31 protein-coding genes (1 of these 31 running past the window's edge) are annotated in these 57,671 nt (G+C 73.5%); 12 read left to right on the top strand and 19 right to left on the bottom strand.

The annotated features are described in order from the left end of the window. Positions 1–1,110 (top strand): ISAs1 family transposase (locus tag ABTY56_RS06040; RefSeq protein ID WP_350626991.1); only part of this gene is annotated, 1,110 nt, incomplete at its 5' end. Between the two features lie 122 nt (positions 1,111–1,232). Here ABTY56_RS06040 and ABTY56_RS06045 read toward each other — a convergent pair. Then, complete coding sequence (locus tag ABTY56_RS06045) at positions 1,233–1,382, bottom strand: hypothetical protein (protein WP_350626993.1); 150 nt, start codon at positions 1,380–1,382, stop codon at positions 1,233–1,235. A 219-nt stretch (positions 1,383–1,601) separates the two neighbouring features. Here ABTY56_RS06045 and ABTY56_RS06050 point away from each other — a divergent pair, with 219 nt between their 5' ends. Then, entirely contained in the window at positions 1,602–2,174 is a 573-nt protein-coding gene (locus tag ABTY56_RS06050; RefSeq protein WP_350626995.1) for a kinase, read from the top strand. Between the two features lie 90 nt (positions 2,175–2,264). Here ABTY56_RS06050 and ABTY56_RS06055 read toward each other — a convergent pair whose 3' ends face one another. After that, positions 2,265–3,542, bottom strand: coding sequence for a hypothetical protein (locus tag ABTY56_RS06055; protein WP_350626997.1), 1,278 nt, complete (start codon positions 3,540–3,542; stop codon positions 2,265–2,267). Positions 3,543–3,713: 171 nt separating this feature from the next. On the opposite strand from ABTY56_RS06055, the gene ABTY56_RS06060 reads away from it, so the two are divergent. Beyond that, entirely contained in the window at positions 3,714–4,904 is a 1,191-nt protein-coding gene (locus ABTY56_RS06060; protein ID WP_502893038.1) for a CapA family protein, read from the top strand. Between the two features lie 106 nt (positions 4,905–5,010). On the opposite strand, the gene ABTY56_RS06065 is transcribed toward ABTY56_RS06060, so the two are convergent. The 8 genes from ABTY56_RS06065 to ABTY56_RS06100 all read right to left on the bottom strand — a co-directional run bounded on the left by ABTY56_RS06065 (position 5,011) and on the right by ABTY56_RS06100 (position 39,455). Further along, positions 5,011–5,211: a hypothetical protein gene (locus ABTY56_RS06065; protein WP_350627001.1), complete on the bottom strand. Its 201-nt coding sequence runs from the start codon at positions 5,209–5,211 to the stop codon at positions 5,011–5,013. 7 nt (positions 5,212–5,218) lie between these two features. Then, complete coding sequence (locus ABTY56_RS06070; RefSeq protein WP_350627003.1) at positions 5,219–5,968, bottom strand: SRPBCC family protein; 750 nt, start codon at positions 5,966–5,968, stop codon at positions 5,219–5,221. 39 nt (positions 5,969–6,007) lie between these two features. Next, positions 6,008–7,291, bottom strand: a complete 1,284-nt coding sequence (locus tag ABTY56_RS06075) for a cytochrome P450 (protein WP_350627005.1) — start codon at positions 7,289–7,291, stop codon at positions 6,008–6,010. A gap of 10 nt (positions 7,292–7,301) precedes the next feature. Next, positions 7,302–7,517 carry an MbtH family protein gene (locus ABTY56_RS06080; RefSeq protein ID WP_350627007.1) on the bottom strand — a complete coding sequence of 72 codons (216 nt, stop codon included), beginning with the start codon at positions 7,515–7,517 and terminating at the stop codon, positions 7,302–7,304. A gap of 5 nt (positions 7,518–7,522) precedes the next feature. Then, entirely contained in the window at positions 7,523–34,486 is a 26,964-nt protein-coding gene (locus ABTY56_RS06085) for a non-ribosomal peptide synthase/polyketide synthase (protein WP_350627009.1), read from the bottom strand. A 91-nt stretch (positions 34,487–34,577) separates the two neighbouring features. Then, complete coding sequence (locus tag ABTY56_RS06090; protein WP_350627011.1) at positions 34,578–36,875, bottom strand: ATP-binding cassette domain-containing protein; 2,298 nt, start codon at positions 36,873–36,875, stop codon at positions 34,578–34,580. 210 nt (positions 36,876–37,085) lie between these two features. After that, on the bottom strand, positions 37,086–37,463 hold the full coding sequence (locus tag ABTY56_RS06095) for a DUF5132 domain-containing protein (protein WP_350627013.1): 378 nt from the start codon (positions 37,461–37,463) through the stop codon (positions 37,086–37,088). A 300-nt stretch (positions 37,464–37,763) separates the two neighbouring features. Then, a complete protein-coding gene (locus tag ABTY56_RS06100; RefSeq protein WP_350627015.1) occupies positions 37,764–39,455 on the bottom strand; it encodes a DUF885 domain-containing protein in 1,692 nt (563 codons plus the stop codon). A 159-nt stretch (positions 39,456–39,614) separates the two neighbouring features. Between ABTY56_RS06100 and ABTY56_RS06105 the strand changes: the two genes are divergently transcribed. Together ABTY56_RS06105 and ABTY56_RS06110 are read left to right on the top strand one after the other, a co-directional pair. Beyond that, positions 39,615–40,040 carry a hypothetical protein gene (locus tag ABTY56_RS06105; RefSeq protein ID WP_350627017.1) on the top strand — a complete coding sequence of 142 codons (426 nt, stop codon included), beginning with the start codon at positions 39,615–39,617 and terminating at the stop codon, positions 40,038–40,040. A 218-nt stretch (positions 40,041–40,258) separates the two neighbouring features. Then, entirely contained in the window at positions 40,259–41,560 is a 1,302-nt protein-coding gene (locus ABTY56_RS06110; protein WP_350627019.1) for an NAD(P)/FAD-dependent oxidoreductase, read from the top strand. Between the two features lie 11 nt (positions 41,561–41,571). Here ABTY56_RS06110 and ABTY56_RS06115 read toward each other — a convergent pair whose 3' ends face one another. Next, positions 41,572–42,654, bottom strand: a complete 1,083-nt coding sequence (locus ABTY56_RS06115) for an alpha/beta fold hydrolase (protein ID WP_350627021.1) — start codon at positions 42,652–42,654, stop codon at positions 41,572–41,574. A 227-nt stretch (positions 42,655–42,881) separates the two neighbouring features. Between ABTY56_RS06115 and ABTY56_RS06120 the strand changes: the two genes are divergently transcribed. Further along, complete coding sequence (locus ABTY56_RS06120; RefSeq protein ID WP_350627023.1) at positions 42,882–43,322, top strand: hypothetical protein; 441 nt, start codon at positions 42,882–42,884, stop codon at positions 43,320–43,322. A 292-nt stretch (positions 43,323–43,614) separates the two neighbouring features. After that, positions 43,615–44,028: a hypothetical protein gene (locus ABTY56_RS06125; RefSeq protein WP_350627025.1), complete on the top strand. Its 414-nt coding sequence runs from the start codon at positions 43,615–43,617 to the stop codon at positions 44,026–44,028. An 86-nt stretch (positions 44,029–44,114) separates the two neighbouring features. On the opposite strand, the gene ABTY56_RS06130 is transcribed toward ABTY56_RS06125, so the two are convergent. Next, a complete protein-coding gene (locus ABTY56_RS06130) occupies positions 44,115–45,254 on the bottom strand; it encodes an ABC transporter substrate-binding protein (RefSeq protein ID WP_350627027.1) in 1,140 nt (379 codons plus the stop codon). A gap of 274 nt (positions 45,255–45,528) precedes the next feature. Further along, a complete protein-coding gene (locus ABTY56_RS06135) occupies positions 45,529–46,158 on the bottom strand; it encodes a MarR family winged helix-turn-helix transcriptional regulator (RefSeq protein WP_350627029.1) in 630 nt (209 codons plus the stop codon). Between the two features lie 73 nt (positions 46,159–46,231). On the opposite strand from ABTY56_RS06135, the gene ABTY56_RS06140 reads away from it, so the two are divergent. Both ABTY56_RS06140 and ABTY56_RS06145 read left to right on the top strand, forming a co-directional pair. Further along, positions 46,232–47,497 (top strand): MFS transporter, encoded by a 1,266-nt coding sequence (locus ABTY56_RS06140; RefSeq protein ID WP_350627031.1) that lies wholly within the window; start codon positions 46,232–46,234, stop codon positions 47,495–47,497. 130 nt (positions 47,498–47,627) lie between these two features. Next, positions 47,628–48,347, top strand: a complete 720-nt coding sequence (locus ABTY56_RS06145; protein ID WP_350627033.1) for a DUF2278 family protein — start codon at positions 47,628–47,630, stop codon at positions 48,345–48,347. A 142-nt stretch (positions 48,348–48,489) separates the two neighbouring features. Here ABTY56_RS06145 and ABTY56_RS06150 read toward each other — a convergent pair whose 3' ends face one another. Continuing rightward, on the bottom strand, positions 48,490–49,173 hold the full coding sequence (locus tag ABTY56_RS06150) for a lysophospholipid acyltransferase family protein (protein WP_350627035.1): 684 nt from the start codon (positions 49,171–49,173) through the stop codon (positions 48,490–48,492). Between the two features lie 335 nt (positions 49,174–49,508). Between ABTY56_RS06150 and ABTY56_RS06155 the strand changes: the two genes are divergently transcribed. Further along, positions 49,509–49,964, top strand: a complete 456-nt coding sequence (locus ABTY56_RS06155; protein WP_350627037.1) for a helix-turn-helix domain-containing protein — start codon at positions 49,509–49,511, stop codon at positions 49,962–49,964. 65 nt (positions 49,965–50,029) lie between these two features. On the opposite strand, the gene ABTY56_RS06160 is transcribed toward ABTY56_RS06155, so the two are convergent. Beyond that, entirely contained in the window at positions 50,030–50,632 is a 603-nt protein-coding gene (locus ABTY56_RS06160; protein ID WP_350627039.1) for a ClpP family protease, read from the bottom strand. A gap of 1 nt (position 50,633) precedes the next feature. Then, positions 50,634–51,272 carry an ATP-dependent Clp protease proteolytic subunit gene (locus ABTY56_RS06165; protein WP_350627041.1) on the bottom strand — a complete coding sequence of 213 codons (639 nt, stop codon included), beginning with the start codon at positions 51,270–51,272 and terminating at the stop codon, positions 50,634–50,636. A 461-nt stretch (positions 51,273–51,733) separates the two neighbouring features. Between ABTY56_RS06165 and ABTY56_RS06170 the strand changes: the two genes are divergently transcribed. Next, positions 51,734–52,906 carry a glycosyltransferase gene (locus ABTY56_RS06170; RefSeq protein WP_350627043.1) on the top strand — a complete coding sequence of 391 codons (1,173 nt, stop codon included), beginning with the start codon at positions 51,734–51,736 and terminating at the stop codon, positions 52,904–52,906. Positions 52,907–52,932: 26 nt separating this feature from the next. On the opposite strand, the gene ABTY56_RS06175 is transcribed toward ABTY56_RS06170, so the two are convergent. After that, a complete protein-coding gene (locus ABTY56_RS06175) occupies positions 52,933–53,496 on the bottom strand; it encodes a hypothetical protein (RefSeq protein WP_350627045.1) in 564 nt (187 codons plus the stop codon). 84 nt (positions 53,497–53,580) lie between these two features. Between ABTY56_RS06175 and ABTY56_RS06180 the strand changes: the two genes are divergently transcribed. Beyond that, complete coding sequence (locus ABTY56_RS06180) at positions 53,581–54,627, top strand: HD domain-containing protein (protein WP_350627047.1); 1,047 nt, start codon at positions 53,581–53,583, stop codon at positions 54,625–54,627. 162 nt (positions 54,628–54,789) lie between these two features. Here the strand turns inward: ABTY56_RS06180 and ABTY56_RS06185 are convergent, their stop codons facing one another. Then, positions 54,790–55,830 (bottom strand): hypothetical protein, encoded by a 1,041-nt coding sequence (locus tag ABTY56_RS06185; protein WP_350627049.1) that lies wholly within the window; start codon positions 55,828–55,830, stop codon positions 54,790–54,792. Between the two features lie 73 nt (positions 55,831–55,903). Continuing rightward, positions 55,904–57,671 carry the 3' portion of a methyltransferase, FxLD system gene (gene fxlM, locus ABTY56_RS06190; protein WP_350627051.1) on the bottom strand. Its footprint extends 308 nt past the window's final position, so 1,768 of the gene's 2,076 nt are visible here — the last part of the coding sequence; the start codon falls outside the window, past its right edge; it ends in the stop codon at positions 55,904–55,906.

Below are 57,671 nucleotides of genomic sequence, written 5' to 3' on the forward strand. Positions count from 1 at the left end.
GCTCTGGACAGCGTGGCGGGATCGTCGCTGGTGGAGCGGCTGCGGTTGCTGCCCGATCCGCGCCGACGTCGAGGGGTGCGTCACCCGTTCGTGGCGGTGCTCCTGGTGGCCGCCTCGGTGGTGGCCGCCGGTGCGCGCTCGTACGCCGCCGTCGGCCAGTGGTCCGCAAACGCTCCGCAGCACGCGCTCGCTCGCCTGGGCGCCAGGGGCGCGGGAGCGCTGGGCGTGCGCGTCGCACCGAGCGCTGCCACGATCCGGCGGGTCATCGGTCTGGTCTGCCCCGGTGGCCTGGCCGACCTGACCGGCGCCGATCCAGCGGGATCGGACTCGATCGCCGTGGACGGCAAAGCCGCCCGCGGCTCCCGGCACGGCACCTCGCCCGCCGCCCACCTGCTGGCCGCGATGACCGGCGACGGGCGGACCGTCACCCAGCTGCGGGTGCCCGACAAGACCAACGAGATCACCTGCTTCACCGCGTTGCTGGCGCCCTACGACCTGACCGGAGTCACGATCACGGCTGATGCCCTGCATACCCAGCGCGGCCACGTGCGCTTCCTGGTCGAGGAGAAGAAGGCCCACTACCTGCTGGTGGTCAAGGCCAACCAGCCCGAACTGCACCGCCGACTGCGGTCGTTGCCCTGGAAAGAGGTCACCGCGCGCCGCTACGACCGCGAGGCCGGCCACGGCCGCCGCGAGACCCGCGTGACCAGAGCCCTCACCGTCACCGACCTCGAACTCGACTTCCCCCACGCCGCCCAGGCCGCACGCATCCTGCGCTACCGCACCGACCTCAAGACCGGCACCGTCAGCCGTCAGACCATCTACGCGATCACAGACCTGACCTCGCAACAAGCCTCGCCCCAAAAGCTCGGCCAACTCGCCAGATCGAAGTGGACCATCGAGAACCGGCTGCACTTCGTCCGCGACACCACCTTCGCCGAAGACGCCTCGAAGATCCGCACCGGCCACGGCCCCGAGAACATGGCAACCCTGCGCAACCTGGCCATCAACACCCTCCGCGCCGCCGGGCACCGCAACATCGCCGCCGGCCTCCGGCACATCTCCTACGAGCCCTTCACCCGCCCGCTCGACCTCCTCGGCATCGCCTGACCAGCACACTCACAAGATCACTGGACTTTGCAATGGCCCTGCCAAGCCGCCCCAGGCCTTCACCGGCGTGGGGCGCGACGGAGACCGGGGCGCGCCCCACGCCGGTGAAGCACAGCTGTTCACTATCGTTCGCGGCGCTCTGCAGCCATCTCGTCGCCGAGGACAGCGAGCTCCCATGCCTGTTCCTGGAGCGCTTCCACGATCTTCGCAAGCTTCTTGTCCCGCTTTGCCCCGGCAGCGGTCTCGAACTCGTCCACGTCGGTCTCACCCAAGAACTGCGTCCCTTGAAGCGCCGCGATGCCGAGCTTGACGTGGCTGACCGCGCGGGGCGGGCAGAACGGTCCCCAGCAAAGCAGGAAGTCCTCTCAACGCGGGCAGGCACCCCTTCACGTCAGTCACCAGCGCTGACACCCACGGCTGGAATCGCGAGGTCGGAGCTCGGATGGAGACGTCTCCAGTCCATCAATGCATCGACTCATAGATTGCGCGCGATGGGACCTGCGATGACGGCCACGCCCGGTGCACAGAAGGCCGTCAGGCCGGAAACCGTGTTGGTGGTGGTGCGTGGGCCCAGCGGCGCCGGGAAGTCGAGCGTCGCCGCCCGGCTGCGCGCAGCGTACGGGCGGGGCGTTGCGGTCGTGGCCCAGGACGTGCTGCGCCGCACCGTCCTGCGTGAGCGGGACGTCGCCGGCGGGGCGAACATCGGCCTGATCGACCTGGTGGCACGGCACGCCCTGGACCACGGCTTCCACGTCGTGGTCGAGGGCATCCTCGCCGCCGAGCGCTACGGTCCGATGCTGACCCGGCTCGCCGCCGACCACGAAGGGCGCAGCCACCTGTACTACCTGGACATCGACTTCGCCGAGACCGTACGGCGGCACGCCACTCGCCCGCAGGCCGCCGACTTCTCCCCCGAGGACATGGCCGGCTGGTACCAGCCCCGCGACCTCCTGCCCGACGGTCTCGAACACGTCATCGTCCAGAGCAGCACCCTGGACGCCACTGTCGAGCGGATCCTCGCCGACACCGCCCTCGCCCCACCCGGCTGGACCCCGCGGCCCTGACCGGGCGTCACGCCTTCGAGAGCGCAAGCGATCCGACGGTGAACCCACGCTCGGTGGAGTGCGGCAGATTCCTGGCCCAGGGCCGGGAGGTCACCCGGCCCGGCCCGGGTCGGTGAGTTGCGCGAGGCGGCGGCGTGCGGCGGCGTGGAATTCCGCAGCGAGCGGGTCGTCGGACAGCTCCCGCAGGCGGGCCACGGCGTCGGCCGTGTCCGGCGCGACGGCGGCCGCGGCTTGCCGGACGAGCGGCTCGCAGTCGTCGAGGCCTTCGACGGTGAAGCCGCCGGCCGTGTCGGGCGCACAACCGCGCAGGCCTTCGTGGACCGCCTCCCGGGCGTAGGAGTGGACGGTCGTCTCCCAGACGTGTACCAGCGCGTCGGTGGCCTCGGCCAGGCGGAGCCGTCCGACGCCCCTGGCCGGCTCCTCGGTCATGCACCACTCGCCCGCGGCGGCGGCCGTGGTGAGTGCATGCAGCAGGTACGGGCCGTCGTCGTGGTCGCCGAAGGCGGACAGGACTCCGAGGGCCAGGTGTTCGAGGGTCCGGTCACCACTGTCGGCCCAGGTGCGGGCCCGCGCGACGGCGGCGGTCCCGAGGTGGTGGAGCGCCTGGGGGATGCCCGGCGTCCATCCGGCCGCGTTGCGAAGACCTGTGTCCTCGGCGAGGTCGAGGACGGTCGCGTCTCCTCGTCGGCCCAACTCCTGCAGGGCCAGGCGCCTGTCCCGCCCGGGGGCTCGGGTGATGCGTGCGGCCAGATCCGAGGAGCTGAGCCCGCCGTGGTCCGGCGCGGGAGGCCGGGCAGGTGGCTCGGCGCGGAGCGCGGGGCGTCCGTCGAGGATGCGGCGGAGTCGTGGCTGGGTCAGCGCCCAGGAAGTCCACGGCACCCAGCCCCCGTCGTCCGCGTGGGCTTCGAGTTCGGCGTCGTCATGGCGGGCGACGACCTCTGCGTCGAGCCCTGCCCAGAGTTCCGGGGTCTGCCGTGGGCCGGTCCACTCGATCGCGTCGAGTGCCACGGCCCAGTGGCGTCCCTCGATCGCGTACCGCCGCAGGATCGGCGCCGCGTCGATGCGGCCGAGGACCGGGAGCAGGGCGAGCACCTGCAAGGCCAGCGCGACCTCGTCCGAGTCATCGCCGTCGTACCCGAACAGGTGGGCCTCCACCCGCGCCAGGGGCAGGTCCAGCCGGTGGATCAACCGGGCCAGATAGGAGTCGCGGCTCTCGGTCTGCCGGTCCCACCGGCTGTCGGAGATGACGCACTCGTAGACGAGGTCGGCGTCCTCCGGGGTGCTGCGCAGGCGGCGGGCGGCAAGGCCCCGCCCGCGCTGGAGTCGGCCGCTCAGCGTGGCCGGATCGGCGTACGTGAAGTCGTCCATCACGGGCAGCATCCCGCTGCCGGCGCGAGGCCGGCAACCGCTTTCCTGCGGGCGTCGGCGCCGGCGGCGCTGGCCCCGTCGGGTGATGTCAGGGCGCGGGGTCCGCGCCGGTCGGCCGGCGGCTCGCATAGTCGGGCACGTCATACCAGCCGATCGTAGGACGAGCCGATGATGCGCCTGCAGCGCCGAGAGATTCTCACAGCCGCCACTGCCCTGCTGCTCGCCCTCACGGGGTGCGGGGCACCGCAGGCGCGGCAGGCCGTACCGTCGCCGCCGCGGGATCCGAGCACCGCGGGCACGCCGACCCCGGCGGGGCCTCGGGCGTTCACCCTGGTCGCGACGGGGGACGTCCTGCCGCACACCGAGATCATCCAGCAGGCCAAGGAGGACGCCGGCGGCGACGGGTACGACTTCAGCCGCATGCTCGCCGGCGTCAAGCCGGTCATCGGTGCCGCCGATCTGGCCATCTGCCACATGGAGACGGTGTACGGCGCAGACGGCGGGCCCTTCACCGGGTACCCGTCGTTCAAGTCGCCCCCGCAGGTCGCCCGGGCACTCAAGGACGCCGGGTACAGCTCGTGCGACACCGCTTCCAACCACACGCTCGACGACGGGCCGGCCGGCATCCGGCGCACGCTCGACGCCATGGACGCCGTCGGCCTGAAGCACACCGGCTCCGCGCGCAGCGCCGACGAGGCGGGCAGCCCCGCGCTGCTCACGGCGGGTGGCGCCAGGGTGGCCCAACTCGCGTACACCTACGGCACCAACGGAATCCCCCTGCCGAAGGGGCAGCCCTGGGCGGTCAATCTCATCGATCGGGAGCGGATCCTCGCCGACGCGCGGGCCGCCCGGGCAGAGGGGGCGGACATCGTGGTGGTCAGCCTCCACTGGGGTACCGAGTGGCAGGACGCCCCGAACGAGCAGCAGCTGACGCTCGCCCGCGACCTGGCCGCCGAGCAGGGTCCCGGCCGGCCCGACATCGATCTGGTCCTCGGCACCCACGCCCACATCCCGCAGGCGTACGAGAAGATCAACGACACCTGGACGGTCTACGGCATGGGCGACCAGCTCGCCGGACACATGTTCAACTACACCGGCGCCGAGGACCCGCGTGGCAACTGGAGCTCGATCGCCCGCTTCACCTTCTCCCCGCCGACGGGGCCGGGGCAGCGCTGGGCCGTCACCAAGGCCGAGTTCATCCCGCAGCTGACGGACCTCGGCCCGCCCTACCGCGTCCTCGACCTGGCCGAGGCCGTCCACCACGACCCCGGGCGCGGCGACTACGCCCGGGCGCTGGACCACATCCGGTCGGTCGTGCTGAGCCGCGGCGCCGCCTCGGCAGGGCTGACCATGGCGTCCTGAGCGGACGCCACCGACCCCGCGGCGTCCTGGCGGGGCCGGTGGACGCCGCGGTCCGGTGGGCCGGCTTCCCCACGCTCAGGCGGCCACCGGACGGGTGCGCAGCGGTCTACCAGCGGCGGCGCGACTGCGGCGGGTCGAGCTTGGCGGCGAGCGCCGACAGGAAGGTCGGGAGCTTGTCGACCATGTTCTTGGGGACCGGGGCGGTCTGGACGCCGCCCCGCTGGACGTCCTCGACGAGGAGCGTGTAGGTGCCGTTCTCCTCGACGAGTTCGGCGGCGAAGAGCAGTGTTCTGGTGGAGGTTTCCATCGGGGTCCTAGGCGTGGGTGTCGTTGAGCCAGTCGGTCCACGCCTTGGTGGCCTGCTGCTCGTCGGCGTCCTCGGCGAACAGGTGGTGGCCGAGCCAGATGGGCCAGTTCCAGGTGCTGCCGTTGAAGAACCGGTACAGCGCGTCGGGGCCGCGCAGGCCGACGAAGTCGGGGCTGAGCCAGTCCACGACCACCTCCTCCGAGCCGCCGTCCGTCCCCGGGAGGCGGAGTGACACCCGGTCTCCGACGGCCGCGTCGTCGGCGAGGCCGAGGCGTCGGCGCAGCGCGGCGAAGTCGGCGGGGTCGTCGGTGGGTTCGGGGCGAGGGGCCCTGACGTAGACGGCGGGGCGGGCGGCGAAGTGCCGGAGGTACTCGGCGAGGCCGTGCTGGTAGAAGTCGACGTGCTTCTCGGCCGCGTCCGACTTCGTGTCCCACCTCCAGGTGTCGTCGATGACGCCCGTGTGCACCCAGTGGATCCCCATCCGCAGGTGGCTCGTGCCGCCGTCGACCGGCTCGATGTGGTAGCTGAGCGTGTTGGAGAACCCGCCGTCCTGGGTCGCCCGGACGGCGAAGTGGCTCGGCGGCTCCCACGCCACGACGGTGGAGTCGCCCCGGGTGGCCTTTCCGCCGACGCGCGGCTCGACCTCCATCGGGTACAGCCAGCCGAGGTTCCCGGCGCCGGTGGCGACCGCGTCCCAGACCTGCTCGGGCGTGGCGGGCAGGTCCTGCTCCCGGCGGACCTCGAACTCTCGGGCCATGGTCGGTTTCTCCTTCGTCGTCGTTCGGTCGTTCACGGGTCAGTAGGTGAGCGGGAGGGCGCAGAGCCGCCGTTGCAGCGGGTTGGGCCGCCAGTCGAGCGCCGCCCCGTCGGCCAGCCGCAGGTTCGGGAGGCGGCGGACCAGCGTGCCGATGGCCACCTCCGCCTGGAGCTTGGCCAGCGGGCCGCCGAGGCAGAAGTGCGGGCCGTGGCCGAAGCTCAGGTGCCGGTTGCCGGGGCGGGACAGGTCGAGCCGGTCCGGATCCTCGAAGCGCTCGGGGTCTCGGCCGGCGGCGGCGAGGAACAGGAAGACCAGCTCGCCCTCGCGCAGTGTCCGACCGCCGAGCTCGACGTCCTCGGCGACGACCCGGACGATCGCCTGGGTCGGCGTGTCGTAGCGGGCCAGTTCCTCGACGGCGGTGCGGATCAGCCCCGGGTCCGCGCGCAGCCGGGCCAGTTGGTCCGGGTGGCGCAGCAGGGCGAGCAGGCCGTTGCCGACCAGGTGGGTGGTGGTCTCGTCGCCTGCGGTGATCAGGACGAAGCAGGTGGACAGCAGCTCCGCCTCGGTGAGCCGGTCGTCCTGTGCCTGCGTCGCGACCAGGGCGCTGATCAGGTCGTCGCCCGGGTCGGCCCGGCGCCGGCGGACGAGCCGGGCCAGGTACTCCTCGTACTCGCCGATCGCCGCCTCGGACTTGTCGATGTCCTCGGCCATCCGGCCGAAGCGGCGGAACCAGGTCTTGACCTGCGGGCGGTCCTCGGGCGGGATGCCGAACAGCTCGCAGACGACGGACAGCGGCAGCGGGGAGGCGACCGCCTCGATCAGGTCCATGGTCGGCCCGGCCGCGACCGCGTCGTCGATGAGCCGGTCGACGATCCGCTGGACGCCGTCGCGCAGGGCTTCGACGCGCCGGGCGGTGAAGGCGCGGTTGGCCAGCTTGCGCAGCCGGGCGTGGTCCGGCGGGTCGGTGTTGGTCATCACCCGGCCGAGCCGCATGGTGAGCCGGCTGAAGGCCTTCAGGTCGCCGCCGAGCGCGACGTAGGCGCGGGTCATCCGGTCCCGGTCGTTGGACAGCCGCAGGTCGCCCAGGGCTGCCTCCACGTCGGTGTGGCGGGTGAGGTGCCAGATGCCCTGGGCGCTGCGGTGGACGGGGCTCTCGCGCCGCATCCGGGCGTAGAACGGGTACGGGTCCCGGCGGGCCTCGGGTGTGTGCAGCGCCGCGGCCAGGTCTTCGGACCCGGCGGAGTCGTCGGGCCGGGCGGGGTCGTCGGACCGGGCGGGGTCCGCGGTGCCGCGGGCCCCGCCCAGGGTGTCGGTGGAGGTCATGTCGGCCGTGCTACCGCTGGGTGTCCATGGCGTCGGCGAGGCTCTTGGGCCGCATGTCGGTCCAGGCCCCCTCGACGTGTTCCAGGCAGGCGGCGTGGGTGTCGGGGCCGTGGGCGACGGTCCAGCCCGCGGGGACGTCCGCGAACTGCGGCCAGAGCGAGTGCTGGTTCTCGTGGTTGATGAGCACGAGGAAGGTGCCGTCCTGGTCGTCGAAGGGGTTGGTCATGGGAATCAGTTCTCCTGGTGGGAATGGGTGGTGTCGCCGGTGGCCTCGGCGAGCTTGCCGGCCAGGATCGGTCCGATCTGGGCCAGCGAGCCGGCTTGGGTCATCCGGTCGTGCCGGGTGGTGATCTGGTGCGATTCGATCCGGCCGGCGATGTAGGGCTGCCAGATCCCGGGCCCGGCGTTGTCCTCGGTCCGGTCGATCGTGGAGTTGAACAGCAGCAGGTCTCCCTCGTACCTGGCGGGGACGAAGTCGACGGCCAGCCTGGCGTTGTTGATCATGATCTGGATGATGACCTCGACCTGCCGCTCCGTCAGGCCGGCCAGCGCGCTGCCCCGCATGCGCAGGACCTCGGCGACCTCGGCGTAGGTCAGCGTGCGGTCGCCGAAGTCGTCCGGGTCGACGTCGAGCACACCGACGAGCACGTCCCGCTCGGTCGGCACGGGCACCTCGTCGAACTGCACGTCCTTCACCGGGTAGGCGTCGAGGATCGCCAGCAGCCCGGTCCGCTCGCCGCGGTCCTGGAGCACGCAGGCGATCGCGTGGGCGATCAGCCCGCCGGCGGACCAGCCGAGCAGCAGGTACGGGCCCTCCGGCTGGATCTTCTGGATCTGGTCGGCGTAGTCGGCCGCCATCTCCTCGTAGGACGTCGGCAACGGTTCGGGCCGGCCGAGGCCCCGTGCCTGGATCGCGTAGACCGGGTGCTCGGGACTGACGTGGTTGAGCAGCCCGCTGTACGACCAGCTGATGCCGCCGCCGGGGTGGATGCAGAACAGCGGTGTACTGGTCCCTGTCGAACGCAGCGGCAGCACCACGTCCAGGGCGTCGTCGGGGTCGTTCATGACCAGGCGTTCGGTGAGACCGGCGACGGTCGGTGCCTCGAACAGCATGCGCAGGCCCAGCTCCACGCCCAGGGTCTCGCGGACGCGGGAGGCCAGGCGGGCGGCCAGCAGCGAGTGCCCGCCGAGGTCGAAGAAGTTGTCGTCGATGCTCACCTGCTCCCGGCCGAGGACCTCGGCGACCAGGTCGCACAGCAGCTGCTCCTGCGGCGTCCGGGGGCCGCGCCCGGAGCCCGGTGCCCCGTACTCGGGGGCCGGCAGGGCGGCCCGGTCGAGCTTGCCGTTGGCGGTCAATGGCAGCGCGTCCACGGTGACGAAGGCCGCCGGCACCATGTAGTCGGGCAGTTCGCGGCGCAGCCGGCCGGACAGCTCGCCCGCGTCGGGCGCCCCCTCGGGGGTGGGCACCAGGTAGGCGACGAGCCGCTTGTCGCCCGGCTGGTCCTCGCGGGCGACCACGGCCGCCTGGGCGACGCCGGGGCAGCCCGCCAGGACCGCCTCGATCTCGCCGGGCTCGATCCGCAGGCCACGCAGCTTGACCTGGTGGTCGGCGCGGCCGGCGAAGTCCAGCGTGCCCTCGGTCCGCCACGACGCGAGGTCGCCGGTGCGGTACATCCGGCTCCCGGGCGGCCCGTACGGGTCGGCGGTGAAGCGCTCCGCCGTCAGGCCGGGCCGGCCGAGGTAGCCGCGGGCCACGCCGACCCCGGCGAGGTACAGCTCGCCGACCATGCCCGTCGGCACCGGCCGCAGCCGGGCGTCGAGCACGTAGGTGCGCATGTTCGCCATCGGCCCGCCGATCGGCACGGTCGCGGCGTGTTCGGGGACGGTGCGCACCGTGTGGCAGGTGGCCAGGGTGGTGGCCTCGGTGGGCCCGTAGCCGTTGACCACCTCGATGCCGGGGCAGGCCGCCAGCACCCGGGCGGCGGCGGCCGGGGAGACGACGTCACCGCCGGTCCACACCTCGCGCACCCCGGCGAGCATGCCCGGCCGCTCCTCGGCGACCAGCCGGAACAGTCCGGCGGTGAGCCACAGTCCGGTCACCCCGTGCGCGGCGATCGTGTGCTGGAGCAGGTCGAGGTCGAGCTGCTCCGGCGGTGCGACCACGATCCGGCCGCCGTTGAGCAGCGGCACCCACAGCTCGTAGGTGGAGAGGTCGAAGGCGGTCGGGGAGTGCATCAGCACCCGCTCGTGTCCGCCGCCCCGCCATTCGGGGGTGAGCGCGAGGCCCACCACGTCACGGTGGGTGACGGCCACGCCCTTCGGCCGGCCGGTCGACCCGGAGGTGTACATGATGTACGCCAACTGCCCGGGATCGCACGGCACTTCGACGTCGGACGGATCGGCGGCCACGGACTGCAGCAGCGCGGTGAGCACCTCCTGGGTGAGCACCACGGCGGCCCCGCTCTCCCGCAGGATCAGGTCGATCCGGGAGGAGGGAAAGCGCGGGTCCAGCGGGACGTAGGCGCCGCCCGCCTTGAGGATCGCCAGGATCGCCACGACCAGCTCCGCCGAGCGGTCGAGCATGACCGCGACGGGCGTCTCCGGCCGTACGCCCTGGCGGACCAGCGCCCGGGCAAGCCGGTTGGCCCGCCGGTCGAGCTCCCGGTAGGTCAGCTCGGTGCCGCCCGCCACGACCGCGACCGCCTCCGGGGTGGCCCGCACCTGGCGGGCGAACAGCTCCGGCACCGCGGCCCCGGGCAGCTCGGCCGCCGCACCGGTGGACCCGGCGAGCAGTCGGCGGCGTTCCTCGGCGGGCATGATGTCGATCCGGCTGATCGGCCGGTCGGGATCGGCGACCGCCGCGCGCAGCAGGAGGGCCCAGCGCTCGAACAGCAGCTCCACGGTCGGCGCGTCGAACAGGTCGGTGGCGTACTCCACCGCGCCCACCAGGCCGTCCGGGCCGCCGCCGTCCGGGCGGAACTGCTCGGCCAGGCTGAAGGTCAGGTCGACCCGGGAGGTCCCGGTCGGCGCCTCCAGGTGGCCGGTCTCCAGGCCCGGCAGCCCGAACTCGCCGATCGGCGCGTTCTGCAGGGCCAGCATGATCTGGAACAGCGGGTGGTGGGCCAGCGACCGGGTGGGGTTGACCACCTCGACCAGGTACTCGAAGGGCACGTCCTGGTGGTCGTACGCGGTGAGGGCCTTCTGCCGGACCCGGCCGAGCAGGTCGGCGAAGCCGGGGTCGTCGCTGGTGTCGGTGCGCAGCACCAGGGTGTTGACGAAGAAGCCGACGAGCTCGTCCAGTGCCTGGTCGGTACGGCCGGCGATCGGGCTGCCGATCGGGATGTCGGTGCCGGCGCCGAGCCGGGTGAGCAGGGCGGCGAGGCCGGCCTGGAGCACCATGAACATGCTGGCGCCGCGTGCGGCGGCCAGGTCCCGCAGGGCCCGGTGCAGGTCGGCGTCCAGCCGGACCGCGACCCGGCCGCCCTGCTGGGAGGCCACCGGCGGCCGGGGCCGGTCGGCGGGCAGCTGCAGCTGCTGCGGCACGCCCGTCAACTCGTCTTTCCAGTACGCCAGTTGCCGGGCGAACAGGCTGTCCGGGTCGGCCGCGTCGCCGAGCAGGTCGCGTTGCCAGAGGGTGTAGTCGGCGTACTGGACCGGCAGCGGGGACCAGTGCGGCTCCTCGCCCCGGCAGCGGGCCGCGTAGGCCGCGGCCAGGTCGCCGGCGAGCGGGCCCATCGACCAGCCGTCGGCGGCGATGTGGTGCACCACGACCAGCAGCGCGTGCCGGTCCGGGGCGATCGCGTAGAGCTCCGCCCGGACCGGCGGCTCCGCGGCCAGGTCGAAGCCGCGTTGGGCGGTGTCCGCCAGCCGCTCGGCCAGCCGGCCCTCGTCGAGCTCGACCACCGGCAGGGCCGGGTGCGCCTCCGTGGCGCTCAGCACGACCTGGTACGGCACGCCGTCCTCCTCGCGGAAAACGGTCCGCAGGCTCTCGTGCCGGGCGATCACGTCCGCGAGCGCGGCGTGCAGGGCCGGGCGGTCGAGTCCGCCGGTCAGGCTGAGCGCGAGCGGCATGTTGTAGGTGGCGCTCGGCCCGTCCATCCGGTGCAGGAACCACAGGCGGCGCTGGGCGAAGGACAGCGGCACCCGGTCGGGCCGCGGCCGGGTGGTCAGCGCGGGCCGTGCCGTGCCGGAGCCGTCGAGGCGGGCCGCCAGTGCGGCCACGGTCGGCGTCTCGAACAGCGTCCGGACCTCCAGCTCCGCGCCGAGGGTCGCCCGGACCCGGGAGGCCAGGCGGGTCGCCAGCAGGGAGTGTCCGCCCAGGTCGAAGAAGCTGTCCTCCACACCGACCTGGGCCAGCCCGAGCACCTCGGCGAACAGTTCGGCGAGGAGCTGTTCCTGCGGGGTGCGCGGGGCCCGCCCGGCCGCGACCGGGCCGAGGTCGGGGGCGGGCAGCGCGCGGCGGTCGAGCTTGCCGCTGGCCGTCAGCGGCAGCGCCTCCAGTGCCACGAACGCCGACGGGACCAGGTAGTCGGGCAGCCGGCCCCGCAGCCAGTCGCGGAGTTCGCCGAGGAGGGCGCCGGTGCCCCGGCTGTCGGTCGGGCGGTTGGTCAGCGAGGACAGCTCCCGGCCCGTGGCCCGGACCGGCCGGTACGGCTCGACGGGGGCGCCGCGGAGCGTCCGCGGGTCGACGAGGACGACGTCCACGGCGTCCGCCGCGGTCGCCGACCAGGTGACGGCCACGGAGCGGCCGAACTCCGACCCGAGGGCGTGGAAGTCGTCCGGGTCGGGGAGGTCGCCGTCCTCCGGGGCGTGCAGCCGTTCCAACAGCTCGGCAAGCGGGCCGTCACCGTTCTGCACCGCCCGGGCCAGGGCGGCCTCCCGCGCCACGCGGCGGTTCGGCACCCCGGTGATCCGCAGCACGTCGGCGCTCGACTGCGCAAGCAGCTCGCGCAGTTCGGCCGGTCCGGCGACCTGCCGTCCCCAGGCCAGCTCGACGGAGCGGTCCGGGGCGGCCGGGGTGACCGGCGGCTTGTGCAGCGTCACGTCGTAGCGGTAGCGGGTCAGCTCGTTGTGGTGGCGGCCGCGCTTGACCTCCACGGCCACCGCGCCGATCTCCGCGCCGGTCTCCGCGCCGTGCTCCCGCAGGGCGGTGAAGAAGTCCGGGTCGACCAGGAGCTCCTTCTCCACCCGGAGGGCCTGCTCCACCGCGCGGCGCACCGCGACGAGGTCGGCGCCCTCGCCGACCCGGTGGAGTCGGACGGCGGTGGCCAGCGGGCGCAGCAGCCGCAGGTTGCGGACGTCGCCGACGAACAGCGCGCCGCCGGGGGCGAGCAGCCCCATCAGCTTCCCGATCACGTCGGCGAGGTACTCGGAGGACGGGAAGTACTGCACCACCGAGTTGATCACGATGGTGTCGAACTCCCCGGCGGGCAGCCCGTCGATGTCGTGTGCAGGACGGGTCTGCAGCGTCACGCGCCCGGCCAGGTCCTCCCGCCGGTCCACCTGCGCGGCCAACGCGTCGATCGCGGTGGCGGAGAAGTCGGTCGCCCAGTACGTCTCGCAGTGCGGTGCGATCTGCGAGAGCAGCAGGCCGGTGCCGACGCCGACCTCCAGCACCCGGCGGGGGCGCAGGGCCAGGATGCGGTCCACGGTGGCGTCCCGCCACTCCCGCATCTGCTCGACGGGGATCGGGCTGGCGTCGTAACTGCTGTTCCAGCCGACGAAGTTCTGACCGAAGGCGGCTTCCTCGGGAGCGATGGGCAGGGCGTCGTAGATGTCCTGCCACTCGCCCACGTGGTCCGCTTCCAGACCGCTGTCCCGGGCCGTGTCCTGATGCGGGACGACGTACCCGACGAGCCGGTCCTCCTGGGCGAGGACGGCCGCCCGGGCGACGGCGGGGTGCTCGGCCAGCGCCGACTCGACCTCACCGAGCTCGACCCGGAAGCCGCGGACCTTCACCTGGTCGTCGGCGCGGCCGAGGTACTCCAGCTCACCGTCGGCCAGCCAGCGCACCAGGTCACCGGTGCGGTACATCCGAGCGCCCTCCGGGCCGAACGGGCAGGCCACGAAACGGCCTGCGGTCAGCCCCGGCCGGTTCAGATACCCGCGCGCCAGGCCCGCCCCCGCGACGTACAGCTCGCCCGGCACCCCCGGCGGCACCGGCCGCAGTCGCCCGTCCAGGACGTACACCTGTGCGTTGGCGATCGGACGGCCGATCGGCGGCACCCCCGACCCGGGCGTGAGCGGGTCGCTCATCGTCGCGCACACCGTCGTCTCGGTCGGGCCGTACGCGTTGATCATCCGCCGGCCCGGTGCCCAGCGGTCCACCAGCTCCGGCGGGCACGCCTCACCCGCCACCACCAGCGTCGACACGGTCACCGAGCCTTCCGGCACTGCGGCAAGGACGGACGGGGGCACGGTCACGTGGGTGATGCCGAGGCCCGGGTCGGTCAGCGCGGCAACCGGGTCCGCCGCCGGCGGCAGCACCAGGGCCGCGCCGCGCAGCAGCGCGGTGTAGATCTCCGACACCGAGGCGTCGAAGCTGGGCGAGGCGAACTGGAGCACCCGACTGTCAGGTTCGATCGCGAACCGCTCGATCTGCGCGGCCACCAGACTCGCCACACCGCCGTGACCGACCACGACGCCCTTGGGACGGCCGGTCGAACCCGACGTGTAGATCACGTACGCCGGATGCCGGACATCGAGCGCCACCGCCGGATCGGTCTCCGGCCAGTCGCCCTCGACCACCATCGCGGGGTCGTCGACCATCACCGCCGGACGGGCGTCCGCCAGCATGAAGTCGATCCGCGCCTGCGGATACGACGGATCCACCGGCAGGTACGCCGCCCCGGCCTTCAGCACACCCAGGACCGCCACCACCGACTCCACCGACCGCGGCAACGCCACCGCCACCAGCTGCTCCGGCCCCACCCCACGCGCGATCAACGCATGCGCGAACCGGTTCGCCCGAGCGTTCAACTGCCGGTACGTCAGCTCGACATCGCCGCAGACCAGCGCCACCGCGTCCGGCGTCGCCGCCACCTGCGCCGCGAAGGCCTGCGGCACAGGGACCGCCGCCACCTCGCGGGCGGTCTCGTTGCCCCGCTCCAGCAGCCGCTGCCGCTCCTCGCCGTCCAGGAGGTCGATCCCTCCGATCGGCTGCTCCGGGTCGGCGGTGACCGCCTCCAGCAGGAGCGTCCAGCGCCGGACGAGGGCCTCGACCGTCGAACGGTCGAACAGGTCGGTGGCGTACTCGACCGCGCCGACGATCCCGGCCGGGCTGCCGTCCGCGGCGAACTGCTCGACCAGGCTCGCACCGAGGTCGAACTTGGCGGTTCCGGTGGCCACCGCGCGGGTGACGACGTCCAGACCGGGCAGCGAGAACCGGCCCATCGGAGCGTTCTGCACGGCCAGGACGGTCTGGAACAGCGGGTGGTGCGACAGCGACCGAGCCGGGTTCAGCACCTCCACCAGGTGCTCGAACGGCACGTCCTGGTGCGCGTACGCCGACAGCGCCGTCTCCCGCACCCGCCCCAGCAGCTCCGCGAAACTCGGATCACCGCTCGTGTCGGTGCGCAGCACCAGCGTGTTGACGAAGAACCCGACCAGTTCGTCCAGCGCCTCGTCCGTCCGGCCCGCGATCGGGCTCCCGATCGGGATGTCCGTGCCCGCACCCAGCCGCGTGTACAGCGCCGCCAGCGCCGCCTGCAGCACCATGAACAGGCTGGTGCCGGTGCTCCGCGCCAACTCCGTCAGAGCGGCGTGCAGTTCGGGGCTCAACTCCAGGCCGACGTGGTCCCCGTGCCAGCCGGCGACGGCCGGCCTCGGCCGGTCGGCGGGCAGCTGGAGCAGCTCCGGGAGGTCGGACAGCTGCCGCTTCCAGTAGTCGAGCTGCTCGGCGAACCGGCTCTGCGGGTCGGCGGCGTCGCCGAGCAGTTCGCGCTGCCACAGGGTGTAGTCGGCGTACTGCACCGGCAGGTTCGACCAGCTCGGCGCGCGGCCCTCGCTCCGGGCGGCGTACGCCGCGGCGAGGTCCCGGGCCAGCGGGCCGGTGGACCAGCCGTCACCGGCGATGTGGTGCATCACCAGCAGCAGCACGTGCTCGTCGGTCTTCTCCGCGAGCTCGAACAGCTCCGCCCGCAGCGGCGGCTCCGTCGCCAGGGCGAAGGGCCGCCGGGCGAACTCGGCGAGCCGCTCGGGCAGTTCGGCCGCGGAGATCTGGGTCCGCAGCGCCCGGGGGCGGGCCGCGACCGGGTCCAGGACGCGCTGGCAGGGGACGCCGTCCACCTCCGGGAACACCGTCCGCAGGCTCTCGTGCCGGGCCACCACGTCGGCCAGCGCCCGGTCCAGCGCTGGCCGGTCGAGCGTCCCGGTCAGCTGCAGCGCCAGCGGGATGTGGTAGGTGGCGGCGCTGCCGTCCATGCGGTGCAGGAACCAGAGCCGGCGCTGGGCGAAGGACAGCGGCACCGCCTCCGGCCGCTCCCGTACGGTCAGCGCCGGGCGGGCGTGGCCGGCCCCGGCCAGCGCCCCGGCCAGGCCGGCCACGGTGGGCGCCTGGAAGAGCGCACGCAGCCCCAGCTCCACGCCGAGCACCGAGCGCACCCGCGCGGCCAGCCGGGTGGCGAGCAGGGAGTGCCCGCCCAGGTCGAAGAAGTCGTCGTCGACTCCGACCGCCGGAACGCCCAGCACCTCGGCGAACAGCCCGCACAGGATCTGCTCCTGCGGCGTGCGCGGCGCCCGGCCGCCCTCCGCCGAGCCGAGGTCGGGAGCGGGCAGTGCCGCCCGGTCCAGCTTCCCGTTCGGCGTCAACGGCAGCGCGTCGAGCACCACGAAGACGGCCGGCACCAGGTAGTCGGGCAACCGGTCACGCAGGTGCGCCGCCAGCTCCGCCTGCCGCAAGGCCGCCGCGGAACGGGCCGCCACGTACCCGACGAGCCGGTCCTCCCGGGCCACCACGGCGGCCTGGGCGACGTCGGGATGGGCGGCCAGCGCGGCCTCGACCTCGCCCGGTTCGACGCGGAAGCCGCGCACCTTCACCTGGTCGTCGGCCCGGCCGACGTACTCCAGCTCACCGTCGGCACGACGTCGCACGAGGTCACCGGTGCGGTACATGCGGCTCCCGGCCGGGCCGAACGGGCAGGCCACGAAACGGCCTACGGTCAGCCCCGGCCGGTTCAGGTAGCCGCGCGCCAGACCCGGGCCGGCGACGTACAACTCCCCCGCCACGCCCGGAGGTACGATGCGCAGCCGCTCGTCCAGGACGTACGCCCGGAAGCCCGCGACCGGTCGGCCGATCGGCGGTACGCCCGAGCCGGGCGACAGGGGGACGCTCATCGTCGCGCACACCGTCGTCTCGGTCGGACCGTAGGCGTTGATCATCCGGCGTCCGGGCGCCCAGCGCGCCACCACCTCGGGCGCACAAGCCTCCCCCGCCACCACCACCGTGGTGGCCGTGACGTCGGCGCTTTCCACTGCCGCGAGGGCCGAGGGCGGCAGGGTCACATGGGTGACGTCGAGCCTGTGGTCCGTCAGGGCCTCCAGTGGGGCCTCGGCGGGGGCCAGGACGAGGGCGGCGCCGGTGAGCAGCGCACTGCACAGGTCCCAGAACGACGCGTCGAAGCTGGGCGAGGCGAACTGGAGCACCCGGCTGCCCGGCGCCACGCCGAGCCGCTCGACCTGCGCCGTCACCAGGCCCGCCACCCCGCTGTGGCTCACCACGACGCCCTTGGGGCGGCCGGTCGAGCCCGAGGTGTAGATCACGTACGCCGGGTGCCGGACGTCGGGCGCGATCACGGGATCCGTGTCCGGCCATTCGCCGTCGCCCACCACTGCCGGGTCGTCGACCACCATCGAGGGCCGGGCGTCGTCCAGCATGAACGCGATCCGTGCCGCCGGGTACGCCCGGTCCACCGGCAGGTACGCGGCCCCGGCCTTCAGCACGCCCAGGACAGCCACCACCGACTCCACCGAGCGCGGCAGGGCCACCGCCACCAGCTGTTCCGGCCCCACCCCGCGCGCGATCAACGAGTGCGCGAACCGGTTCGCCCGGGCGTTCACCTGCCGGTAGGTCAGCTCGACACCACCGCAGACGAGCGCGACCGCGTCCGGCGTCGCCGCCGCCTGCGCCGCGAACAGCTCCGGCAGGCTCACCGGAGCCGACCCGCCCTCGACGCCCTCGACGCCCTCGACCGCGGGCAGCAGCTCGCGGCGCTCCTCGGCGGACAGCAGGTCGATCCCGCCGATCGGCCGGTCGGGCGCGGCGACGACCGCGGCCAGCAGCCTGGTCCACCGGGCGGCCAGGGCCTCGACCGTCGAACGGTCGAACAGGTCGGTGCTGTACTCGACCGCACCGCTGAGCCCGGCCGGCGCACCGTCGGGCCCGTGCTCCTCCGCGAACCCGAAGGTCAGGTCGAGCCGCGCGGTCCCGGTGAGCACGCTCACCCCGGAGACCCGGAGACCCGGCAGCCCGAAGTCGCCGCCCGGCGCGTTCTGCACGACCAGCCCGGTCTGGTACAGCGGGTGGTGGGACAGCGAGCGGGACGGGTTCAGCGCTTCCACCAGGTGCTCGAACGGGACGTCCTGGTGCGCGTACGCCGACAGCGCCGTCTCCCGCACCCGCCCCAGCAGCTCCGCGAAGCTCGGATCACCGCTGGTGTCCGTCCGCAGCACCAGCGTGTTGACGAAGAGCCCGACGAGCTCGTCCAGCGCCTCGTCGGTGCGGCCCGCGATCGGGCTGCCGATCGGGATGTCCGTGCCCGCACCCAGCCGGGTGTACAGCGCGGCGAGCGCGGCCTGCAGCACCATGAACAGGGTCGCACCCGAGCGTCGCGCCAACTCCACCAGCGCCGCGTGCAGTTCGGCGTCGATCCGGAGCTCCAGCAGGTCGCCGCCGTACGACATGGTGGCCGGCCGCGACCGGTCGGCGGGCAGCTGCAGCTGCTCGGGCAGCCCGGCCAGTGCCTGCGTCCAGTGGGCGACCTGCTGGGCGATCACGCTGTCGGCGTCGTGTTCGTCGCCGAGGATCTCGTGCTGCCACAGGGTGTAGTCGCCGTACGTCACCGGCAGCGGCGGCCAGGCCGGCGTTCCGCCGCCCCGCCGGGCGGTGTAGGCGGTGGCCAGGTCACGGGCCAGCGGGCCCATGGACCAGCCGTCACCGGCGATGTGGTGCACCACCAGCAGCAGCACGTGCTCGTCGGTCTTCTCCGCGACCGCGAACAGCTCCGCCCGCAGCGGTACTTCCGCGGTCAGGTCGAAGCCGCGCACCGCCGCCCCGCGCAGCAGGGCGGGCAGTTCGGCCTCGCCCGCCGCGCGGACGGTCAACGGGACGGCGGCCTCGGTGCTGTCCAGCACCTGCTGGTACGGCACTCCGGCGCTGTGCGGGAAGACCGTGCGCAGGGTCTCGTGCCGGGCCACCACGTCCGCGAGCGCGGCGCTCAGGGCGGCCCGGTCGAGGTCGCCGCTCAGCCGCAGGGCCAGCGGCAGGTGGTAGGTGGCGCTGGGTGCCCCGAACTGCTGGAGGAACCAGAGCCGGCGCTGGGCGAACGACAGCGGCATCGGTTCGCGGCGGGGCCTGGGCGCCAGGGCCTGCCGCGCGGTGCCGGCGTCGTGCAGCCCGGCTGCCAGTCCGGCGGGTGTCGGGGTCCGGAACAGGGCGCGCAGCTCCAGTTCGACCCCGAGGGTCGCGCGGACCCGCGAGACCAGCCGGGTGGCGAGCAGGGAGTGCCCGCCCAAGGCGAAGAAATCCTCGTCGACCCCGACCCGGGCGAGGCCCAGCACCTCGGCGAACAGCTCGCACAGGATCTGCTCCTGCGGCGTGCGCGGCGCCCGGCCCGTCTCCCCGGTCGTGGTCTCCGGCGCGGGCAGCGCCGCCCGGTCCAGCTTCCCGTTCGGCGTCAACGGCAGCGCGTCGAGCAGCACGAACGCGGACGGCACCAGGTAGTCCGGCACCCGGTCGCGCAGGTGCGCCGTCAGTGCCGCCGCGGTCGCCCCGCGCCCGGCCAGGGGGACGACGTACGCGACGATCCGGTCCTCCCGGGCGAGCACCGCGACCTGGGCGACGTCCGGGTGCGCGGTCAGCTCGGCCTCGATCTCGCCCGGCTCGACCCGGAATCCGCGCACCTTCACCTGGTGGTCCACCCGGCCGGCGAACTCCAGCTCGCCGTCGGCCCGCCAGCGGACCAGGTCGCCGGTGCGGTACATGCGGCTCCCGGCCGGGCCGAACGGGCAGGCCACGAAACGGCCTACGGTCAGCCCTGGCCGGTTCAGGTAGCCGCGGGCCAGGCCCTCCCCGGCCAGGTACAGCTCACCGAGCACGCCGGGGGCGACCGGGCGCAGTGCCGAATCCAGCACGTACACCCGGCAGTTGGCGATCGGCCGGCCGATCGGCACCGGCAGCGGGCAGTCGGCCGGGTCGGCCGGCAGCGGGTAGGCGGTGATCACATGGGTCTCGGCGGGCCCGTAGTGGTTGTGCAGCTCCCGGCCCGGCCGGCGGGCCCGGAAGCGGCGCACGGCGCCGCCGAGTCGCATCGCCTCGCCGGCCTGGGCGACCAGCCGCAGGTGCGGCAGCTCCAGCCCGGCCTCCTCGGCGGCCTCGGCCAGCGCCTCGACCACCAGGTTGGGCGCGAACAGCTCCTCCACCTCGTGCCGGTCCAGCCAGTGCGCGAACAGCTCGGCGCTGCGGCGCTGCTCCTCGGTCGGCACCACGAGGGTCTTGCCGTACAGCAGCGCGGAGAGCGTCTCCTGCACCGAGACGTCGAAGCTGATCGCGGTGAACTGTGCGACCCGCGTGCCGGGTTCGCCGCCGACTGCCCGGTGGTGCCACGCCAGGAGGTTCAGCAGGCCGGCGGCGGGCATCATCACGGCCTTGGGCCGGCCGGTGGAGCCGGAGGTGTAGATGACGTAGGCCGGGTGCCGTCCGTCCACGGGGACGGCCGGATCGTGCTCCGGCTGCTCGTCGGACGGTGTGACGGCCGCGAGGTCGTCCAGCACCACGACCGGACGGGCGTCCTCCAGCATGTAGGCGATGCGGGCGGCCGGGTAGTCCGGATCGACCGGCAGGTACGCCGCGCCCGTCTTGAGCACCGCGAGGACGGCGATCACCAGCTCGGCCGAGCGCGGCAGTCGCAGCGCGACGACCTGCTCCGGCCCGACCCCGCGCGCGATCAGCGCGTGGGCCAGGCGGTTGGCCCGGCGGTTCAGCTCGCGGTAGGTCAGCACGGTGTCCTCGAACACCACCGCCTCGGCCCCCGGGGTCGCCCGGACCTGCGCCTCGAACAGGGCGGGCAGGCTCAGGGCGGAAACTGGGCGGGTGGTGTCGTTGCGCCCGACCAGCAGTTCGTGCCGCTCCTCGGCGGTGAGGACGTCGATCCGGCTCAGCGGCCGGTCCGGCTCGACGACCACCGCTGCCAGCAGCCGCAGCCACCGGGCGACCAGTGCCTCCACCGTGGCGGGGTCGAACAGGTCGGTGCTGTACTCGACCCGCCCGATGATGCCTCCGGCCGATCCGCCGGTCCCGCCGAGCTCCAGCAGGTGGAAGCCGAGGTCGAACATCGCCGTCGGCGTGTGCACCGGCAGGATGGTGGCGCTCAGACCGCTCGGCGCGAACTCGGTGCGCGGCACGTTCTGCAGCGCGAGCAGCACCTGGAACAGCGGCTGCCGGGCGAGCGACCGGGACGGGTTGAGGGCCTCGACGACGTGCTCGAACGGCAGGTCCTGGTGCGCGTACGCGCCGAGCGCGCCCTCCCGGACCCGGACCAGCAGCTCGGCGAAGGACGGGTCGCCGCTGGTGTCCGTACGGAGCACCAGGGTGTTGACGAAGAACCCGACCAGGTCGTCCAGCGCCTGGTCCGTACGGCCGGCGATCAGACTGCCGACCGGGATGTCGCTACCCGCGCCGAGCTTGTCCAGCAGCGCTGCCAGCGCGGCCTGGAGCACCATGTGGACACTGGCCCCGTGTTCCCGGCCCAGGCCCACCAGGGCGCCGTGCAGCTCCGCGTCCAGGTCGATCGTCAGGTTCCCGCCGCGATAGGAGGGTGTCGCCGGGCGGGGCCGGTCGGCGGGCAGCCGGATCTGCTCGGGCAGGCCGGCCAGCCGCTCCGTCCAGTAGGCCGCCTGCCGGGCGGACAGGCTCGCGGGATCGGTGGGGTCCCCGAGCAGCCGGTCGTGCCAGAGGGTGTAGTCGGCGTACTGCACCGGCAGCGGCGCCCACTGCGGCCCCTCGCCTTCGCGGCGCGCCGCGTACGCGGTGGCCAGGTCGGCGGCCAGCGGGCCCAGCGACCAGCCGTCGGCGGCGATGTGGTGCACCACCAGCAGCAGCACGTGCTCCTCGGCGGCGAGCTCGAACAGCTCGGCGCGCAGCGGCGGTTCGGCCGCGAGGTCGAATCCGCGCGTCGCGGCCCCGGTCAGCAGCTCGGCCAGGGTCGTCTCGTCGGCCGGGGTGACCTGCAGCTTCGGCCGCACCTCCCCGGCGGACAGCACGTGCTGGTACGGCACGCCGTCGACCGCCCGGAAGACCGTGCGCAGCGTCTCGTGCCGGTCGACGACGTCGCCGAGGGCTTCCGTCAGGGCCGCCCGGTCCAGCGGGCCGGAGATCCGCCAGGTCAGCGGCATGTTGTAGATCGGCCCGGCGCCCTCCAGCTGGTGCAGGAACCAGAGCCTCCGCTGGGCGGAGGACAGCGGGATGCGTTCGGGCCGCTCGGCCCGTTCCAGGGCGAGCCGGGCCCGGTCGGCGCCGTCCAGGCAGGCGGCCAGTCCGGCCACCGTCGGGGTGCGGAACAGGACGTGCAGCGCCAGCTCGACGCCCAGGGTCGTGCGGACCCGGGCCACCAGCCGGGTGGCCAGCAGCGAGTGCCCGCCCAGGTTGAAGAAGTCGTCGTCGGCACCTACCTCCGGCAGGCCCAGCACCTCGGCGAACAGCCCGGCCAGCACCTGCTCCTGGGGGGTGCGCGGTGCCCGGCCGGCCTTCGACACGGTGAACTCGGGCTCGGGCAGGGCGCGCCGGTCGAGCTTGCCGCTGGTGTTCAGCGGCAGGGCGGCGAGGGGGACGAACGCGGCGGGCACCATGTAGTCCGGCAGCCGCTCGCGCAGGTGGGCGCGCAGGTCCTCCGGCCGCAGCTCGGTGCCGGGGGCGAGTACCAGGTAGGCGACCAGACGGGTGTCCGCGGCCCGGTCCTTCCGGGCGATCACCGCGACCTGCCCGACCTGCGGGTGGTCGGCCAGCGCCGTCTCGATCTCGCCGAGCTCGATCCGGAAGCCGCGCACCTTCACCTGGTCGTCGGCCCGGCCGACGTACTCGATCTGCCCGTCGGCCCGTCGGCGCACCAGGTCGCCGGTGCGGTACATGCGGCTCCCCGCCGGGCCGAACGGGCAGGCCACGAACCGCCCGGCGGTCAGCCCCGGCCGGTTCAGGTAGCCGCGGGCCAGGCCCGGGCCGGCGAGGTAGAGCTCCCCGGTCACCCCCGGCGGCACCAGGCCCAGACGATGGTCCAGCACGTACGCCCGCTGACCGGCGATGGCGCGGCCGATCGGCGGCACGCCGGACCCGGGCGACAGCGGCTCGCTGATCGTGGCCACGACCGTCGTCTCGGTCGGGCCGTACGCATTGAGCATCAACCGTCCCGGCGCCCAGCGGGCCACCAGCTCCGGCGGGCAGGCCTCCCCCGCCACCGCCAGCGTCGGCACGGCCACCGCGTCCGGCGAGAGCGCCGCCAGCACCGAGGGGGGGACGGTCGCGTGGGTGAGCGCGAGGCTCGGGTCGGTCAGCGCGGCGACCGGCTCGGTCGCGGGCGCGGGCACCAGGGAGGCGCCGCTGAGCAGGGCGCCGAGGATGTCCCACAGCGAGACGTCGAAGCTGGGCGAGGAGAACTGGAGCACCCGGCTGCCGGGCGCGATGCCGAGGCGCTCGGCATGCGCCTCCGCCATGGCCCGCACACCCGCGTGGCTCACCAGCACGCCCTTGGGCCGGCCGGTCGAGCCGGAGGTGTAGATCACGTACGCCGCGTGCCGGGCGTCCACCGCGACGACCGGATCGGTCTCCGGCCACTCCGGCTCCTCGGCCAGCTCGGCCACCGTCGCCGGGTCGTCGACCACCACGCTCGGCTTCGCGTCGTCCAGCATGAACGCGATCCGCGACTCCGGATAGACCGGATCCACCGGCAGGTAGGCGGCTCCCGTCTTCAGGACGCCCAGGACGGCCACCACGAACTCCACCGACCGGGGCAGCGCCAGCGCCACGACGTGTTCGGCAGCCACCCCGCGCGCGATCAGCGAGTGCGCGAACCGGTTGGCCCACGCGTTCAGCCGGCCGTACGTCACCTCCACGTCCCCGGAGGCCAGGGCGACCGCGTCCGGCCTCGCCGCCACCTGGGCCGCGAAGGCCGCCAGCACGCTCTCGGCGTCCGCCACGGCCTCGACAGCGGGCGCCGGCAGCAGCGCACGGCGTTCCCCGGCGGACAGGAGCTCGATGCGGCTGAGCCGCTGCCGGGGGTCGGCGACGGCCGCGGTCAGCAGCCGGACCAGGCGCGCGACCATCGTCTCGACGGTGGCCGGGTCGTACAGGTCGCTCGCGAACTGGACGAACGCGTCGATCCCGGCCGGGCAACCGTCCTCGGCGTGCCGCTCGGCCAGCGCGAGGACCAGGTCGAACTTGGCCGTGGTGGTGGTCAGTTCCAGCTCGCCGACCCGCAGGCCGGGCGGGGCGAACCCGACCCGGGCGTCGTTCTGCAGCACCAGCATGACCTGGAACAGCGGATGGTGGGAGAGCGACCGCACCGGGTTGAGGGCTTCGACCAGGTACTCGAACGGCAGGTCCTGGTTCGCGTACCCGGCCAGCGCGGTGTCCCGGACCCGGGCCAGCAACTCCGCGAAGGTCGGGTCGCCCGAGGTGTCCGTCCGGAGCACGAGGGTGTTGACGAAGAACCCGACCAGGTCGTCCAGCGCCTGGTCGCCACGCCCGGCAGTGAGGCTGCCGACCGGGATGTCCTCGCCCGCGCCGAGCCGGCTGAGCAGAGCGGCCAGCCCGGCCTGGAGCACCATGAACAGACTGGTGCCGTTGGTACGGGCGAGCTCACACAGCCCGCTGTGCAGCTCCGCGTCCAGCTCGGCCCGCACGTGACCGCCCCGGTGCGAGGCGACCGCCGGGCGGGGCCGGTCGGCAGGCAGCTGGAGCTGGTCCGGCAGACCGGCCAACTGCCGTTTCCAGTAGGACGCCTGGCGGGTGATCGAGCTGTCGCTGTCGGTGGCCACGCCGAGCAGGTCGTGCTGCCACAGGGTGTAGTCGACGTACTGGACGGCAAGTGGCTCCCGCTGCGGCTCCTCACCCCGGCAGCGGGCCGCGTACGCCTCGGTGAGGTCCGCGGCCAGCGGGCCGAGCGACCAGCCGTCGCCGGCGATGTGGTGGAGCACCAGCAGCAGCACGTGCTCCTCGGCGCCCAGCTCGAACAGCTCGGCGTGCAGCGGCAGTTCGGCCTCCAGGTCGAACCGGTGGGCCTGCGCCTCCGCCAGCGCGTCGGACAGCCCGGCCTCCGTGGTCCGACGCACGGCGAGACCCGGACGGGCCGCCGCCACGTCCGACACCTGCTGGTACGGCACGCCGTCCACCACCGGGAACACCGTCCGCAGGGCCTCGTGCCGGACCACCACGTCCGCCAGGGCGGCGCGCAGCGAGTCACGGTCGAGCGGGCCGGACAGCCGCCAGGCCAGCGGGATGTTGTAGTTCGCGCTGGCGCCCTCCAGCTGGTGCAGGAACCACAGCCGCCGCTGCGCGAACGACAACGGGACTCGTTCGGGCCGCTCGCGCCGCGCCAGGGCGAGCTGCGCCGGTCCGGCTCCTGCCAGGGCGGCGGCCAGGCCGGCCGGGGTCGGCGCCTCGAACAGGGTGCGCAGCGGCATTTCCACGCCGAGGGTCGCGCGGATGCGGGCAGCGAGGCGGGTGGCGAGCAGGGAATGCCCGCCGAGGTCGAAGAAGCCGTCCTCGACGCCGACCTCCGGGACACCGAGGACCTCGGCGAACAGCTCACAGAGGATCTGCTCCTGCGGGGTGCGCGGCGCGCGGCCGGTGGACGCGGGGGCGAGGTCGGGGGCGGGCAGGGCCCGGCGGTCGAGCTTGCCGTTGGTGGTCAGGGGCAGTGCGTCCAGCACGACGAACGCCGACGGCACCATGTGCTCCGGCAGCCGCTCGGCCAGGTACTCACGCAGGCCGGCGGGGTGCAGCTCGGCGCCGGTGGCGGCCACCGGGTACGCGACGAGCCGGGTGTCGTCGGCGCGGTCCTGTCGCGCGACGACGGCGACCTGGGCGACGTCGGGGTGGGCGACCAGTGCCGCCTCGATCTCGCCGAGCTCGATCCGGAAGCCGCGCACCTTCACCTGGTCGTCGGCGCGGCCGACGTAGCGCAGACTGCCGTCTGCGGCCCGGCGCACCACGTCGCCGCTGCGGTACATCCGGGAGCCGGCCGCTCCGAAGGGATCGGCGACGAACCGTCCGGCGGTCAGGCCGGGCCGGTTCAGGTAGCCGCGCGCCAGACCTGCGCCCGCAACGTACAGCTCGCCGGGCACACCGGGCGGAACCGGTCGCAGACCGGCGTCCAGCACGTACGTCCGCAGGTCCGGCAGAGCGGTGCCGATCTGACCGGCGGCGGTGCCGGACCGGTCGAGCGCGGCGTGGGTGACGTGCACGGTGGTCTCGGTGATGCCGTACATGTTGACCAGGCGCGGCGCATCCGCCGGATGCCGCTCGTACCAGCTCGCCAGGCGGGCGTGCTCCAGCGCCTCACCGCCGAACACCACGGTCCGCAGGGCGAGTTCACGCCGATGCTCGGCGTCCGCCTGCATCAGCTGGTAGAACGCGGACGGCGTCTGGTTGAGCACCGTCACCCGCTCGCGGGCGAGGAGTTCCAGGAACCGGCCGGGCGAACGGCTGGTCTCGCGATCCACGACCACCAGACGACCGCCGTGCAGCAGCGCACCCCACAGCTCCCACACCGAGAAGTCGAAGGCGTAGGAGTGGAACAGCGTCCACACGTCGTCCGCGGAGAACCCGAACAGCTCCTCCGTCGTCCGGAACAGCCGCACCACGTTCCGGTGCGGCACCACCACACCCTTGGGGTCCCCCGTGGAACCGGAGGTGTGGATGACATAGGCGGCGTGACCGGGGTCGACCGTGACCTGCGGGTCGGTGTCCGGCTGCCCGGCCGGGTCGAGCGCGTCCAGCAGCAGCCGGTCCATCCCGTCCGATCCCGGCAGCTCGCCGGTCCGGCCCGTCGTCACCAGCAGCGACGGCCGAGTGTCCTGAAGCAGGTAGGCGATCCGGGCCGCCGGGTACGCCGGGTCCACCGGAACGTATGTGGCACCGGCCTTGAGCACCGCGAGGACGGCCACGACCAGGTCCGCCGAACGCGGCAGGGCCAGCGCCACCAGCCGCTCGGGTCCCACGCCACGGTCGATCAGCGCGTGCGCCAGCCGGTTCGCCCGGGCGTTCAACTCGCCATAGGTGAGAGTGGCTTCACCCTCCGTAAGGGCTACGGCGGTCGGGGTCGCCCGGACGTGCCGCTCGAACAGCGCGGTCAGGCTGCTCTCCGGCAGCTCCTCACCCTGGTCGGCCTCGGCCGGGAGCAGCGCCCGGAGCTCGTCGGCGGACAGCACGTCCACCTGGCCGATCCGTCGTCCGGGGTCGGCGACGACAGCCCGCAGCAGCCGCAGCCACCGGTCGACGATCCCGGCCGCGGTGGCCTCGTCGAACAGGTCGGTGCTGTATTCCAGGACGCCTGAGAGGCCGGAGGACTGCTCGGTCAGAATGAAGGTCAGGTCGCACTTGGCTGTCCCGGTGTGGACTACGTCGGTCGTCACCCGCAGCCCGGGAAGGTCGAACTCGCTCGTCGGCGCGTTCTGCAGCGCGAGCATGGTCTGGAACAGCGGGTGGTGCGCCAGCGACCGGACGGGGTTCAGCGCCTCCACCAGGTGCTCGAACGGCACGTCCTGATGCGCGTACGCCGCCAGCGCGCCGCCGCGCACCCGGCCCAGCAGCTCGGAGAACGACGGGTCGCCCGACAGGTCGGTGCGCAGCACCAGCGTGTTGACGAAGAACCCGACCAGCTCGTCCACGGCCTCATCGGTACGGCCGGCGATCGGCGTGCCGATCGGCACGTCGCAGCCCGCACCGAGCTTGCCCAGCAGAGCGGCCAGCCCCGCCTGGAGCACCATGAACAGACTGGTGCCGTGGGTACGGGCGAGCTCACGCAAGCCGCTGTGCAGCTCCGCGTCCAGCTCTGCGCGTACCAAACCGCCGCGGTGCGAGGCGACCTCCGGCCGGGGCCGGTCGAAGGGCAGCTCGACCTGCTCGGGCAGGTCCGCCAGCTGCTCCCGCCAGTACGCCAGTTGTTCGTTCAGCAGGCTGTCCGGGTCCGCACCGTCACCCAGCAGCTCCCGCTGCCAGAGGCTGTAGTCGGCGTACTGGACCGGCAACGGCGACCACTCCGGCTTCCCGCCCGCCGCACGCGCCGCATAGGCCGCCGTCAGATCCCTCGAAAGCGGCCCCATCGACCAGCCGTCACCGGCGATGTGGTGCACCACCAACAGCAGCACATACTCCTCGGCGCCCAGCTCGAACAGCTCCGCACGCAGCGGCGACTCCTTGGCGAGGTCAAAGCCGTACCGAGCCGCCTCCACCAACCGCTCCGCCAGCTCACGCTCACCGACCTCGGTCACCCGCAGCCGCGGCCGCGCCTCATCGGCATCCAGCACCCGCTGACACGGCACACCGTCCACCACCGGGAACACGGTGCGCAGACTCTCATGCCGCTCCACCACATCCGCCAGCGCCTGCTCCAGCGCCCGCAGGTCCAGACCACCCGACAACCGCAAAGTCAGCGGAATGTTGTACGTCGCACTCGGACCCTCCATCCGGTGCAAGAACCACAACCGCCGCTGCGCGAACGACAACGGAATGAGTTCGGGCCGCTCGCGCCGCGCCAGGCCGAGCTGCGCCGGTCCGGCCGCCACCAGGGCGGCAGCCAGGCCCGCCGGGGTCGGGGCCTCGAACAGGGTGCGCAGCGGCATTTCCACGCCGAGGGTCGCGCGGATCCGGGCAGCGAGGCGGGTGGCGAGCAGGGAATGCCCGCCCAGGTCGAAGAAGCCGTCCTCGACGCCGGCCGTCGCCACGCCCAGGACCTCGGCGAACAGCTCGCAGAGCACCTGCTCCTGCGGGGTGCGCGGCGCGCGGCCGGCCCGCTCCGCGGTGAACTCCGGCTCGGGCAGAGCGCGGCGGTCGAGCTTGCCGTTGGTGGTCAGGGGCAGTGCGTCCAGCACGACGAACGCCGACGGCACCATGTGCTCCGGCAGCCGCTCGGCCAGGTACTCACGCAGGTCTGCCGGGCGCAGCTCGGCCGCGCGCGGTGCGGCTCCCGCGGTCGGCACGAGGTAGGCGACGAGCCGGGTGTCGTCGGTGCGGTCCTGCCGGGCCAGGACGGCGACCTGGGCGACGTCGGGGTGGGCGGCCAGTGCCGCCTCGATCTCGCCGAGCTCGATCCGGAAGCCGCGCACCTTCACCTGCTGGTCGGCGCGGCCGACGTAGCGCAGGCTGCCGTCTGCGGCCCGGCGTACGACGTCGCCGCTGCGGTACATCCGCGATCCGGCCGCTCCGAAGGGATCGGCGACGAACCGTCCGGCGGTCAGGCCGGGCCGGTTCAGGTAGCCGCGCGCCAGACCTGCGCCCGCGACGTACAGCTCGCCCGCGACACCCGGGGCCACCGGCCGCAGTGCACCGTCGAGCACGTACGTTTGCAGGTCCGGCAGAGCGGTGCCGATCTGCCCGGCGGCGGTACCGGAGCGGTCGAGCGCGGCGTACGTGACGTGCACGGTGGTCTCGGTGATGCCGTACATGTTGACCAGGCGCGGCGCATCCGCCGGATGCCGCTCGTACCAGCTCGCCAGGCGGGCGTGCTCCAGCGCCTCACCGCCGAACACCACGGTCCGCAGGGCCAGTTCACGCTGATGCTCGGCGTCCGCCTGCATCAGCTGGTAGAACGCGGACGGCGTCTGGTTGAGCACCGTCACCCGCTCGCGGGCGAGGAGTTCCAGGAACCGGCCGGGCGAACGGCTGGTCTCGCGGCCCACGACCACCAGACGACCGCCGTGCAGCAGCGCACCCCACAGCTCCCACACCGAGAAGTCGAAGGCGTAGGAGTGGAACAGCGTCCACACATCCTCGGCGGAGAAGCCGAACAGCTCCTCCGTCGTCCGGAACAACCGCACCACGTTCCGGTGCGGCACCACCACACCCTTGGGGTTGCCGGTGGAACCGGAGGTGTGGATGACGTAGGCCGCGTGACCGGGATCGACAGCGATCCCCGGGTCCGCATCCGGCAGTCCGCCCAGGTCGGCGGCGTCCAGCCGCAGCCGCTCCACGCTCTCCGCACCCGGCAGGTCGCCGACCGCACTCGTCGTCACCAGCAGCGACGGCCGGGTGTCGTCGAGCAGGTAGGCGATCCGGGCCGCCGGGTACGCCGGGTCCACGGGCACGTACGCGGCACCGGCCTTGAGCACCGCGAGCACCGCCACCACCAGTTCCGCCGAACGCGGCAGGGCCAGCGCCACCAACCGCTCCGGCCCCACCCCACGCGCCATCAGCGCGTGCGCCAGCCGGTTCGCCCGGGCGTTCAACTCGCCGTACTTCAGCGCGACTTCGCCATCGGTCAGCGCGACGGCGGCCGGATTCTCCCGGACCTGCCGCTCGAACAGCGCGGTCAGGCTGCTCTCCGCCTGCTGATCCGGAGTATCGACGACCGCCGGGAGCAGCGCGCCGAGCTCCTCGGCGGACAGCACGTCCACCCGGCCGATCCGCCCGCCGGGGTCGGCGACGACAGCCCGCAGCAGCCGCAGCCACCGGTCGACGATCCCGGCCACGGTGGCCTCGTCGAACAGGTCGGTGCTGTACTCGACCACACCCGACAGCCCCTCCGAATCGGGCTGTTCGGCCAGGATGAAGGTCAGGTCGCACTTGGCCGTCCCGGTGTGCACCAGGTCTGTCGTCACCCGCAGCCCCGGCAGATCGAAGGCGCCGAGCGGCGCGTTCTGCAGCGCGAGCATGGTCTGGAACAGCGGGTGGTGCGCCAGCGACCGGACGGGGTTCAGCGCCTCCACCAGGTGCTCGAACGGCACGTCCTGATGCGCGTACGCCGCCAGCGCGTCGCCGCGCACCCGGCCCAGCAGCTCGGTGAACGACGGATCGCCCGACAGATCGGTGCGCAGCACCAGCGTGTTGACGAAGAACCCGACCAGCTCGTCCACGGCCTCATCGGTACGACCGGCGATCGGCGTGCCGATCGGCACGTCGCAGCCCGCACCGAGCTTGCCCAGCAGAGCGGCCAGCCCCGCCTGGAGCACCATGAAGAGGCTGGCCCCGCCGTCGCGGGCAAGTTCGCGCAGGCCCTGGTGCAGCTCGGCGTCGATCCGCACCGGCAACTGGGCGCCCCGGTAGGACATCGCCGCCGGCCGGGGTCGGTCGAAGGGCAGCTCGACCTGCTCGGGCAGGTCCGCCAACTGCTCCCTCCAGTAGGCGAGTTGGCCGTTCAGCAGGCTGTCCCGGTCCGCACTGTCGCCCAGCAGCTCCCGCTGCCAAAGGGCGTAGTCGGCGTACTGGACCGGCAGCGACGACCACTCCGGCTTCCCACCCGCCGCACGCGCCGCATAGGCCGCCGTCAGATCCCTCGAAAGCGGCCCCATCGACCAGCCGTCACCGGCGATGTGGTGCACCACCAACAGCAGCACATACTCCTCGGCGCCCAGCTCGAACAGCTCCGCACGCAGCGGCGACTCCACGGCGAGGTCAAAGCCGTACCGAGCCGCCTCCGCCAACCGCTCCGGCAGCTCACGCTCACCGACCTCGGTCACCCGCAGCCGCGGCCGCGCCTCATCGGCATCCAGCACCCGCTGACACGGCACACCGTCCACCACCGGAAAGACCGTGCGCAGACTCTCATGCCGCTCCACCACATCCGCCAGCGCCTGCTCCAGCGCCCGCAGGTCCAGACCACCCGACAACCGCAAGGTCAGCGGAATGTTGTACGTCGCGCTCGGACCCTCCATACGGTGCAGGAACCACAACCGCCGCTGCGCGAACGACAACGGGACCAGCTCAGGCCGCTCACGCCGCCCCAGCGCCGGGCGCGCCCGGCCGGCGACGTCCACCGCCGCCGCCAGTTCCGCCACGGTAGGCGCGTCGAACAGGTCGCCCAGCCTCAGCTCCACGCCGAGGGTCGTCCGTACCCGGGCGATCAGTCGGGTGGCCAGCAGCGAGTGCCCTCCGAGGTCGAAGAAGCTGTCGTCCAGCCCGACCTCGGCCACTCCGAGCACGTCGGCGAACAGTCCGGCGATCAGGTGCTCGGTCGCCGTGCGCGGAGCGCGGCCCGGCGCGGTGGGCTGCCGCTCGGGGGTCGGGAGGGCGCGCCGGTCGAGCTTGCCGTTCGGGGTCAGTGGCATCGCGTCCAGCACCACGAATGCCGACGGCACCATGTACTCCGGCAGCCGCTCCCGCAGACGAGCCCTCAGCTCGTCCGGTCGGACCGCCTGCCCGGTCACGGGGACGGCGTAGGCGACCAGGCGGGGTTCCTCGTCGGTACGCACCGTGACGGCGGCCTGCGCAACCGCCGGGTGTCCGGCGAGGACGGCCTCGATCTCACCGAGCTCGATCCGGAAGCCGCGCACCTTCACCTGGTCGTCGGCGCGGCCGAGGTACTCCAACTCACCGTCGGCCAGCCGGCGCACCAGGTCACCGGTGCGGTACATCCGAGCGCCCTCCGGGCCGAACGGGCAGGCCACGAACCGCCCTGCAGTCAGCCCCGGCCGGTTCAGATATCCGCGCGCCAGGCCCGCCCCCGCGACGTACAACTCCCCCGCCACCCCCGGCGGCACCAGTCCCAGAAGCCCGTCCAGGACGTACACCTGTGCGTTGGCGATCGGCCGGCCGATCGGCGGCACCCCCTCCCCGGGCGTGAGCGGGTCGCTCATCGTCGCGCACACCGTCGTCTCGGTCGGGCCGTACGCGTTGATCATCCGCCGGCCCGGTGCCCAGCGGTCCACCAGCTCCGGCGGGCACGCCTCACCCGCCACCACCAGCGTCGACACGGTCACCGAGCCGTCCGGCACCGCGGCGAGGACGGACGGGGGCACCGTCGCATGGGTGACCGCGAGGCCCGGGTCGGTCAGCGCGGCGACCGGGTCCGCCGCCGGCGGCAGCACCAACGCCGCGCCGCACAGCAGGGCCGTGAAAATGTCCGACACCGAGGCGTCGAAGCTCGGCGAGGCGAACTGGAGCACCCGGCTGTCGGGTTCGATCGCGAACCGCTCGATCTGCGCGGCCACCAGACTCGCCACACCGCCGTGGCCGACCACGACGCCTTTGGGACGGCCGGTCGAACCCGAGGTGTAGATCACGTACGCCGGGTGCCGGACGTCGAGCGCCACCGCCGGATCGGACTCCGGCCAGTCTCCGTCCCCCACCATGGCCGGGTCGTCGACCACCAGCGCCGGACGGGCGTCCGCCAGCATGAACGCGATCCGCGCCTGCGGATACGACGGATCCACCGGCAGGTACGCCGCCCCGGCCTTCAGCACGCCCAGGACCGCCACCACGGCCTCCACCGACCGCGGCAACGCCACCGCCACCAGCTGCTCCGGCCCCACCCCCCGCGCGATCAGCGCATGCGCGAACCGGTTCGCCCGGGCGTTCAACTGATGGTACGTCAGCTCGACATCGCCGCAGACCAGCGCCACCGCGTCCGGCGTCGCCACCACCTGCGCCGCGAACAGCTCCGGCAGGCTCTCGGCCGTGACCCGCACCACCGGCCCTGCGGCGGCCGCCGCCAACTCGCCCCGTTCCTCGGCCGTGAGCAGCTCGATCCGGCCCACCAGGTCGTCCGGCTCGCACGCCGCGACGGTCTCCAGCAGTGCCATCAACCGCTGCTGGTGGGCGGCGAGTTCGTCGGCGCGGTAGGCGTCCGGCGAGCCGTTGAGTACGAGCCGCAGGCCGCTGCCGTCCCGCTGGGCGTAGGCCCAGACGGCCAGATCGCTGGTCGCCGCCTCGGACAGGTGGTGCACCGTGGCGGCATGTCCCGCGAAGCTCGGCTCCGAATCGAAGGCCATGATGTTGACGAGCAGCGGGAACGCCGTCCCGATGGCGCCGGGCGCGCCGAGATCCCGGAGCAGGTCCTCGGTCCGATAGCGCTGGTGCGCCAGGGCCGCGTCCACCTCGCCCGCCACCTGTGCGACGAGTTCGCGCCACGTCATGTCGGGTCGCACGGTCAGGCGCAGGGGCGCCGTGTTGGACACGGCGCCGGGCACCGACATCAGGTCGGCTTCGGACCGCGGCCGGCCGGTGACGGCGAGGCAGAGCACCACGTCCTGGGAGGCGGTCAGCCGGTGCGCGTAGAGAGCCGTCACCGCGATCAGCAGCCGGGACCACCGAACGCCGGCCCGCCCGGCCGCGGCCCGAAACTCATCCGGGCGCAGGACCTCCGACACCCCGGTGCGGTGCACGGGCCGGGCGGAACCGCCCGGAGCCCGGTCGGAGATCCGGGTGGCGGCCGGGCGGTCGGTGAAGCGCTGGATCCAGTACGCCCGGTCCGTGGCGAGCTGCGCCGAGGCACGGTAGTCGGCGTCCGCCGCCACCAGGTCGTCCAGCGAACCGAACGGGTGCGGCGGCACCTCCCGGCCCTCGACCAGCACGCTGTACGCCTGTTCGATCCGCTGCCGGACGAGGGCGTAGCCGTATCCGTCCATCACCAGGTGGTGGTAACTCTGGTAGCAGAGGTGGTGCGTCGGCGAGAGCCTGATCAGCGCGAGGCTGAACAGCGGATCGCAGCCGAGGTCGAGCGGGCGGAGCCGGTCCTCGTCCATCCACGCCCGGGCCGCCGCGAGCGGTGCCGCCTCCGCACTGAGGTCGAGGAAGACCGGCCCCCGGTCCCGGTTCCCGCGGACGACCTGCCGCGGACCGTCTCCGTCCTCGACGAAGTTCACGTGCAGGGCGTCGACCTCGCCGACCACCTGCCGCACCGCGGCCTCCAACTGCTCCGGGTCCACCGGCCCGTGGATCTCCAGGTACTCGCCGATGCGGTAGACGGGAAGCGCCGTCCGGGTGCTCTGCTCGGCGAGCCAGATCTCGCGTTGGGCCGCCGTCATGGGCAGGACGTCGCCGTCGCGACGGGACATGGGGGTACCTCCGAGGGTGTGGGCAGGCTTGGTGGGAGGGCGCAGGGCCGCGCCGCCCGCGGTGGCGTCACGCGGGCGCGGCGTGCTGCGGTCAGGCGGCGAGTTCGCCCGCCTGGAGCTGCCAGAGGGATGCGTAGAGTCCGTGCCGGGCGACGAGTTCGTCGTGGGTGCCCTGTTCGGCGACGATGCCGCCCTTGTCCATGACGACGATCCGGTCGGCGTGGCGGACGGTGGAGAGCCGGTGGGCGATGACGACCATGGTCCGGTCGGCCGCGAAGACGCGGAGCGTGCGTTGGATGGCGGCCTCGGTCTCGTTGTCCACGGCGGAGGTGGCCTCGTCCAGGATCACGACCGGTGCGTCCTTCAGGATCGCCCGTGCCAGGGCGATCCGTTGGCGCTGGCCGCCCGAGAGCGCGGCGCCGCGTTCGCCGATCAGCGTGTCGTAGCCGTCCGGCAGCGTCGCGATGAAGGTGTGTGCCTCGGCCATCGCGGCGGCCTCCAGCACGGCCTCGTCCGAGGCCTCGAAGGTGCCGTAGCGGATGTTGTCGGCGATGCTGCCGTCGAAGAGGAACGGGTCCTGGGCGACGAACCCGATCGCGTGGCGCAGGTCGTGCCGGGGCAGGTCGCGCACGTCCCGCCCGTCGAGCAGCACGCTGCCGGACTCCGCGTCCTGGAAGCGCATCAGCAGCTTGGCGACGGTCGTCTTGCCGGAGCCGGTGGCGCCCACGATGGCGGTGGTCCGCCCGGCGGGGATGGTCAGCGAGAGGTCGTCCAGCACCGGCGGCCGGCCGGGGTAGGCGAAGGTCACGTCGTCGAGGACGATCTCGCCCCGCACCTTCTCCGCGTCGAGCGGTCCGCCGGTGCCCTCGGTCTCCACGGGCAGGGCGCGCAGCCGCTGCACCCGGTCGTAGGCGGCGAGCGTGCGCTGGTACTGGTCGACGATGCCGCCGATCCGGTTCATCCGGAACAGCACCATCTGGGGCAGTCCGATCAGCGGGCTGAACACCTCGAACCGGAGGGTGCCGTCGAGCACCGCGCGACCGCCGATCAGCAGGGTGCCGGCCATCGAGGCGGTCGTGCAGGCCCGGACGGTCTCGGCGTGGCGGATCGTGCTCCGGGCGGTCTGCCGGTTGCTCTCCTGGACCGCGTCGCTCAGTCCGTCGATGCGTTCGGCCTCGTAGTCCTCGGTGCAGAAGCTCTTGACGGTCGCACCGGCTTCCAGCGTGTTGACCAGCTGGCTGTGCAGCCTGGCCCGGTTCTCGCCGGAGGCGGCGTAGTCGGCCGCGACCTTGTCCTGGTAGTGGAGCGACAGCCAGGCGATCACCGGGATGGGCAGGAACGCGATCCAGGCGATCTGCGGGGCCAGCAGCAGGAACGCCGGTACCAGGAGCGCCAGGCTGGTGCCCAGCTGCAGCACGTCACTGGCCGAGCCCGCGAAGAACGTGCCCAGTTGGCCGACGTCCTCGGTGAGCGCGCCGGCGACCCGGCTGGTGCGCTCGCCCTCCAGGTGTCGCAGTTCGAGGTGCTGCACGTGTCCGAACGTCCGGTTCCGCCAGTCGTGCTCGATGTCCTGGCCGAGCCCGCGCCACTGGAGGTTCGAGGCGTACGACAGGCCCGCCACGGCGGCGCAGGCGGCGGCCACCAGCCCTGCCAGTCCCCAGAGTTGGGCGGAGGCGGTGGTCAGGCCGAGACTGACCAGCGGTGCGGCCTCGCCCTTGATGAGGACCAGTCCCGTCCAGCCGAGGAAGGTGCCGAGCGCCATCTCCGAGACCTGGCAGGCGACCGAGAGCGCGCCGGCACGGTAGAGCCGCTTCCGGTGCGGTCCGACGATCTCCAGCAGGGGGTGGTGTGCGATTCCGGTCGCGGACGGGTCCCGGGTCGTCTCGACCGTTCTGCGCCAGGCCTTCCGGACGACGGCCGCGGTCGCGGCAGCGACCCCGCCGAGTGCCACCAGCTGCTTGCTCACCGCCGACCCGCGGACCAGGGCGATGCCGGCCGCCACCCCGCCGCCGACGGCGAGGACGGGGCGCACGACGAGGCCGCGGTCCGGGCGTGCGGCCGCTTCGGCGGTCGGTCGGGCCGATGCCGCGGGCCGCGTCCTGGCCGGACCCTCCGCGACCAGGGCGACCGCCCTGCGCACGATCCGGCCGATGTCCGCGGCAGGCATCCGCACGTCGTGTCGGACGAGGACGCCACCGGTGACCGGGTTGACCTGGACCGCGGTGATCCCGGGGACGCGGCGCAGGACCGCGGCGAGGACTTCGGCCGACCGGGGCCGTCCGAGAACCAGCTTGACGTCCCAGCGCTGGCGGCCCGGAATGACCGAGCGCGGGCTCGCGTCCGAATCCACGGGGCGGAATCCGGCTGCGGCACCCAGCAGAGATGGCATGTGTACGATCACCTGTTTGAGGAGGTCACGGGTAATCCGTCGACCGGCGCGGAGGAATTGTGCGCGCGGCGGACTACTGCGACGGAGTGGAAATTTCGAGAGAGGGCAGGAGTGGGGCCGAAAGGCCCACGGCCGACCGCCGCGTGGACTCGCCTTCCGAGGTCGGTCGGAAGACGCGGCCAGGCGGCGGCCCGGCCGCGAATCAGGGCGTCACTGCGCCTTTCCGGTGCCGGTGCCGGTGCCGGCGCCGGCGGTCGCCCGGATCCTCGGGTGCCTGACCTCGCCCTCGGCCCGGCCGGCGGCCTCGCCCTTCACACTTCCGGAGGCTTCGGCCTTCCCGCCGGTCGAGGCCTCGCTCTCGACGGGCCGAGGGCCCTCATCGGAGGCGGCCTGCGCCGCCATCATGTCGGCAGCCACCTCGGCCGCGAGGTCGTGGATGTTCTCCCCGGCCTCATGGGCTGCCTTCTTCACCTCCAGGACGACACCGACGGACGTCTTGACGACACCGCGCACCAGCGGCTTGAGGAGGCGCTTGGCCAGTGGCGCGACGATGAGACCGATCAGGAACGGCGGAACGACGGGCGGCATGATGTTCCAACCTCTCTACGCAGACGTATGACAGGGGGACCCGGAAACCGTGAGCACCGGAGCAGCGCACAACCGGGCAGGACGGAAGCATTTCACTTCGGATTCCGAGATTCACCTACCGAACCGAATTCCCGGCCACCGGCATCCGCCGCCCAATCTCTCGGCCACCGTAGTCGAACCGTGTCAGTCAATGCCAAACAGCCCTCCGCTGGTTCACCCTTGCGAGTGTTCGTGCTCATTCCGTTCGACGCGAGGCGCGCCGCACGTCGAATGAATGAAAGGGATAATCAGATTTAAGAATCAATGGATGCGGAGTTCGCGCGCCACCCGCCGCCGCAGGGCGGGAAACGGCAGCGCGCCGCCCCCCAGCACCGCCTCGTGGAAGACCCGCACGTCGAACCCGGCACCCAGGCCCGCCTCGGCCCGCGCCCGCAGCCCGCCGAACTCCAGATAGCCCGCACGGTAGGAGAGCGCCTGCCCGGGCAGGTCCGTCGAGTACCGCAACAGGTCGGAGGCGATCTGGCCGTCCGCCTCGGTGGAGTTGGCCCGCATGAAGTCCCGGGCCTGCGCGAGGCTCATCGTCCCGAGGTTGAGCCCGGTGTCCACGACGAGCCGCTGCGCGGTGAACCGCTCCTGGGCGAGGCGCCCGTACGCGTCCCACGGGTCGTCGTAGAGCCCCATCTCCCAGCCCAGCCCAGCCGCGTACTCGGCCCAGCCCTCCATGAACGCACCGAACTCGGCCGCCTCGCGGCGCAGTTGCGGCAGGGTGCGGTCCTCCGCCTGGCGGGCGAGGTGGAAGTGGTGCCCCGGCGCCAGCTCGTGGTAGATCAGGGAGGCCGAGCCGATCAGCGATCTGCCGTCCAGGCCCGACCCGTTGTAGCGGTAGCGCCCGACCGGACTGGCCGCGGTCGGCAGCTCGTAGTACCCGAAGGTCATCCCCGGCTCCAGTGCCGGGTCCAGCCGGGCCAGCCCGTACGGGGCGGCCGGCACGGTGGCGAACCACCCCGGCAGCAGAGGGGCCAGCCGGTCGAGGTGGCCGCGGAACCGGGCCTCGACCTCCTCGGGCGTCCGGGCGTACAACCGGGGCTCGGACCTGAGCCGCTCGTGGAACTCGGCCTCGGAGCCGTGGAAGCCCAGGGTCGCGCGCACCTCCCGCATCCGCTCGGCGAGTTCGCGGCACTGCTCGCGGCCGAGTTCGTGGAGCCGCTCGGGCGGGGTGTCGCCCCCGGTGCCGGTCCGGACGAAGTCCCGGTACGCCTCCTCGCCGCCCTCGTAGCGCGCCCAGCCGACCTCCTGCGGTGCCGCTCCCCGGTAGACCGGGTCGTCGACGAGGTCGAGCAGCCGGTCGAAGGCGGGCGTCAGCTCGGTCTCCACCAGCCGCCGTACGCCGTCCCGGAGACGTCCCCGCTCGGCCGGCCCCAGGCCGCCGAGCCGGTCGTCCGCCACCGTCACCCGGGCCGCCGCGGACGACCGCAGGCCCTCGACGGTGGCCCGCACCCCGGCCAGAGCGGGTGCGGGCACCCGGAAGCCGCGCGCGGCTTGTCCGGCCACCTTGTCGCCGATCGAGCCGACCACCCGCGCCAGTTCGTGCACCAGCGTCAAGTAGCTTCCGGTGTCGCCTCGTTCGGCGAACCGGAAGGAGCCCAGGACCGCGTCGACGTACAGCGACAACGGGAACAGCCGGTACGGCGTGACGGCGGACGTCAGCCAGTACCACCGGCGGGCCCGCAACTCCTGCTCGGCCAGCGCCTCAAGGACGGCCGCGGTGTCGGCGTCCGCACCGGACAGCTCCGCACCCTCGAACACCCGGACCCGGCCCAGCACTCCCTCCGCGAACTGCGCCCGCTCCTCGGCCTCGGCGAGCGACGCCCCCGGCAGCGTCTCGACCGGGAGCCCCTGACGGACTCGCAGCAACGGATCCCGCTCCAGCAGGAACTCCCAATAGCCGTCGGCCAGGCGACCGACCTCGTCCCCCGGTTCGTTCGTCCTCATGCCGACATCCTGTCCAGGACGGACCGCCAGGTCACCCAGCCGGCGGCACCCGGGCCGCGACACCCCTCGAAGGAGTGAATCCGGACCCCCGCCTCCGCTGCCACCCGCCGTCACCCACCGCTGCCACCCGCCGCAGACGCCTCCTGGCATGCTGGTGAGATGAACGGTTTCCAGGATCGAGAGCCGACTGATCCGCTCGCCGCCGCGGACTCTCCCTCGTGGAGCGTCCGGGCCGCTGCAGGACGTCGGCTGGCGGCGGCCCCTCGGATCGAGGACGTCGCCGATGTCCTCCACCGCCTCCTGCTCGACGATCAGGACACTGCGGTGACCTCGGAGACAGCCGTGGCCCTGTTGGCACGCGGGGACCTGCCAGGTCTGCGTGCCGTGCTCGCCGCACGAGCCGATGCCGCCGACCAGGGAACCGCCGACCAGCTCAGCGCGGAGCTCGACTGTGACCCGCGCTGGATGACCGGCAACGGGGCCGGCGAACTCATCCGGCAACTCCGGGCGCTGACGTCGGACACGGATCCACGGGTTCGCGACGAGGCCCAACGGCGACTCTCGCTCCTACGGAAGGACGACTGACCTGCGGCGGCCGCCCTGCCGCGAGGCGGCGCCGCTCATTCGAACATTCCGTCTCCGCAGGCGAGTTGAATCGCCACCGTCGACACCCGGTGGCACCATGACGGCATGTCCCGTCGCCCCCTGCCGCCCGACCGGCCCGGGTTGCCGCCCGACACCGCGCCGAGCACGCGCACACCCCCGCCTGACACGCGCACGCCCCCGCCTGACGGGAGGCCGTCATGACCGCCGGCCGACCGGACGCGGTGGTGGTCGGAGCAGGAGTGATCGGCTCCGCCATCGCCCTCGAACTCGCGCGCACCGGCCGGCAGGTGGTCGTCGTGGACAAGGCGGGCGCCGCGGGCCACGGCTCCACCAGCGCTTCCAGTGCGATCATCCGGTTCAACTACTCCACCTTCGACGGCGTCGCCACGGCCTGGGAGGCACAACACCTCTGGACGTCCTGGCCCGACCACCTGCGGGCCACCGGCCACCGCCCGCTCGCCGCGTTCCACCGCACCGGCGCCGTACTGCTCGACTCCCCGGACGTCGCACCGTCCGAGGTCGCCGCCCTGTTCGACCGGGCCGGCGTCCCGTACGAGCGGTGGGACACCCCGACCTTGCGCGGCCGCGTCCCCGGGATCGACCCCGGGCGGTACTGGCCGCCGAAGCCGGTGGACGACGACGCCTTCTTCGCCGGACCGTCCGGTGAGCTCGGCGCCCTGTTCACCCCGGACGCCGGGTACGTCGACGACCCGCAGCTCGCCGCCCAGAACCTCGCCGACGCGGCGGTCGAGCTGGGCACGGACTTCCTGTTCCACCGGACCGTGGTGGCCGTCGACCGGCAGGCGGACCGGGTGACGGGCATCCGGCTGGCCGACGGCGCGCGGATCGCCGCACCGGTCGTGGTCAACGCCGCCGGCCCGTGGTCGGGCGGCCTCAACCGGCTGGCGGGGGTCGGGAGCGACTTCACGATCGGCGTGCGCCCGCTGCGCGAGGAGGTCCACCAGGTCGCCGTGGGCGGCCACGCCGCCGGCCCCGCTCCCGTGGTCGCCGACCTCGACCTGGGCACCTACCTGCGCCCCGCCTCCGGCGGGCACCTCCTGGTCGGCGGGACCGAGCCGGACTGCGACCCGCACGAGTGGATCGACGATCCGGACCTCGCCGACCCCCGCCCCACCGCCCAGCGGTTCCGGGCCCAGGTCACCCGGGCCGCGCGCCGCTTCCCGGAGATCGGCGTCCCCGGCCGCCCGCTCGGGGTCGCCGGGGTGTACGACGCCGCCGACGACTGGACCCCGATCTACGACCGCACCGCCCTCGACGGCTACTACGTCGCCATGGGCACCAGCGGCAACCAGTTCAAGAACGCCCCGCTGGTGGGCCGACTCCTGACGGCCCTGATCGACCTGGTCGAAGCCGGTCACGACCACGACGGCGACCCGGTCCGCTACCGCTGCGAGCACACCGGCAGCGTCGTGGACCTGGGCTCCTTCTCCCGCCGGCGCCCGGTCCGGCCGGACCCCGCACGGACGGTCATGGGCTGATCAGCGGACGGTCACGGGCTGATCACCCGCAACTCCCGCACCAGCTCCCCGACCACGTCGACCACGAACCCGGGCACCTCGTGCGGGAAGTCGTGGCCCGTCCCCTCCGGCGTGTGCACCAGCCGGGACGCCGACGACGCCGCCAGGTACCGGACCCTGCTGCGGAGGTAGAAGCGGCTGATCCGCTCGGCCTCGGCCGCGTCCCGGGCGCCGGCCAGCACCGCCTCACCGCCGGTGAGGTCCCGCGGTATCACCAGCACCAGCGGCAGGTCCCCGAGGTCCCCGTCGTACACAACGGTCTCCCAGCCCACTCCCGCCAGCCCGGACGGCGACAACTCGGCGAAGATCGACGCGGCGGCGCAGCCGTGCCCGGCCGGGCTCCCGGGGCCGCGGTGCGCACCGAACAGCTGCCGCACCACGGCGAGCAGGACGCCGCGGCGCATCCTCGTGAGCTGCCGACCGGACGGAGCGAAGGCGATGACCTCCAGGGGCGTCGGATCCAGCAGCACGACGCCGGCCACCAGATCCGGCCGACGCCTGGCCACGTTCGCGACCAGTAACCCGCCGAAGGAATGGCCGACGAACACGAAAGGAGCCCGCTCCCCGGCCCCCTCCAGCGCCGCCAGCAGCTCCTCCGCCTCGCCCGCCGTCGTCCGCGGGAAGGACCCGACATCGCTCCAGCCCGTCCCGAGGCGGTCGACCAGCACCGACCGGGCCCGGGCCGCCGCCATCGCGTGCAGCTCCCGGAAGTCCTCGCCCGGGGCATGGCCACCGGGCATCCAGACCACCGTCGGCCCGCCCCCGGCCTCCCCCTCGGCGAGGACGTGCATCCGGTGGCCGCCCACGTCGACCAGCCGCCCCGGCGGCGGATTCACCCGTGCCTCCCCGGCCACCTGCACCAGGTGTCGCACGGCCCCCGCCGCCAGCAGCACACCGACAGCCAGCGCGAGGCCACCGAGCGCCACCGCCCAGGCCGCCCCCACCCCGAGCAGTCCGCCACCCACCGCCACCACCAGCAGCGCGAGCGGCACCCCGAGCCAGTCCCGGCTCAGCGCGGCGAGCAGGAGGTTCGCGATTCGTGGTTCCCGTCGCATCGGCCCTCCGCAACGGCACTCGACAACCGATCCCTGCCAGCTGTTCTTCCCCCGTCCGGCCGCCCCGACGCCACCCCGTGCTCTCCGCAATCGCGCGAGAACGCACCGCACATGAAACGCGCCGCACACGATCAGGGGCCGGGAGCCACCGCGGCGCCCCGGGCACCGCCGCCGGGGCCGCCGCCGGGGCAGGCCTACCCTGATCCAGGACAAGGGGAGGGCGGGGCGTGGAACTGACGGTGCGCGACAAGTGCTGGATGGCCGCAGTGGCGTTGATCGGGGTCGGGGTGGCGGCGTGCTACGCGGCGTGGGGTGGCGGAGCGGCTGAATCCGACTATCCGCTCCGGTACAAGCGGCGGGATGCTTCGGTCCTGCGCCGCATCGCGCTCGCCGACCCGTCCACGAAGAACACCGCCGTGGCGGCGGACGACCGCACGATCACGATGGAGGTCGCCTGGAGCGGCTGCGACTACAAGCCCGACCTGGTGGCACGGGAGACGGACAAGCGGGTCACACTCCTGCTCAGGCGCCGCGACGCTTCGGGCCCGAACATCGGCTGCGAGGACGGCGGCATCGCCGAGCTGAAGGTCGTCCTGCCGCGGCCACTCGGAGCCCGTGCCCTGACCGACGCCCTCACCGGCGAACCCGTTCCGCACAGCCACGCCTGACAACAGCCCGCACGACGCCGCCGAAGCCGCAGGCCGGGCCCCGACCTCGGCCAGGCCCCGTCCGCACGTGCGCCCCGGTCCGGCTCCGGCTCACTGCCGGACATTCCTCCGTGCGGGAGCGGGGGCCGGGGGCCGTGCGGCGCACGGGGGTTGAGAGGATCGCGGCATGGAGTTCGACGACGGTGCCCGACCGGGTGACCACCCGCAACGGACCCGGCACCCGGCTCGTTGATCCCCCGTGCCCACCGGGACCGACCCCGCGGGCGCACCGCCGGCAGACGAAGGGGACCGCATGCACCAGGTCGTCACCAGGGCCGCGGCGCTCGCCACCGCGGCGGCCGCCGTCCTGCTCGCCACCGCCGCACCGGCCGTGGCCGCAGGCCGCCGCAGCAGCGACGCCTGCACCCACAACTGGTCCGGCCCGCAGGTCTGCATCGCCATCGACGGGCACGACGACTGGGCCCGGCACCTGACGGTCACCTGGACGAACCCGGGCCGGGCCCGGCAGTCCACCGCGGTCCTCCACGAGGGCGACCACCAGGTCGAGGTCCACGAGCGGATGACCGGCACCGCCCGCGACGGGAGGATCACCGCGGAGTGGACGGACATCGAGGTCGCCTGGGGGCGGCTGTGCGGCTCCTTCACCGACACCCCGAACGTGTGGGCCTGCGTCGACATCCACAGCGGCGGCCCGTACTCCTCCTGACCCGCAGCCGCGGTCCGTACCCCTCCTGACCCCGCAGCGCCGGACCGGACCCGGAGGCGCGGGCCGGTCGGCGCCTCCGGGTCCGCTCAGCCGGAGTGCAGGACCCGGAAGCGATCGGGCGCCGCAGGGTCGCGGTCGACGACCTGGACCGGCGGCCACGCCCACTGCCAGACGTCGATGCCCGGCGTGCGGGAGAACCGGATCCGCCCGCGGGTGCCCTCGACGGCGACGTGCGGCCAGGCTTCGGCGATGCGCGCCCGGTCCGTACCGTGCGAACGCAGCACCTCGGCGAGAACGGTGACCGTGTCGTAGCCCTCGAAGGCGACGAAGGAGGGCGCTTCGCCCAGCCGCTCGCGGAGGGCCGCCTCCACGCGCGTCCCCAGGGGGCCGAGTTGCTCGGGCAGGTAGCGCAGGAACGGAATCGCCGCGCCGTCGTCGCCCAGCAGCGCCGCCCATGCGGCGAACTCCGGCTGCCCGGCCGGAGCACCGATCAGGACCTCGGCGAGGCGCCGGTCGCGGCGGACGGACCTGACGATCGGTACGGCCGGATCCGGCTGGCCGACCAGGAGGAGGAGGGCCGTCGCACCGTGCCGGACGAGTTCGTCGCACACGGCGTCGGGCGCGAGCGCGGCCGCGTCGAGTTCGACGACGGTGCCGCCGTGCGCAGCGACGTGCTCCCGCAGGATGCGGGTCCCGGCCGCCCAGTAGGCGCTCGGCTGCACGGCCACGGCGATTCGACGGTGGCCCGCGCCGAGGAGGAAGTCCGCGTAGGTGCGCCAGCCGTGCGACTGCGCCGGGCACAACCGCGCGACCCACGGCGTCGGCTGTTCGGTGAGCGCGTCGAGCACCGCCGACGAGCAGAGGTACGGCAGGCCGAGGGCGTCCGCCCTGGCGGCGACGGCGCGGGCGACGACGCTGTGGTACTCCCCCGCCAGGGCGGCCACGCCGAGGCCGGCCAGTTCGTCCACGGCCGCCTCGGCCCGCTGCGGATCGGCGGCGGTGTCCCGGACCAGCAGTTCGAGCGGCCTGCCGGCGATCCCGCCGCCGTCGTTGACCTCGCGAACGGCGGTTTCGAGCCCGGCGAGCACGTGCCGTCCGGCCTCGACCCAGCCGGGCCGGGTCAGCGGCACGAGAGCGCCGATCCGCACCGGTGATCGGTCCGATCCGTCCGGTCCGTCCGGTCCGTCAGTCTGCGCTGCTCCGGACGACGATGGTGACGTACTCATGCGTGGGCGTCTCCCGCCTGACGATCCTGACGATCCTGATGGTTCTGACGATCCGGTCGCAGGGAGCGCGGGCGACGTCGGCGCAGTGGCGAGGCCCGGTGGTACGCGTCCGTCCCGCCCCGCCGCGGCGTGCGCACCTACGTGATCATCCGGACATTGCATCCATCACCACCGCCGCCAGGCAAGCGAATTAGGGCGGTGGCCGCGCCGCTGCCGGTGACCAGGCCCCGCCGCCCCGGCCCGACGGCCGTCTGCCCGCGCCGTGTCCGCGGGGTCAGTCCTCCAGCCCGGCCAGCAGGTCGCGCAGCAGGTCGTTGAGCTGGGCGGACCGCTCGGGGCCGAGGGTGTCCACGGCGCGGCGCTGGACGGCGACGCCGGCGGCCACCGCCGCGTCGACGGTGGAGCGGCCCTCGGGGGTGAGGGTGATCCGCAGGCCGCGGCGGTCGTTCGGGTCGGGGGAGCGGGTGACCAGGCCGGCCCGTTCCAGCTTGTCGAGGCGGCCGGTCATGCCGCCGGTGGTCAGCATCAGGGTGGCGGTCAGCTCGCGGGGCGAAAGCGAGTACGGCTCGCCGGAGCGGCGCAGGGTGGCCAGGACGTCGAACTCGCCGCGCCCGATGCCGAAGGGGGCGTACGCGCGCTCCATGCGCTCGCCCATGCCGCGGGAGAGGCGGTAGATCCGCCCGAAGGCCTCCATGGCGTGCAGGCTCTCGGCCAGGTCGGGCCGTTCCTGGCGCCACTGGGTGGTGATCGCGTCCACCGGGTCGGCGACCGCCGGGTCGGCAGTGGCGGGGTCGGCAGTGGCCGGGCCGGCAGTGGCGGCGGCCGGGTCGGCGGCGGAGGCGGCAGCGGCGGAGGCGCCGGCGGTGCGGGGCGGGCGCGCGGTGGAGTTGGTGCTGCTGGTCATGGGTTCAGTGTGGCACAGGATTGCTTGCCAGGAAGTGTCTTGACTCTCATTAGCTTGCTGCTAAGTTACTTGCATGCTTTCAAAAAGGAGCCCGGGCTTCCCCGGCGAACGCAGCCTGATGACGGCCCTGGCCATCGACGCCCTCGGCAACGGCATGTACGTGCCGTTCAGCCTCGTCTTCTTCCGCCACGTCACCGGCCTGCCGCTGACCGTCATCGGCCTGGTGCTCACCGTCACCGGCCTGCTGGCGATGGTCGCGCTGCCGCTGGTCGGCACCGCCGTGGACCGGTTCGGCGCCCGCCGCATGCAGATCGCCCTGCACCTGGTCCGGGCCGCCGGGTTCGCCGTCTACCCCTTCGCCTCGGCGCTGCCCGCCTTCGTCGCCGTCACCCTGGTCACCGCCGTGGCGACCCGCGGCTACCCGGCCGTCCAACAGGCCAGGATCGGCGAACTCGCCTCCGGCACCGGCCTGGAGCGCATCAACGCCCTCAGCCGCAGCCTCGCCAACGCCGGCCTCGGCGCCGGCAGCATGCTCGCCGCCCTGCTGGTCGGCCTGGCCGGCGACGGCGGCTACACCGTGGCCGCCCTGCTCAACGCCGCCAGCTTCCTGGCCGCCGCCGCCCTGGTCCGCCGCGTGCCGGACGCCCGCCCCTCCGCGACCCCCGCCCGCACCTCCGCACGGCCCGACACCGCCCAGGTCGGCTACCGCGCGGTCCTGGCCGACCGGCCGTTCCTCGGCCTGGCCACCGCCAACCTGCTGATCTCCCTCGGCTACGCCTCCCTCGCCGTACTCCTCCCGGTGTACGTGACCGGCGTCCTGCACGCCTCCGCCTCGCTGGCCGGCCTCGCCTTCGCCGTCAACACCGTGCTCTGCGCCGCCCTCGGCGTCCCCGCCGGGATCGCCGTCCGCCGCTTCGCCACCCGCAACCGGGCCGCCGCGACCGGCGCCGCGCTGTTCGCCGCCGGATTCCTCGTCCAGGCCGTGCTGGTGCCCGCCGCCGGGCGCTTCACCACCGCCGGGCTGCTGGCCGTGGTGGTCGTGGTCACCCTCGGCGAGATCGTCCACAACCCCGCCGCCTCGGCCCTGGTCGGCGACACCGCCCCGGCCGCCGTCCGAGGCCGGTACATGGCCACCTACCAGCTCTCCTGGTCGCTCTCCGCGGCCCTCGCCCCCTCCCTGCTCACCGGTCTGCTGGCCCTCGACAGCCGGCTGCCCTGGCTGGTGCTGGCCGCCACCGCGCTGGCCGGCGGCGCCCTCCTGCTCCGCCTGGAGCGCCGACTCCCGGCCCGGGCCGTCCGCCCGGAACCGCAGCGGGCCGACCTGGCCACCGCGGCCTGACCGGCGGCCTGCGGCCCGACGCGGCCCGCAGGCGGGAGCTCGCGGACGGCAGGCGGCCGAGTCGACACGGCATCACACGCACGGCCGGTACCCACTGGGTGAGGGCGGCGTCGGCCCGGATCCTGGTGACATGCCCCTCCCCCTGTACGGCGTGGCCGCCGGCACCTTCCACTCGTTCACCCGGGACCCGTCCCACCACTTCGGGCACTGGTACCACGGCCACCTCGCCCTCGCCACGCCCGACGGCCTCTGCCCCACCGCCCTCGACGTCGACGCCCCGACCGACGTCGGGGTCTCCTACCGGCTGGTGGACGACCTGACGGTGGACCACATCGCCTCCGTCCGGGCCCTGGCCGACGGGTTCCACCCACTGGCCTCCGCACCCGACTCCGGCGCACTCGACTACGCGCGCAGCCCGATGCTCCAGGACACCGCGTGGCTCGCCGAGCCGGCGGCGCTGTTCCGCAAGGCCCGCCTCGCCCTGACCCGCCCCGAGCCCGGCTCCCCCGCGTACGGACCGGACCTCGCCGACACGCTGGCCGCCGCCCTCCCGCTTCGTGCCTTCCCATGGGTGAGCAGCGACGGCGACAACGCGCTGGACGTCCTGCTCCCGCACGCCCAGGCCGCGAGCCGGATCTACGTCTTCGGACAGCGCTTCGTCGACGGGCTCGGAGTCCACGACGTCCACCTCAACCAGGGCGACCCGGTCGGCAGCCCCTGGTACCCGGACAACGGGACCTGGCAGGACGGCGCCGTGGTGTGCGAGCACTCCGACGGGCGGGTGGTCGTGTGGCAGATCAAGTTCAACACCCAGGTCCTCACCACGGACGACGCCGGCCACCCCCACTGACGTCGGCGCAGCACCGACGGCCCACGACCGCACACGCCACGACCGCACACGCCATGACCGCACACGCCATGACCGTCGGCCGACACCACCTCCGCGCCGCTCCGGCGCCGCGCCGCTCCGGCGCCGCTTCCCGACGTCGTGTTCAGGAGGCCCGGCCGGTGGCCCGCCCGCCCGGGCCGGGGGCGCCGGACAGGTGCCGCTCGGCGGCGTGCCAGGCTTCGGTGACGGCGCGGTGGGCGGCGGCCGTCGCCTCGGCGATGTCGCCCTCCAGGTGGAGCGGGGCACCGAGGTGGACGTGCAGGGCAGGGCGCCGCAGTGGGGCGGTGGCGAAGCCCGCGAGCTGTTTGGCGGTGCTGCCGGAGGTCAGGCGGCGGGCGCCGCACTGGCCGAGCGGCACCACGGGGGCGCCGCTCGCCGCCGCGAGCCGGGCCAGACCGGTACGGAAGGCGCCGGGCTGCGCGTCACCGGAGTCCCGTCGCTTCGGCAGGCCGCCCTCGCCGTAGATCAGCACGACCCGGCCGGCCGCGAGCGCCGCCGCGGCGGAGTCGAGGGCGGCGGCGGCCCGGGCCGTCCCGCGGTGGACGGGGATGTGACCGCCCGCCCGCAGCACCCCGCCGAGCACGGGCACCCGCCACAACCCGGCGGTCGCCATCACCACCGGCTCGGTGCCCACCCTGCGCAGTGCCGCCAGCACCACGCCCGGATCGGCGAGCGAGCTGTGGTTGGCGGCGACGATGCTGCCCGGCGCGACCGGACCGGCCACCTCACAGGTGACGGACAACCGACCGAGGACGGGCACCAGGGCACCGGCGATCCTGCTGAGCATGGGCGGGGCTTCCTTCCTGACCTGCCTGGCCTCCTGGCCTGCCGGTCCTTCCCGGCCTGCCTCGCCTTCCCCGGCGTGGCACCGCCATCCTCGCCGGGCACCGCCACCGGCCGCCTGAGTAGCGGTACTCAGAACCGGACCGGGTAGGGCCGGGTGCGGACCGGGTACCGACCCGGGAGCGCGCCCACGCGCGGTCGTTGCCGCCGGCGGTCCTGGGTGACATCGAGCGGGTGCGACGGTTCGGCGAGGCGACCGGCGGCCGACGCCCGCGCGGCTTCACCCAGGGCAGAACGCCGCAGTCTTCCCACGGCGCCTCAGATCCCTAGGCTGAAGGGGTGAGCACTCATGCGCCGAACGAAGCCCGCGTCATCCCCCTGCGCCGGCAGCCCTCGCCGCCCGCGAGGCCTGCCGACGGGGCTGCCCGCGCCCCGCAGCGGCCGGCCGGAACCCCGACCGAGCCTGCGCCGAGGGAGCCGCTGTGGCGCGACCTCGTCGGTGGTGTGCTGCGACGCGAACGGCTCGCCCAGGAACGCACGTTGAAGGACGTCGCCGAGGCGGCCCGGATCTCGATGCCGTACCTGTCGGAGCTGGAGCGCGGCCGCAAGGAGGCCTCCTCGGAGGTGCTCGCGGCCGCGGCCCGGGCCCTCGGGCTCGGCCTCGGCGACCTGCTCTCGCTCGCCCAGGACGACCTGGCCCGGTACGCCCGGAGCCGTACGCCCCGGTCCGGCCGGACGGGCCTGGGGCGCACGTCGCCCACCGCGCAGTACGACGGGCTCTGCCTCGTCGCCTGACGGTCGGCGAACCGGCGGCCGGTACACCCCCGTCGTACCGGCCGCCGACCACCGTCCGTGCCGACTCAGCCGAACGCGAGCCGCCGGCTCAGCACCTCGTCGGCCAGCCCGTAGGCGACGGCCTCCTCGGCGGTGAACACCTTGTCCCGGTCCATGTCCGCGCGCAGCGTCGCCGCGTCGTGGTGCGTGTGCCGGGACAGGACCTCCTCCACCTGCGCGCGGACCCGGACCATCTCCTCGGCCGCGAGGCTGAGGTCGGAGACCGTCCCCTGCCGGCCGCCGCTGGCCGGCTGGCCGAGCAGCACCCGCGCGTGCCGGAGCACGAACCGTCGCCCGGGGTCCCCGCCGGCCAGCAGCACCGCCGCCGTGGACGCCGCCTGGCCGACGCAGAACGTGGAGATCGGCGCCTGCACGAACGTCATCGTGTCGTAGATCGCCATCAGTGAAGTGAACGATCCGCCGGGCGAGTTGAGGTAGATCGAGATCTCGCGCTCCGGGTTCTCCGACTCCAGGTGCAGGAGCTGCGCGATGACCACGTTGGCGACGCCGTCGTCGATCTCGGTGCCGAGGAAGATGATCCGCTCGTTCAGCAGCCGGCTGAAGACGTCGTAGGACCGCTCGCCCTGCGCGGTGCGCTCGATGACGTAGGGAACCGTGTACGAGCCCATGTCACAGCCCCATCCGTCGGCGCGAGACGGCCGGGCGGATGTCGGCGAGCGACTCCACCACCCGGTCCACGATCCCGTACTCCTTGGCCTGCTCGGCCGTGAACCAGCGGTCGCGGTCGCCGTCCCGGGCGATCGTCTCCTCGCTCTGCCCGGTGTGTTCGGCGGTGATCCGCTCGATGGCCTTCTTGGTGTACTGCAGGTTCTGCGCCTGGATGACGATGTCGGCGGCACTGCCGCCGATGCCGGCCGAGGGCTGGTGCATCATGATCCGCGCGTTCGGCAGCGCGAGCCGCTTGCCGGGCGCCCCCACGGCGAGCAGGAACTGGCCCATGCTGGCGGCGAACCCCATCGCCAGCGTCGAGACGTCGTTCGGGACGAGCCGCATGGTGTCGTAGATGGCGAGGCCCGCGGTGACCGACCCGCCGGGGCTGTTGATGTACAAGCAGATGTCGGTGTGCGGGTCCTCCGCCGACAGCAGCAACAGCTGTGCGCACACCCGGTTGGCCGACACGTCGTCGACCTGGGTGCCGAGCAGGACGATCCGCTGGGCGAGCAACTGCGCCGCGAGCTGGTCGTCGAAGCGGCTGGGCGGTGTGCCGCCCTCGTCCGCGCGGGGCGGGAGCGTGCCGAGTGCAGTCATCTGATCTCCTCGGTCGAGGCTGGGGATTCCGTCGCTCTCCACCCTCGCCCCGGGACGGCCCCCGGGTACGGCTTCTCTGCCCGCCGCAGATTCGCCACGGGCAGAGCCGACATCCGCCCCCCGACCGCGCCCGCACCGAACCGGGCCCCGCACCGACCGACCACGCCCGCGACGTGCCCGGACGGGCAGGCGGCTTTGCCCTCACGGCAGCCGCAGGGCCCTGGTGGCTCGTCCACGGACTTGCTCTACTGCCTCCAGGCACCCACCCACGGCGCTCACGACACCCACTCGCCCCGGGCACGATCGAGGAGAACCACGCGATGCGCGAACACGTCACCGGGGCGCAGCGAACGGCACCCGTGGAGCGGGGAGCCCAGTCGGCGCGGCGCAGGCCGACCGTACCGGCGGCTCCGGCGGTGTCGGCGGGGCTCGCACCGGGCAGGCCGCGGAGCCCGGGCGAGGTGACGGCCCTTCAACGGTCGGTAGGCAACGCGGCGGTGGCCCGGATGATGGAGCAGGAGCGCCACGAACAGCGCCATGCGCACGGTCCCGGCTGCGCGGCCCAGCACGGCCCCGCCGTGCAGCGGGCCCCCCTGAACCTGACCCGCGAGGGCCAAGGCGAGGCGGGGCGGCAGCCGTTGGACTCGGACCAGGCCGACGACGTCTTCGACTACGCCCTGACCTCGCTCGCGAAGGGGAACCACGAGGCGGTGGAGCTGCTCCTGAAGCGGCTGGCCGAACTCTCCCCCGTGCCCGCCTACCTCGACGACCTGCGGAAGGCGGTCGCAGGCAACCATCCCGACGACCGGCCCAGGATCCCGCCGGAGGTCCACTTCATCTGGATCGGGCAGCCGATCAGCAAGACCGCGCTCGACCAGATCGTCAGCTGGGCCGCGAAGGCGCAGAACTCCGACTGGAGCATCAACCTGTGGACCGACCGGAACAGCACCTGGCGCGCCGGTGACACCTTCCGCGTCAAGCTGACCGGGAAGCTGAAGTTCCGGAGCATCGAGGACGCACTCGACGACCGGGTGCGGGAGATCTACACCACCGCCACGACGGGGGCGGCCAAGGCGTACCCGCTGGCCTCGGACATCGCCCGCTACAGCATCCTGAAGAAGCACGGCGGCGTGTACGCCGACGTGGACCTGGGCTCGGGGGACATCGACCTGCAGCGGACGAAGCCCCAGCTCCGGGCCACCGACGTCCCCGTGCTCGGCCCGCTGATCCGCGACTCGAACAGCCTGCAGGGCACCCTCGACATCGCCGGGGCCGGGAACGCGGCCGGTCTGCCCGTCGGCGACCAGGTCCGGATCGCGGCCCAGTACCTGTTGGACACCGGCGGCTACGGCAACCACTTCATCGCCGCGCAGAAGAACTCCGCCGTGATGGACAAGATGATCGCCAAGGTGGCCGCCGACGTCTCCGACATGGACGCCGAGGAGTTGCACATGGTGGGCCCCGCGGCCACCGGCCCCTTCGGGCTCATCAAGGTGGTGGACCGGCACCTGAGCGAGGAGTTCGGCGTCGAGAGCCTCCAGACCGGCGAGCACAGCCTGTTCCAGGCCGCGGGACGGCAGTTCCACGAGCACGTCCAGTGGCTGACCACGGAGAGCGAGAACCAGGACTACTGAGGGTCGTACGGACCGGGTCGCCTGCCTCAGCCGATCGTCGGCGACGGCTCCACCGGTGGCGGCTCGGACGAGTAGCGGGCCCCCTGGGCGTTGAAGTGGGCCAGGTGGTACGTGACGCCGTCGAGCTGCAGCTCCAGCGGCGGAGGATCGGTGACCATGTGCGTCCGGGTACGGTCGCCGTCCACCCGGGCCGCCATCTTCGGGGTGTTGAAGGACCGCGCCCAGCTCTCCGCCTGCTCCCGCGACCACAGGAAGCGGGCGCCGTACACCTTCTCCTCGCCGGGCTCCGCCTCCGTCAACGCCCGCACCAGCGCCGGACTGTAGACGGCGCGGACCCGGAAGTTCTCCAGGAACCGGCTCTGCAGCACGATCCGCAGGTAGCGACGGCTGTTCCGCCGGTGGCGTCCGGCCACGATGACGTTCTCGCCGCCGTCGCCCCAGGCCGGCGGCGCGATCCACACCTTCGCCCCCGGCGCGAAGTGCCGCAGCCCGCTGCGGATCTCCAGCCCGGCTTCGCCATGGCTGGTCTCCCGAGCGACATTGGCCACGAGGCACACGCCCAGCGGCTCCGGTCCGGTTGCGTCCGTCATGGCCCCATGATCGCCCGGCACGGGCACAGCAGCACAGCCGGTTTTCCTGGGCCGGCTCCACGGCGCCGCCCCTAGGGTGACCTGATGGACAACCAGATTCAGGGCCCGGAAGAGGAAACCGCACCGCCCGTCCCGACCAACGTCGTGGGCCTGGCCTCCGTGTTCACCGACCCGCTGTGGCGGATACCCGTCCGCCTGACCCCCGTGGAGGTGGACCTGCTGCGCACCGAGCCGCTGCGGCGGCTGCACTTCGTCGCGCACGGTGGCGCCTCGACGCTCAGCACCCTGCAGTCGTACTCCAGGCTGGAGCACACCCTCGGTGTCCTCGCACTGGTCGCACACTTCCGTCCGGACGACGAACTCCTGCGGATCGCCGCGCTGGTGCACGACATCGGCCACCTGCCGCTGAGCCACACCTTCGAGGGCGTCGCCGGCCTCAACCACCACACCATCGGCCTGCAGCTGCTGCGGACCGGTCCGATCCGGCCGGTGCTGCAGAAGCACGGGATCGGCACCGAGGCCGTCGTCGGCGCCCTCGGCGGTCGGCTGCCCACGCCGCTCACCGGCCACTCCGGGCTGCTGAGCCTCGACCACCTCGACTCCTACGTACGCAGCGGGCGCGCCGCCGGGCGGCTCGACACCGACCCCGCCGTCCTGCTGAGCCGACTCGACATCCGGGACGCCGCGGTGTCGGCCGACCCCGCGACGGCCGCCGGACTCGTCCGCCTGATCGACGCGGAAGCACGGCTGCACACCTCCTGGGACAACGTGGGCCCGGTCTCGGTGGTCCGACGCCTGGCCCTGCGGCTGCTCGACGACACGGCTCACGACCCAACCCTCGACCCGGCCCGGCTCGCCCGGCTGACCGACCCGCAGCTGTGGTCCGCCTTCGACGCCTGCACCGCCACCCGGGCGGAGAGCGCCATGATCCGCTACGAGCCGCACCGGCTGCGGGTCACCGTCGGCCACACCCCCGCGGACCGCACCGGCTGGGACTTCGCCCTGCGCAAGATCTACACCTCCGCCCCGCTGGTGGACGGTCAGCCCATCGAGACGGCCGCACCCGAACTTGCCGCCGAACTGGCCGCCCTGCAGTCACTGCCCACCGAGTTCCACGCCCGCTGGACCTGAGCGCCACCCCCGTCGGGCCACCCGGCCGCGCCCGGAACGAGTCGACGGGGCGGTCTCGGCCGGTTGGGTCGCGGCACCCACGTGATCGCCTCACCATATGGGCTTCAGGAAACCCGAGTTCGGACTGGTTCACAGACGGGCAGCGTCTGATGACGGTGTTGTTCAAACGGGACTACCACCCGGCGAACCCGGACCGGACGGGAAGCTTTCGATCACCTCGGAGACACTGCTCAGAGCTTCCTCCAGCTGCTCGCGGAGGGCGGTGGGCAGGGTGCCGGAGCCCAGCGCGCAGGCGGCGAAGACGCGTTCGAGCGCGGCAGTCCGGTCGGGTGCGAGGTGGTCGCGGGCACCCCGGTGGACGAGGAGGTCGCGCAGTGCGTAGCCGTCGCCGGATTCATCGGTTCGCCTGGCCAGGTGCAGTACGAGGTTCCGGGCGGCCGGTGTGTCCGGGGCTGAGGCGTCGAGGGCTGTGAGGGCGAGACGGGTGGTGAACACGGCCAGGCCCGCGCCCATGTCAAGGGCGAGCCAGTGGCCGATCGCCTGCGCGGTGACGTGCTGGTCACCTGGGCGGCACACCGCGGTCAGCGCCGCGGTGACGGCGTTCTCCCACGGGTCGCCCGGCTCGGTCTCGGCCAGAAGGGCCAGGGCGGCGGGGTAGTCGCCGGTGGTGGCGGCGGCGAGGACGGCGGTCTGCCGGCCGTCAAGGATGCGCAAGCCGATGCCGTGGTGTTCCTCGATGTGGTGCAGGGCCTCGCCCCAGCGTCCGGCAGAGGTGAGGGCGCGGGTGGCGTCGGCAATGATGACCCGCCACAGCCACTGGCGGACCTCACCGCGCTGCTCGTCGGTCTCGGTGAGGCGAGCCGGGACTGTGATGCCGTCGAGCACCGTCTCGGTGGCGGTGGTGACGGCGCGGTAGAGGTCGAGGAGGAGCCGGTGGCCGCGCTCGTGCCGGCCCGCACGGATGTGGAGGCGGGCGAGGTTGACGATCGGTTCGAGTCCCCGGACGGCGCCCGTTGCCGGGAGCGGGCCGCGGGTGAGGTGGAGGGCGGCATGGCGGTGGCACAGGGCACGGGCGTAGCCGGGCAGGGCGAGGTCGGAGGCGAGGAGGGCCGCCTGGTTGAACACGGTGGACGCGAGGCCCGGGTCGGCCTGCCGGACGGCCGTGCCGGCCAGCTCGCAGAGCCGGCCGACACGGGCGTTCAAAGGCAGGCACGCAGGCCGGTGGCGTGCGACCAGCGGGAAACGCTGGGCAACCGGACCGGTCGGGTGCACGTGGTCACTCCCAGATGACGGTGATCGGGCGGTCGGGGCGCTCCAGGACGAAGCGGCCGGCGGCCGGGTCTGCGGTTGCCGGGGTGTCCGGGAGTTCGATGCGTACGGGCCGGGCGCGGAAACCGGTGTTCCAGACACGGATCTGCTCGGCGACGAGGTCGGCTAGGGCGGCGCCCGCCGGGCCGTGCCCCACCACGCCGGTCTCGTAGGTCCTGCAGCCGTTGGCGTCGGGCTCGCCCGGGCGCAGGGTGAGGTAGGCGAGGGAGCCCGCGTCCACGGTGGCCATGGCGCCCCAGCCGAACATCGGGGTGACGCCGCGTTCGCGGGCGGCGCCGGCGACGCTCATCCGCATGAGGGAGTTCGGGAGGGTGAGGGCCAGCCAGAGATCCTGGTACTCGTAGGTGGTGCCGGCCGGGATGGCCACGCCGGTCCAGGTCTCGTGGCGTCCGCTGTCGAGGACGCCCATCAGCGGCTCGGCATCGACTGCCTCGCGCTGGTCCTTGTGGACCTGGAGGGTGACGTCGCCCTCGCCGGTAAGGTGGATGACGCGGCGGGCGTCGTCCATGCTGCCGCGCAGCGGCATGAAGACGGCGAGCTGGTGGTCGACCGACACCCAGCGGTCCTCGCCGCGCTCGAACGCGATGATCCGGCTGGCTGTGCCGCGCAGGCGAAGCGGTAGCACGATACGACCGGCAGGCTTGATCTGCTGGAGCCAGGCGGTGGGCATCTCACTGGTGCTCACCGTGGCGATCACCCGGTCGTACGGGGCACCGTCCGGGTGCCCGAGAGCACCGTCGCCGAGCACGACCTCGACGTTGGTGATGCCGGCGTCGGCGAGGTGTTTGCGGGCCCCGTCCACGAGGTCCTCGTCCACGTCAACGGTCACCACGTGCCCGTCGGAACCGACGATGTGACCCACGTAGGCGGCGTTGACACCGGTACCCGCTCCGGCCTCGAAGATCTTCTCGCCGGGCTGCGGGTCGAGCTGTTCGAGCATCAGGGCGACGATCGCCGGTTGGGAGGCTGCGCTGATCTGTGTGCCGGAGCCGTCCGTCTTGGTGTAGTTCGGGTTGTCCGTGTAGGCGGCCTCCAGCGGGAACCCGGGCAGGAACGGCTCGCGGGGCACAGCCCGGAAGGCGGCCTCGATCGCGCCGGTGCGGATGGCGCCCTGGTCGAGCAGGCGGGTGGTGAGGGCGCCTCGCAGCTGCTCGGCGGAGCCGGTCGCGTTGCTGAGAGTAGTCATGTCGGTGACCCCAGTGGTTGTGCGGATGATGGAAGCCGAGGGCGCTGGGCCCCCGCCGGAGTGGAAAACGGCCTCCAACGCCCTTGTCGCCATGGCGGATTGGTGGTCCACCGGCAGGCCGGCACGGTTGGCGTGGAAGACGATGTGGTGCGCGAGGACAGCGCGCAGCCCGCGGGTGAGAACACCGTCGCGGGCAAGGTGGGCAAGGTCCTGGCCGGCCTGCTGGAAGGCGTGGACCCAGCTGCCGTGGTGGGCGAGCGGGGCGGTGTCGCGGGTGAGTGCCCAGGTGTCGAGGCGCATCAGGTGGTTCATGGCTGCGGTCAGGGTTGCGGCCCGCACGGGTGACACGGGCGCGGGAGCATCACGGAGCATGGCGAACTTCCCCCAGACGTCGCCCTGTTCGTACCAGTCGAGTCCGGCCGCACGGAGCATGGCGGAGACGAGGACGACGACGGTCTCGGACCGGCCGAGCGCGGACGGGCCTGGCTCGACGGCCCGGGCCATCAGGTGCTTGCTGTCGGTGTGGAAG

Origin of the sequence: Kitasatospora sp. NPDC097691 (genome assembly GCF_040302665.1) — a bacterium.
Taxonomy (GTDB): domain Bacteria; phylum Actinomycetota; class Actinomycetes; order Streptomycetales; family Streptomycetaceae; genus Kitasatospora.

Coding starts and splice junctions, on each gene's coding strand:
- ABTY56_RS06145 (WP_350627033.1), top strand. CDS start 47,628: ATGCCCCTCCCCCTGTACGGCGTGGCCGCCGGCACCTTCCACTCGTTC.
- ABTY56_RS06100 (WP_350627015.1), bottom strand. CDS start 39,455: ATGAGGACGAACGAACCGGGGGACGAGGTCGGTCGCCTGGCCGACGGC.
- ABTY56_RS06135 (WP_350627029.1), bottom strand. CDS start 46,158: ATGACCAGCAGCACCAACTCCACCGCGCGCCCGCCCCGCACCGCCGGC.
- ABTY56_RS06060 (WP_502893038.1), top strand. CDS start 3,714: ATGCGCCTGCAGCGCCGAGAGATTCTCACAGCCGCCACTGCCCTGCTG.
- ABTY56_RS06090 (WP_350627011.1), bottom strand. CDS start 36,875: ATGCCATCTCTGCTGGGTGCCGCAGCCGGATTCCGCCCCGTGGATTCG.
- ABTY56_RS06150 (WP_350627035.1), bottom strand. CDS start 49,173: ATGCTCAGCAGGATCGCCGGTGCCCTGGTGCCCGTCCTCGGTCGGTTG.
- ABTY56_RS06070 (WP_350627003.1), bottom strand. CDS start 5,968: ATGGCCCGAGAGTTCGAGGTCCGCCGGGAGCAGGACCTGCCCGCCACG.
- ABTY56_RS06115 (WP_350627021.1), bottom strand. CDS start 42,654: ATGCGACGGGAACCACGAATCGCGAACCTCCTGCTCGCCGCGCTGAGC.
- ABTY56_RS06180 (WP_350627047.1), top strand. CDS start 53,581: ATGGACAACCAGATTCAGGGCCCGGAAGAGGAAACCGCACCGCCCGTC.
- ABTY56_RS06125 (WP_350627025.1), top strand. CDS start 43,615: ATGCACCAGGTCGTCACCAGGGCCGCGGCGCTCGCCACCGCGGCGGCC.
- ABTY56_RS06105 (WP_350627017.1), top strand. CDS start 39,615: ATGAACGGTTTCCAGGATCGAGAGCCGACTGATCCGCTCGCCGCCGCG.
- ABTY56_RS06160 (WP_350627039.1), bottom strand. CDS start 50,632: ATGGGCTCGTACACGGTTCCCTACGTCATCGAGCGCACCGCGCAGGGC.
- ABTY56_RS06055 (WP_350626997.1), bottom strand. CDS start 3,542: ATGGACGACTTCACGTACGCCGATCCGGCCACGCTGAGCGGCCGACTC.
- ABTY56_RS06080 (WP_350627007.1), bottom strand. CDS start 7,517: ATGACCAACCCCTTCGACGACCAGGACGGCACCTTCCTCGTGCTCATC.
- ABTY56_RS06140 (WP_350627031.1), top strand. CDS start 46,232: ATGCTTTCAAAAAGGAGCCCGGGCTTCCCCGGCGAACGCAGCCTGATG.
- ABTY56_RS06130 (WP_350627027.1), bottom strand. CDS start 45,254: ATGAGTACGTCACCATCGTCGTCCGGAGCAGCGCAGACTGACGGACCG.
- ABTY56_RS06085 (WP_350627009.1), bottom strand. CDS start 34,486: ATGTCCCGTCGCGACGGCGACGTCCTGCCCATGACGGCGGCCCAACGC.
- ABTY56_RS06095 (WP_350627013.1), bottom strand. CDS start 37,463: ATGCCGCCCGTCGTTCCGCCGTTCCTGATCGGTCTCATCGTCGCGCCA.
- ABTY56_RS06065 (WP_350627001.1), bottom strand. CDS start 5,211: ATGGAAACCTCCACCAGAACACTGCTCTTCGCCGCCGAACTCGTCGAG.
- ABTY56_RS06110 (WP_350627019.1), top strand. CDS start 40,259: ATGACCGCCGGCCGACCGGACGCGGTGGTGGTCGGAGCAGGAGTGATC.
- ABTY56_RS06075 (WP_350627005.1), bottom strand. CDS start 7,291: ATGACCTCCACCGACACCCTGGGCGGGGCCCGCGGCACCGCGGACCCC.
- ABTY56_RS06175 (WP_350627045.1), bottom strand. CDS start 53,496: ATGACGGACGCAACCGGACCGGAGCCGCTGGGCGTGTGCCTCGTGGCC.
- ABTY56_RS06050 (WP_350626995.1), top strand. CDS start 1,602: ATGGGACCTGCGATGACGGCCACGCCCGGTGCACAGAAGGCCGTCAGG.
- ABTY56_RS06165 (WP_350627041.1), bottom strand. CDS start 51,272: ATGACTGCACTCGGCACGCTCCCGCCCCGCGCGGACGAGGGCGGCACA.